Consider the following 55805-nt stretch of genomic DNA (forward strand, 5'->3'; position numbering starts at 1 on the left):
GGAACCCGGAGGCGACGATGAGGCCGAACGCGGACGGGCGGGCCCAGCGGGGCTGGTCCGCGCCGAAGGCGATGCGGCGCCACGAGGGCCGGGCGGGCGGACGACGGCGGGAGGAGGCCGCCGCTGTCCGCCCAGCCGGGGCTGTGGGGGGCGCGGTGTCGACCGTGCCGGCGGAGGTGCCGGATCCGGTGTCTGGAGTGAGCGAGGTGGTCATGGGAGGCCTTTCGGTCGGCAGGCTGCGTCTGGGAGTCAGCTTCTGGAGGTCACCTTCTGGGAGTCAGCTCCTGAAGGTCACCTCCCGCGGGTCACGTGCGGCGGCGGAACACCCAGTGGCGGAAGAGGAGGAACTTGACGGCGGTCGCGGCGAGGTTGGCGACGATGAGGACGCCGAGCTCGAGCCACGTCGCAGGATCGGCGACCGTGTGCATCCAGGCGAGCGCCCCGGCGGTGAGGGCCCAGCCGAGGCCGAAGACGATGAGTCCCTCGAAGTGGTGCCGCCCGAGCCGCTCCGCGCCGAGCACACCGAACGTGAAGCGGCGGTTCGCGGCCGTGTTCGCCACGGCGGTGATGAGCAGGGCTGCGAAGTTCGAGGCCTGCGCGTCCATGAACTCCCGGCCCAGGACGAACAGCGCGGCGTAGGCGAGGGTGGAGGCGATCCCGATGGCCGCGAACCGGGCCAGCTGGCCGAACAGGCTCTGCCGACGCCCGGCCTCCGCAGTGCGCTCGCCGGCGGGAAGGGGGCCGCGGGCGAGGGCGCCGCGCAGCTCGGCGAGGGGGATGCGGCCGCGGGCCATGTCGGTGGTGAGCCGGTACATGCCGCGGAGGTCGTCGAGGGCCGTCCGGACCACATCCACCTTGGAGTTGGGATCGTCCGTCCAGTCCACCGGGACCTCGTGGCAGCGCAGGCCGCAGCGCTCGGCCAAGACCAGCAGCTCGGTGTCGAAGAACCATGCGGTGTCGAGGGTGTGCGGCAGGAGCTGCTGGGCCACGTCCGAGCGGATGGCCTTGAACCCGCACTGCGCGTCGGAGAACCCGGCGCCCATGAGCGAGTGCAGCAGGAAGTTGTAGGAGCGTGAGACGAACTCACGCTTGGGGCCGCGGATCACCCGCGAGGTCCGCGCCAGCCGCGTGCCGATCGCGAGGTCCGAGTGGCCGGACAGGAGCGGGGCCACGAGCGGGCCGAGCGCGGCGAGGTCGGTGGAGAGGTCCACGTCCATGTACGCCAGCACAGGCGCATCCGAGGCGAGCCACACCCGGCGCAGCGCGTTGCCGCGGCCCTTCTGCTCGAGGTGGACCGCGCGGACCTCGGGCAGCTCGCGGGCGAGCCGCTCGGCCACGCGGAGCGTCGAGTCGGTCGAGGCGTTGTCTGCCACCGTGATCCGGAATCCGTGCTCGAACGTGCGCGCGAGGTGGGAGTGGAGGCGGCGGACGCACTCCTCGAGGTCCTTCTCCTCGTTGTACACGGGGACCGTGACGTCGAGGACGGGGATGCCCGCGGCGTCGAGCGCGGCCGCGTCGACGGCGGTGCCGGGCCGCAGGACGGGGAGGGGATGGACGACGCCGCCGGCCGCCTGCGCGGTCGGCTCGCCGGAGCCGGGGGCCGGGGCTCCGGCGGCTGCGTCCGTGATGCTGGGGTCGGTGAGCGTCATGCAATGACTGTCGCGGGCTATCTTTTGATCGTCTTAGCGGGATCCTGTGGTCCTGCTGTGAGGCGGTTTCACGGGTCCCGGGGCGACCTCGCGCTCCGGCGGGCGACCTCGCGCTCCGGCGGGGTCGCCTCGGGGAGGATTCGGCCCTGCCCGAATCGTTGGGGATGTCGGTGCCCGGGCCTAGAGTCTGACCGTGACCCCTTCCACCGCCGTCCAGGACCCTCGCCGATGAGCCGCCGGGCCTGGATCCTCTTCGCGGCCATGAGCCTGATCTGGGGCGTGCCGTACCTGCTCATCCGCGAGGCCGTGCACGAGGTGAGCCCCGCCGTCGTCGTGTTCTCGCGGACGGCGATCGGCGCCGTCGTCCTCCTGCCGTTCGCCCGCCACGGGATGCGCACCGTGTGGGAGCACCGCTGGCCCGTGCTCGCCTTCGCCCTCCTGGAGATGGTGGGGCCGTGGTTCCTGCTCAGCGATGCCGAACGGTTCATCACGAGCTCCCTCGCCGGGCTCCTCATCGCGTTCGCGCCCGTGCTGGCGCTCGTCGTCGCGCGGCTGATCGGGCTCGAGAAGCGGATCGGCCGGCTGCGGATCGTGGGCCTGGTGGTCGCGGTCGGGGGAGTGGCAGCGCTCGGCGGCGGCGGCATGCAGGCCTCGGGCCCGTGGCCGGTGGTCGAGATGATGCTCGTGGCCGTCGGCTACGCGATCGCGCCGCAGATCGCCGCCACGAAGCTCCGCGACGTGCCCGCGCTGCCGATGACCGCGGCGTGCCTGAGCATCGCCGCGCTCATCGCCTCGCCCTTCGCGGTGCTCTCCTGGCCGGCCCAGCCGCCGTCGGGCCTCGCCACCGGGTCCCTCGTGCTGCTCGGCCTGCTGTGCACGGCGCTCGCCTTCCTGCTGTTCTTCCGCCTGATCGCGGACGCCGGCCCCGCGCGGGCCACGGCGATCGCCTACGTCAACCCGGTCGTCGCCCTCGCGCTCGGGGTCGCACTCACCGGTGATCCGCTCACGCCGCTGATCGGCGCCGGTGCGGTGCTCGTGCTCGCGGGGACGTTCATGGCCACCTGGCGCAGCACCCAGGAGTCCGAGCCCGCGCCGGAGGATCCCGGGCGGACGCGACGGGGCCTGGGGGCTACGCAGCGGGGAGGTATACGGCGAACTCCGTCCGCCCGGGCCTCGAAGTGACGTCGATCGACCCGCCGTGGGCCTTGACGATCGCGTCGACGATCGAGAGCCCGAGCCCCGTGGAGCCCTCGCCCGCGGAGGTGCGCGCCTTGTCCGCTCGGGTGAACCGGGAGAACACGGTCTCCTGCAGGTCGGGCGGGATCCCCGGGCCGTCGTCGGTCACGGTCAGCACGGCCTCCCCGGTGGCGGACCGGCCCGCCGCGGCGGTGACGGTGGTCCCGGGGGGCGTGTGCTTGCGCGCGTTGCTCAGCAGGTTCACGAGCACCTGGTGGAGCTTGGCGCCGTCGGCCGTGATCTCGACGGGTTCCTCCGGCAGATCGAGGCGCCACACGTGGTCCGGCGCGATGACCTTCTGGTCCGTGACCGTCTCCACGAGCAGCTGGGTGAGGTCCACCGGCCCCCGCTTGAGCGGCTGGCCCTCGTCGAGCCGGGCCAGCGTCAGCAGGTCCTCCACGAGGCGGGACATCCGCAGTGACTGCGACTCGACGCGCCCGAGCGACTCGGCGCCCTGCTCCGTGAGCGGCTCCGTCAGGCGCAGCATGTCCGTGTAGCCGCGGATCGCGGTGAGGGGGGTGCGCAGCTCGTGCGAGGCGTCGGCCACGAACTGGCGCACCTTCATCTCCGAGGCCTGACGCGCCTCGAGGGCGCCGGCGACGTTGTCCAGCATCCGGTTGAGCGCGCTGCCGACCTGGCCGACCTCCGTCCCGGGATTCGCGGCCGAGTCGGGAACGCGCACCGCGAGGGCCACCTCACCGGCCTCGAGCGGCAGCTGCGCCACCTGTCCGGCCACGCGGGAGAGCTCGTCCAGCGGCTTCATGGTGCGCCGGATGATCACCGTGCCGAGCAGCCCGACGAGCACGAGGCCGCCGAGGGACACGGTCACGGTGGTGAGCACGAGCGAGCCGAGCGTCGCCTGCATCGAGGTCAGGGGAAGCCCGGTCACCACGACGTCGCCGCTGGCCACCTGGACGGCGACCAGCCGGAACGATCCGGCGCTGAGGCGCCGGTCGACGGCGTTCGTCGCCCCGCCGCCGGGGGGACCCCCGGGCCCCTGGTCGACGACGGGGAGCGAGGCGAGCGCGTCGGCGTCGGACTGCGTGATGGAGACGATCTTGCCGTCGGCCGTGCGCAGGCCGCTCGTGACGAGGACCCCGTTGCTGATCCGGGCGCTGAGGGTGCCGGCGCCCTGGCCGGGGGCGTCCAGCGGATCGCGGCGCAGGCCGCTGGAGGCAGCGCCGAACTCCACGGCGCGGTGGCTCGCCTGCGCCAGCTGCCCGTCGAGCTGCTGGGTGAGCACCCGGTCCATGGTCGCGTACAGGAGGGTCCCGACCACGGTGCAGATGCCCACGAGCAGGAGCATCACCACCAGCACGAGCTTGGTCCGCAGGTGCCAGGTGTCGGGATGGAGCCAGCTGCGCCCCGAACGCGGCTCCGCGCCCGAGAGCTTGCTCATGGTCATGCCTCTGCTGGCTTGATGACGTACCCCGCGCCGCGGACGGTGTGGATCATGGGGGCGCGGTCCACGTCGATCTTCTTGCGCAGGTAGGAGATGTAGAGCTCCACGATGTTCGCCTGGCCGCCGAAGTCGTACTGCCAGACGCGGTCGAGGATCTGGGCCTTGCTGACCACGCGCTTGGGATTCTCCATGAGGTAGCGCAGGAGCTCGAACTGGGTCGCGGTGAGCTGGATCTCGTCGCCCCCGCGGGTCACCTCGCGGGTGTCCGTGTTGAGCACGAGGTCGCCCACGACGAGCTCGGCATCGTCCTGGGCGGCCACGCCCGAGCGCTGGACGAGCCGGTGCAGGCGGAGCATGACCTCCTCCATGCTGAACGGCTTGGTGACGTAGTCGTCCCCGCCCGCCGCGAGGCCCGTGATGCGGTCCTCGACGGCGTCCTTGGCGGTGAGGAACAGCGCGGGCACCTCGGGCATGAACTGGCGGATGCGCGTGAGCGCCTCGACGCCGTCGAACCCGGGCATCATGACGTCGAGCACGAGGACATCGGGCCTGAACTCCCGGGCGGCCTTGACGGCCGAGGGCCCGTCGGAGGCCACCTGGACACTCCAGCCCGCCATACGCAGGCCCATGCTCATCAGCTCGGAGAGGCTCGGCTCGTCGTCCACTACGAGCGCACGGATGGGCGTGCCGTCGGGGTGGGTCAGCGCCGGCAGGTTGTTGGTGGAGAAGGGGCTTGCCATGGTTCCAGCCTCCCTGTGACGGATTGCCCGAGCCTGAGCGCGGGCTGTGAACGCCCTGTGCACGCAAGCCTAGTCCGGTCACAGTAGCCGCAGGAGGCCGGCACAGCCCCGACACAGCATCCGGGCCAACTCTGAGATCAGACAGCCCCACGTTCCAGGAGGACACCATGGCCCACAACGACGCACCCCGATCCGACGAGTACCACCCCGCGGAGCCCACCGTCCCGCAGGAGACGGTCGCCCCGCCGTACGGCGAGCACGACGGCGAGTACGGCGGGCACGACGGCGAGTACGGCGGGCACGACGGCGCCCGGCAGCCCGGCGCTCAGCCCGCCCCCGGCTGGGGCGCACCGCAGGAGCCCACCCAGCAGTACCCGGGCTGGGGCGCGCCGCAGCAGACGCAGCAGTACCCCGGGTGGGGCACACCCCAGCAGGGCGCACCGCAGCAGGGTGCGGCCCAGCAGGGCCAGCCGGCTGGCGGCTGGGGCGCCCCGCCGGAGCAGCTCTACGCCCAGTCCGCTCCCGGCTGGGGTGCCGCCCCGCGGAAGGACCCGCACTCCGCGGGCGCCCGGTGGCGCGCCCTGACGTCGACGCAGAAGGGCGTCGCGGCCGCCGCGGCGGCGGTCGTGATCGCCGGTGGTGCGGGCGCGGCCGTGTGGGCCGCAAACTCCTCCAGCCCGTCCACGGCCGGCAGCGCGGCGAACGGCTTCGGCGGGGCCGCCGGCCAGGGCGGATTCGGGCCGCAGGGCGGTACGGGCTCGCAGGGCGGCAGCGGCCAGCAGGGCGGCACGGGGACCCAGGGCGGGCGGAACGCCCAGGGCTTCCAGGGCGGCACGCGCGGGATCGGCGGCGCTGGCGGGGTGGGCATCGGCATGCTCGGCCAGATGCTGCACGGCGAGTTCGTCGTCGTGCAGGACAACGCGAATGTCACGATGGTCGAGCAGACCGGCACCGTGACCACCGCCTCCGGGCAGTCCGTGACGGTCAAGAGCAGCGACGGCTTCCAGCAGACCTACACGCTCTCGTCCTCGACCCAGGTCGCCGCCCGCGGGACGCGCGGCCAGGGCGCGTCCGGAAGCGGGTCCTCGACCACGGCCACCCTCGCCCAGGGCGACACCGTGAACGTCGTGGCACTCAAGGACGGCCTGGCGGCGAAGACGGTCATGATCCTCGGTACGGGAACCGGCTCCGGCACCTCGAACTAGCGGTACCGCCCGCTGGAGACCACGACGGCGCCGCTCGCCTCGAACGTGAGGCGGGCGGCGCCGTCGTGCGCTGCGGCAGCGTCCGGCGCTGTGCCGGACGGCAGCCCTCAGTACCAGTTGTGGGCGAGGTGGAACGCGAGCGCGTTCGCGGGGGAGCCGTAGCTCTTCTTGATGTAGTCAAGGCCCCAGTCGATCTGGGTCTTGTAGTTGGTCTGCCAGTCCGCGCCCACGGAAGCCATCTTGCTGCCGGGGAGGGCCTGCACGATCCCGTAGGCGCCGGAGCTCGCGTTGGTGGCCGTGGTGGACCAGTCCGACTCCTTGTTCCACAGCGTGATCAGGGCGCTCATCTGGTCCTGGCCCCAGCCGAACGCCGCGAGCCGGCTCGCGGCGTAGGCCTGGGCGGCCGCCGGGTCGTTCACCGGCTGCGCCGCTGCGGCGGCCTTCGCAGCGGCCGCGGCCGCCTGGTCAGCGGCGGCCTTGTCGGCGGCCGCCTTGTCAGCAGCCGCCTTGTCGGCGGCGGCCTTGTCCGATGCCGTCTTGTCAGCAGCTGCCTTGTCCGCGGCGGCCTTGGCCGCAGCAGCCTTGTCGGCGGCCGCCTTGTCAGCAGCAGCCTTGTCCGTCGCCGTGCGCGCATCGCTGCTCGCCTGGGCGAGGGCGTTGTCGGAACTCGGGCTCGGCGCCGCGGCGGAGGCCGAGGGGGCCGTCACCGAGGCGGTGCGGGCGAGGTCCGCGGAGTTCGCGGTGGCCGCCGCCCCACCGCCGGCCACGGCGAGGAGGCCGAGGGACAGGGCGACGACGGCGCTCCGGTTGCCGAAGCGGTCAGTTCCCTTCCTCGCAGCGCGGGCCAGGGCGGAACGGTTGGTGGTGACGGCTCGGCGCCGGCCATGAGGGCGCGCGGAAGCGCGGTCTGGGGTCTTGCTCACAAGCGTAAGGGCCTCTCGTTTGCGCCTGCGAAGTTAGCTGTCGGGTTCGGATGAGAGTCATCCGGCCCTGCCAGTGGCAAGGGCTTCACCCCGAGGCCGTCAAGAATGCCCGTAGAACTGGGCGCGGCCGCTGAGTGGGTCCTCCGTCTCTGCCTTCTACCTCCCCCCAGGCCGTCGGCAGAGCTCGGCGGACAAGGCCTGAGGGATGCCAGCCGTAGGGCGGGCACCAGACCACTGTAGGGGAACCGGCCCCTGATTGTCACATTTGGGTAACAGCAGATTCATTTGGGCGGGCCTGGGCATGCGTGCGCGTGCAAGTAGACCATGAGGTCAGTCCATGTCCAGTCCCACAAAGGTGCGGCGCCCTCCGGTGTCGAGTCACGTCCACGCTGTGAGATCGACCGCCAAGAGATGTGGACCGACCAAAAGGTCTGGACAACCGAATATTGTTCGACAAGGAGGCGTTCGCTTCTCGAAACTCTGAAAATATCTGTTCACATCGCCCCCGCGCCGAATCGTGATTCGTGACACACGAAGGGGGGTTCGTCTCGCATAGTGAGACGAAAACGACATTGTTACTTGCCTGTAGCCATTGTTACGGGACACACTCTCACTGTGAACAAAGACTCAGCAGCACCTGCAGCCGCAGACAGCCGCCTCGCCGGGACACCCTCCGGTCGATCCGCACGCTGCTGTCGAATGTCGAGCTAACTGCACCACCCCAGCATTCAGCCCCAGTCTTTTCGCCGCCCAGCGTCGGGCATCCACCGCCAGGCGGGCGCATCTGCTCCGCATTCGAAAGCCATCACGGCTAGCAGTCTCACGAGGTTCATCCATGTCTGTTGCATCCGGCTACGTCCACATCTCTGTCCGCAATGCCCAGAAGGCGCAGAAGCCGGGCCACCGGCAGCCCTTCAATGCCCACTTCGGCAGCCCCGCCGAGGCGTACCAGCACGGCGCCGCGGCCGCGGCGGCCCGCACCTCGCCGCTGGCTGGCGTCCAGGACGTCTCGCCCATGACGGCCCCGACCCCGGTCATCCAGCCGGGCGCCGAGCCGGTCCGCGCGGTCGCCGCGGACAACGTCGCCCACGGCTTCGTGCTCTATGTGGGACTCTCCGAGCAGCAGGCCGCCGCGGCGGGAACCTCGATCGCCCGGATCGCCCAGGAGATCCGCGCCTATGCCCAGTCGCTCGTGGAGGGCGTCGAGAGCTATGCCGCGGTTGCCGTGGCCCCCGCCAGCGCGCCGGGGTCTCCGCTCGACGTCGTGCGCTCCACCTTCGGCGACCCGACGGTGTCCGTGCGGCAGCAGCGCCCCGAGCCGCGGCCGGCCGCGTCCGAGCCGCGCCCGGCCGGCGTGCTCATCGACCTCGCCCGGCGCGAGGTGCACCTCGACGGCGAGACGCTCAACCTCACCTTCAAGGAGTTCGAGCTCCTGAACTACCTCGTCGAGAACGGCACCCGCACCGTGAGCCGGGACGAACTCCTCGAGAGCCTGTGGAAGAACGCGGAGGAAGTGCCGAACGAGCGCACCATCGACGTCCACATCCGCCGCCTGCGCTCCAAGCTCGGCCGGCTCGCGAACACCGTGCGCACCGTGCGGGGCCAGGGCTACCGCTTCTACGAGCACCCCGAGGTCATCGTCTGGGCCGCGCCTGAGTACTCGATCTAGCGCGGCTCCCCTCCGGTCCTGCGGCCGGCCCCGGCGGCCCGGCCGTAGGCTAGTGGGGTGAGCAAGCACCACCTCAAGCGCCTCATCGTCCTCCGCCACGCGAAGGCCGCCTGGCCCGAGGGGGTCCCCGATGCGGACCGGCCACTCGCCGAGCGCGGGCACGCGGACGCCCCGGAGGCGGGGAAGTGGCTCGTGAAGCACCACATCATCCCCGACTTCATCCTCTGCTCCACGGCACTGCGTACGCGCCAGACCACCACGTGGGTCTGCGAGGGGCTCGGGGACAGGGCGCCGACTCCGAAGCTCGAGTCCGGCCTGTATGCGGCGAGCGCGGCGCGAATGCTCGCCGTCGTCAACCACGTCCCGGAGACCGTCCGGGCCCTGCTGATCGTCTCCCACATGCCGGGCGTCCAGGACCTCGCGCTGCGGCTCGCCTCCCGCGACTCGGACCAGGACGCCTACATGGACGCCGCGAGCCACTTCCCGACCACGGGGCTGGCCGTCTTCGAGACCGAGACCCCGTGGGCCGAGCTCGACGGCCAGGACGCCCGGCTGGTCAGCTTCGCCGTGCCGCGTTCGAAGAAGAAGGGCTGATCCGGCTCCGCGTCGGCGACGGCGTGCGCGGCGCAGCAGGCCGCTGAGGGGCCCGCGCCGCGGTGGCGCGGGCGCGGGGCGCGGGGCGCGCCGGCCCCTGGGGGACCATCCTGGTGGCGGACGACGGCGCGCGGCCCGGGCGCCGGGCGCCCGCACCGGCGGCCGGGCGTCGCCGCACGGAAGGCCTGCGCGACTCGGGCCAGACGGCTCCTCCCAGCAGCACCGCGAGCGTGACCCCGGCAGCGACGAGGGCGCCGAAGAAGAACGGGTCGGCGTCGCGGCTCGAGACGGTCGTGACCGTGTTCGGGTCCTGGTCCCAGGCGAGGCCGAGCAGCCGCAGGAACGCCAGCGCCGAGCCGATGGCCAGCGACGAGCTCACCACCGCCAGCCCGGCGACGAGGTAGCGCGACATCCCCAGCACGGCGTACAGCGCGCAGGCCACGAAGGCGCCGAGGCCCGCGAGCGCGAGGGAGGCCGCGCTGCCGTCCAGTGTGAGGGCCGCGATGACGCACAGGAGGACGGCCGCGCCAGCGGCCCAGAGCGTCGCCCGGGCGCTCGTGCGCAGGGGGCGGAAACGGCTGGCCATGCCTCAAGTGTGACAGCAGTCCGCGCCGCTCCCGGTGTGGCTGATGTTACTGGTGTGACATCGTGTCGTCGGCAGGCTCCCGGAGGCCGAAGGCGCCCGCGGCGACCGCCACCACGGCCTCGACGGCGGGCCCGGCCGGCTTCGCGGGGACGGCGGAGACCCGGTCCACGCCCACCATGAACGCAGCCCCGAAGAGGGCCGTGGCCACGGTCCCGAGATCGTGGCCCGGAACCGGCGGGACCTTCCCGGCCACCCGTTCCAGGGCCGCGCGGATCTCGGCCAGCACCGCGGCACGCATCCCCGCCAGCACCGGCTGCCACGTGCCGCCGGCGCGCCACTGCTCGCCCATCCACAGCCGCACGAAGGCCGGGTAGCCCTCGATGAACCCCAGCGCCCGGCCCACCATGCCCCGGACCTCGGCGAGCACGTCCGCGCCCGGTCCGGCCTCCGCCGCGGGGCCCCGCAGGGCCTCCAGAAGGATCCCCATGCCGTACTCGAGGAGCTGGGCCACGAGCTCGTTCTTGCTGCCGAAGTTGTAGTAGACGGTGCCCTTGGCGACCCCCGCGGCCGCCGCGATCTCGTCGACCGTCACGGCCTCGGCCCCGCGCTGGCCGATCAGCTCGATCGCGGCGTCGAAGAGGCGCTGCCGGGTCCCGCGCGTCCGGGGCGTCGCCCGGCTCATACCGTGATCTCCGGCTGGAGCGTCTTGAGCCGCCACGTCATGTTCTTGCGGGTGCCGAGGAGGTTGAGCACCCCGCCCAGCAGCGTGTAGCCGATCAGGCCCAGCACGATCGGCAGGATTCCGGACATGTCCCCGCCGTAGATGAGGTGGCGCATGCCCGTCACCATATAGCCCATCGGAAGGATCTGGTGCGCTACCTGGAACGCCGTGGGCGTCACCTGCCAGGGGAAGGTCCCGCCCGAGGAGACGAGCTGCAGGATGAGCAGGATCAGCACCACGAACTTCCCGCTCGTGCCCAGCAGCGCAATGATGCCCTGGATCAGGGCGCTGAAGGCGATGCCCCCGAGCAGGAGGAACAGCCACATGAGCAGCGGGTGCGCGGGGTCCAGGCCGAGGGCGAAGTCCACGACCCCGGTCAGGAGCGTGGCCTGTGCGGCCGAGACCACGGCAAACGGCAGCCAGCCGCCCAGCGCGACCTTCCACGCCGGGGCGTTCGAGGCCAGGGCGCGCAGCGTGAACGGACGCATGGCCTGGGTCAGCATGAAGATGCCCACCCACATCGCCAGGGAGAGGAAGAACGGGGCGAGGCCCGCGCCGTAGGAGGCGGCCTTGGTCTGCGCCGCATGGTCGACCGCCACGGGATCGCCCATCACGTTCGCGAGCTGCTGGGTCTGCTGCTGGGACGGGTTGGGGACCTTCCCCGCTCCGGCCGCGAGCCCCCGGGCGAGGTCGTGCGAGCCTGCGTCGGCCCGGGCGGCGCCGTCGCTCAGCTGGGCCGCGCCGGTGTCGAGCTTCGCGGCTCCGGCATCGAGGGTGCGGGCCCCGTCCAGCGCCGCCTGCTGGCCGGACGCGAGCTGCGCGGCCCCCGCGGACAGCGAGCGGGCGCCGTCGTCCGCCTGCCCGATCGCCCCGGTGAGGGCCGGCATGCCCGAGGCTAGCTGGGCGGCGCCGTCCGAAACCTGCTGGGAGCCGGCCGCGAGCTGCTGGACCTGCCCGGCGGCGGTGTGCAGCTGCTTCGCGGCGTCGGCGGCCGGCGCCGAGGCCTGGGCGGCGAGGTCGGAGACGACCCTGTCTGCCTGGGCCTGGGTGAGCACGCCGGAGGCCACGAGGGCCTGGGCGGTCTGGCGGGCGCGGTCCGGAAGGGCCGCGCTGGCGGCGTCTGCGGCGCTGGCCGCGGCCTGGACCTTGCTGTTGAGGGCGGCGTTGCCTGCGGCGACCTGCGCGGCGCCGTCGGCCAGGCGCCGGGTGTCTGCGGGCAGCGTGGCGCTCTTGGCCCGCAGCGTGTCGAGGCCGGAGGCCAGCTGGGCGGACCCATCGCGCAGCTGGGCGGCGCCGCTGGTGAGGCGCTCCTGGCCGGCCACGAGCTGGTCCGCCCCGGCGTGCAGCTGGGAGGCCCCGTCGGCGAGCTGGGCCGAGCCGCCCTTGAGCGTGTCCAGCCCGGCGGCGAGCCTGTCCGCGCCGTCCGAGGCGGAGGCGAGCTGGGCGTGGATGGTGCCGTAGCCCGAGAGGAGCCGCGCCGCCGTGTCCGTCCCGACCTGCTTGGCCACGGAGTCGTGGACCGCGGTCGTGACCTTGTCCACGATCGTTGAGAGCAGGTAGTTGTTCGCGTCGTTGGTCGTGACCTTGAGCATGGCCTGGTGCGCCGCGTCGAAGCTTGCCGGGGAGGCGAGGTTCCTGGAGAAGTCGGCCGGCAGGGTCAGGGAGAACGAGTAGGTGCCTGTCCGGACGTCCTCGTCGGCCTCCGCGGTGCTGGTGACGCGGTGCCAGTCGAAGAGGTGCCCGTCCACGAGGCCCTCGGCGACCTTGCCGCCGGCGTCGAGGCGTGAGCCGTCGGGCAGCTGCGCGCCCTGGTCCTCGACGACGAGCGCGGCCGGGATCCGGTCCAGGTTCTTGTAGGGGTCCCAGTTCGCGTACAGGTACACGGCACCGTACAGGAGCGGGACCACGGTGAGCGCGAGGATCGTGAGCTTCGGCAGCAGCCCGTAGGTCATGCGCTTCAGCTCCGAGCGTGCGAGGCGGAGGACGGTCATGCCGGCACCTCCGTCCGGGCCGGCGCACCCGCGGGGACTGCCGCTCCGCCGGGCGCTGCGGGTCCGGACTCGGCGTCGGGATGCGCTTCCGGGCAGTGCTCGGCGGCGTTGCCGATCTCCGCCCTCGGGCCGTCCCAGCCCTCGGGGATGTCTGCGACGACGGCGACGACGGCGAGTGGCCGCCCCCCGCGGGCCGCGGTCGCGGCGAGGAACGGCAGCCACGCCGACGCCTGGTCCGCGTGGCGGTCGGGGGAGTCGAGCACGAGGAGGCCGGTCTCGGGGTTGGCAAGCGCGAGCGCCGTGAGGAGCTCCGTGCGGCGCGCGGCCGGGAGGTTCTGGGCCCACTCGCCCGCGACGTCAGCGAAGGCGTTGACGGTGAGCCACGCCTCGGGCCGGAGGGGGCCGCGATGGCGGCGGGGGAGGAGGGCGAGGTCCTCGGCGACGAGGTCGCGCACCCGCACATGGAGCTCGGCCTCGTTGATCGCGGGGGCGTCGACGATTGCGCTCGCGCGGCGCAGCGCCCTGAGGTCCTTGCGCGCGCTTCCGCGCGGGGCGCCCCATCGGGCCATACCGCCGCTCGGGGCGCAGCGGCCCGTGGCGGCCAGGGCAAGGGCTGTGCGGTGCTCCTGGCCGTCGCCGCGGACGAGGGTGAGCTCCCCGGGGGCGGCGTCGAAGGAGGTGGGGGGCACGAGGTCGCCGTGCCGACCGGCGACTCGCAGGGCACTAACTGAAAGCATGCTACCGATTATAGGAAAACTGACCGGTCAGTACAAAGCCGGGCGGGCGCGGTCGGGTGCCGCAGCGCCGCAGCCTGCGGCGCCGGTCGTTCTGGCCCGCGGAGTAGGGAGGGGCGTCAGGGGCGCCGGGGAGCAGCGGGGCGGTCGGCGCCGTCGGGCGCCTTGTCGGTGAAGCTGTCCGCGCCGAAGCTGCCCAGCAGCGCGAGGGAGTCTGCGGAGGCCGACCCCGGGGCGGCGGTGAAGACCCGCAGGGTCTGGTCAGGATCGTGCCGCGGGGCGAGGTCCTCGAAGGACAGCTCGAGGTCGCCCACCACCGGATGGCGCAGGCGGAGCGTCCCCGCGTGCGTGGTGACGACCCGGTGGCCCGCCCACCACTGCCGGAACTCCTCGCTGTGCACGGCGAGGTCGCCGACGAGCTGGTTGGCCTGGGGGTCGTTGGGGTGCCGGCCGATGTCCACCCGCAGGGCGCCCGCCGCCTCGGCCGCGACCGCGTGCCAGTCCGTGAAGAGCTCGCGTGCCGCGGGGTCCAGGATCATCCAGCGGGTGAGGTTGCGTTCGCCCACCGGCATGGCGGCGAAGTCGGCCAGGAGCAGGAAGGCCAGCCGGTTTCCGGCGAGGACATCCGTGCGGCGCCCCAGCACGAGCGCCGGCACGGTCCCCACGGAGGCCAGGAGCTGCCGGAGCGCGGGGCGCACGGTCTCCTGCGGGACCGGGGTCCGCTGGGAGAGGGCGCAGTGCTCGAGCAGGTCGATCATGTGCGCCCGCTCGCCCTCGTCGAGGCGCAGGGCGCGTGCCACCGCGTCCAGGACCGAGCGGGAGGGGTGGATGTTGCGCCCCTGCTCGAGCCGGGTGTAGTAGTCGGTGCTGACTCCCGCCATGAGCGCGATCTCCTCCCGGCGCAGGCCGGGCACGCGCCGCGCGCCCGCCGTCGGGAGCCCTGCCTCCTCGGGCGAGAGCCGCCCACGCATTGCCCTGAGGAACCGACCGAATTCCGCACTCTGACCCATGGGGTCCATTCTGGCCGGGAGGCCGCCCCGGTTCCACGGCTATTCCCGGCTGAGGGTAGGCCTGCCACTCCTAGGAAGCGCAGGGCACGGGTCACGCGATGACAAGGCCGCGCCGGGCCGCCTAGCGTGAAGGGGTACCGCACGGGGGCGGAGGCCGGCCCCGCGCGGGCGGGCCGACGCCTCCCAGCTCTCGCCAGAAGAAGGACCATGGACCACTCGGCGTCGATCGCCTATGCCCTCGTCATCCCCCTCCGCCACCACACGGCCCTCAGCGCCCTGCCGGACTCGCCGGTCGTGGACGACCGCGGGGGCATCACCCGCCGGACGGCCGCCGTCCGGGCCCGGCTTGCCACAGCGCTCCACCGGCTTGCCTGGGCTGTCGAGCCGGGGGCGTGGACCCCGTAGCAGCGAGCGCCAGCCCCACCACCCACCCAGAGAAGGAGGAGACCCCATGTCCCCCGCACAGCAGAGCTCCGTTCCCACCGTGGCGCTGAACAACGGCGTCGAGATCCCGCAGCTCGGCTTCGGCGTCTTCCAGGTCCCTCCGGACGAGACCCAGCGCGTGGTCGAGGAGGCGCTCGAGGCCGGGTACCGGCACATCGACACCGCCGCCGCCTACCGCAACGAGGCCGGGGTCGGCGCAGCCATCGCGGCCGCGGGGATCCCGCGCGAGGAGCTGTTCATCACCACGAAGCTGCGCAACGGGGACCAGGGCAGGGCCCGCGAGGCCTTCGACGACAGCCGCTCGGCCCTCGGGCTCGACTACCTGGACCTCTATCTGATCCACTGGCCGGTCCCGTCGCAGGGGCTGTACACCGCGGCGTGGGGCCAGCTCGAGGAGGCCTACGCCGAGGGGCATGTGCGGGCGATCGGCGTCTCGAACTTCCTCCCGGACCACCTCGACACGCTCCTCGCGACCGCCACCGTGACGCCGACGCTGAACCAGATCGAGCTCCACCCCACCTTCCAGCAGCGTGCGCTCGCGGACCTGTGCCGCGCCAAGGGCATCGCCGTCGAGGCCTACAGCCCGCTGGGCCAGGGGGCGGACCTCGACGCGGACGCGGTGCGGGACGCGGCGGCCGCGCACGGGGCCACCCCGGCGCAGGCGGTGCTCGCGTGGCACCTCGCCCAGGGCACGATCGTGATCCCGAAGACCGCAACGCGGGAGCGGATGGCCGAGAACCTCGCCGCCGCCGCGCTGGCGCTCAGCCCCGCCGAGGTCGAGGCGATCACCGCCCTCGAGACGGGCGAGCGCATCGGCGGAGACCCCGCCACCGCGGCCCACAGCCAGTTCTGACTGCCGCCCTCCCGCTCCGGCGGAAGGCACCCTGGGGCCCTGTGGGGCCCAGGGTCAGAGGCCGTAGGCCTCGAGGAACCGCAGCCAGACCTCGCTGACCGTCGGGAAGGCGGGGGTGGCGTGCCAGAGCCGCTCGAGCGGGACCTCGCCGGCGATGGCGATGGTGGCCGCGTGCAGGAGCTCGGCCACGTCCGGGCCGGCGAAGCACGCGCCCACGAGCGTGCGCGTGTCCTCGTCGACGAGGAATTGGGCCCAGCCCTCGTAGTCCTCGGCGTGCTGCCATGCGCCGGCCACCGAGATGGGCAGCTCCACGGGGCGCACGCGGATGCCCGCCTCCCAGGCGTCCTCCTCAGTCAGGCCGACCGAGGCGACCTCCGGATCGGTGAACACCACGTGCGGCACCGCGAGGACGTCCGCGGTACGGGCCCAGCGGCTCCACGGGGCCGGGGCGGCGCCGCCGAGCTCGCCCCGGGCGCGGGCCACGATCGCGTCGCCCGTGATGCGGGCCTGGTACTTGCCCTGGTGGGTGAGCTTGGGGCCGCCGGAGCAGTCGCCCACCGCGTACAGCCAGGAGAGCCCCTGGACGCGGCCGGACTCGTCGACCTTGAGCGACGGCGGCTCGATCCCGAACGCGGGCAGCCCGAGTCCGTCCAGCGCGGCCCGGCGCCCAGCGGCAACGAGGACCCGCTCGGCCACGAGCTCGCGGCCACCCGGGAGCGTGAGGCGGGCGGCGCCGTCGTCCGTCAGGTCGGCACGCTCGGGGCTGACGCCCTCGAGGATCTCCACGCCGTCGGCGCGCAGCCCCTCGGCCACGAGCCGGCGCGCGTCCTCGGGGAACGCGCTCAGGAACGTGCCGCGGGCCAGGACTGTGACCTTCGAGCCGAGCCGCGCGAAGGCCTGCGCGAGCTCGGCGCCCGCCACGCCCGCGCCGATCACCGCGAGGCTCTCGGGGACCTCCTGCGCGCTCGTCGCATCCGGGGTGGTCCAGGGGTGGATGCCGGCCAGCCCGGGGATCTTCGGGAGGGAGGGCACCGAACCGGTCGCGAGCACGACGGCGTGGCGCGCCGTGAGCGCGAAGTGGTCGCCGTCGTCGCCGGTCACCCACAGCCGCTTGGCACCCGTGAGGCGGGCGGTGCCGCGGATGAGGGCGATGCCCGCGCCCTCGGCCCATTCCACCTGCGAGGAGTCGTCCCAGTTGCTCGAGGCCTCGTCGCGGTGTGCGAGCACCGCCCGGACGTCGAGGCCGCCCGTGACCGCCTCGCGGGCGCCCGGGACGCGGCGGGCCGCGCTCAGGGCGGTGCCGGGACGCAGGAGCGCCTTGGACGGCTCGCAGGCCCAGTAGGAGCAGGCGCCGCCGAGGAGGCTGCGCTCCACGATGGCCGCCGTGAGGCCCCCCTTGACGGCGCGGTCCGCGGCGTTCTCGCCGGCCGCGCCGCCGCCGATCACAATGACGTCGTACTCGGTGTCCACCCCAGCATGCTACGGGACCGCCCCGCCGCGGCCACCCCCTCCGCCGCCCCCCTCGCCCCCCCGTCTGAAGGTCAGCTCCTGAAGGTCACGTTCTGAGGGTCAGCTCCTGAAGGTCACCTTCTGAAGGTCAGGTCCTGAAGGTCAGGTCCTGAGGGTCACCTTCTATAGGTCAGGTCCTGGGCGTCATTGTCCAGACATTGACACTCAGGAGGTGACCTTCAGACGGGAGGCGGGCGGTGACCCGCATAAGGTGACTTCCAGAAGCCGGCCCGGGGGAACCGGAACGAGGCCACAGCGTCGGAGCTGCTTGAACCGGCACTTCGACGCGATCCGCGGCCGGCTCGCCGAGCACCCCGCGGGCAGCGGGTGTCGAGCCCTGGCCAGGGCGGCGAGATGCGTACCCGAAACGGGAAAAGGGCGGCGAGATGCGTACCCGAAACGGGAAAAGGGCGGCGAGATGCGTACCCGAAACGGGAAAAGGGCGACGAGATGTGTACCCGAAACGCAAGAAGGACCCGGTCGCGGTGACCGGGTCCTTCAGATGGTGCGCCCAGAGGGATTCGAACCCCCGGCCTTCTGTTCCGTAGACAGACGCTCTATCCAGCTGAGCTATGGGCGCTTGCATGCCGTTCGGTTTGTTCCCACCCGGTTCGGCCTCGAATAACTGTACGCGAACAGCGTGCCAACTCCAAATTGCCCCAGTGTGGCGGTCACCACCGCCACACAGCGCCACAAATTCTAGACCGGTCTACGTGACCTTGATCACTTAAATGGGATAGATGTCGCTCTTCGACCCCGGAAACACGGCAATTTCGGCATCCGCGCTCTCAAATCAGGGACTTTCGCCCCGGGTGGTACAGACCACCTTCCCTAGCATGGGAAGGACACGCCGACCCCACCGAAGGAGACCGACATGGGCGAAACTCGTCTGCCGCTGCTCGCGGAAGCCCCCACCACGTACGAGCCCCTGCTCTCCTGGGTCGAGGACATCGCCGAACTGACGAGGCCCGACCACATCCACTGGGTCGACGGCTCCGAGGCGGAGTACCGGCAGCTGACCGACGAGCTCGTCGCCGCTGGAACCCTCACACGCCTGAACCCCGAGCTGTTCCCCAACTCCTTCGCGGCCTTCTCCGACCCCGCGGACGTGGCCCGCGTCGAGGAGCAGACCTTCATCTGCTCGCGCAACGAGCGCGACGCCGGCTTCACCAACAACTGGATGGACCCGGACGCCATGAAGGAGAAGCTCACGGGCCTCTTCGAGGGCTCCATGCGCGGCCGCACCATGTACGTGATCCCGTTCGTCATGGGCCACCTCGACGCCGAGGATCCCAAGTTCGGCGTCGAGATCACCGACTCCGCCTACGTCGTGGCCTCGATGCGCATCATGGCGCGCATCGGCACCGACGTGCTGAAGAAGATCGAGCAGACCCGGGCGTTCTTCGTGCCCGCGCTCCACTCCGTCGGCGCCCCGCTCGAGGAGGGCCAGGAGGACGTGCCGTGGCCGTGCAACCCCGAGAAGTGGATCGTGCACTTCCCGGAGGAGCGCTCCATCTGGTCCTACGGCTCGGGGTACGGCGGCAACGCCCTCCTCGGCAAGAAGTGCTACGCCCTGCGCATCGCCTCGGTCATGGCGCGCGACGAGGGTTGGCTCGCCGAGCACATGCTCATCCTCAAGCTCACGAGCCCCGAGAACAAGGTCTACAACGTCGCCGCCGCGTTCCCGTCGGCGTGCGGCAAGACCAACCTCGCGCTCCTCGATCCGACGATCGAGGGCTGGAAGGTCGAGACGCTCGGCGACGACATCACGTGGATGCGCTTCGGCAAGGAGGGCGAGCTCCGCGCGGTCAACCCCGAGGCGGGCCTGTTCGGCGTCGCCCCCGGCACCGGCTGGGGCACCAACCCGAACGCGATGCGCGCCATCGCCAAGGGCAACAGCATCTTCACCAACGTGGCCCTCACCGACGACGGCGGCGTGTGGTGGGAGGGCATGACCGAGGAGGTGCCCCGCCACCTCACGGACTGGCAGGGCAACGACTGGACCCCGGACGCCGACCGGCCGGCCGCGCACCCGAACTCCCGGTTCTGCACCCCGATCGACCAGATCGACATGCTGGCCCAGGAGTACTTCGCCCCGGACGGCGTCGAGGTCAACGCGATCCTGTTCGGCGGCCGCCGCAAGACGACCGTCCCGCTCGTAACGCAGTCCCGCAGCTGGGCCCAGGGCATCTTCTACGGCGCCACGCTCTCCTCGGAGACCACGGCGGCCGCCGCGGGCGCCGTCGGCGTCGTGCGCCGCGACCCGATGGCGATGCTGCCCTTCATCGGCTACGACGCGGGCGACTACCTCGCCCACTGGGTGCGGGTCTCCGCGAAGGCCAACCCCGAGAAGCTGCCCAAGATCTTCCTCGTGAACTGGTTCCGCCGCACGAGGGACGGCGGCTTCGCGTGGCCCGGGTTCGGCGACAACAGCCGTGTCCTCAAGTGGGCCATCGAGCGCATCGAGGGCACCGCGGACGCTGTCGAGACCCCGATCGGCCACGTGCCCACGCCGTCGAGCCTGGACCTGACGGGCCTCGACATGACCGAGGCCGAGGTCGAGGAGGCGGTCCGCTTCGACCGCGAGGAGTGGCTCAACGAGCTTCCCGGCCTCACCGAGTGGTTCGAGCGGTTCGGCGGCTCGCTGCCGAAGAGCATCACGGCCGAGCTCGAGTCCCTCAAGTCCCGTCTCGCCTGAGACGGCCATGACCCCGGCGGTTTAGACGGCGCCGGTCTTCCGGGAGGGCTGCCCCGCCGCACACGGGGCGGCCCTCCCACCCTTTTCTGGGGGCACCTTCTGAAGGTCACCTCCTGGAGGTCACCCGATGTGACTTCCAGGAGGTGACCTCCAGATTCGAGGCGGGCGGCGGTAGCGTGGGGTGATGGACGACGGCGCCACCCCACCTCGTGTCCTCCCGCTCGCCGCAGTGGGTGCGGGCGACCTGCCCGCCGTGGGCGGCAAGGGCGCGAACCTCGGGGAGCTGATGGCCGCCGGGCTCCCGGTCCCGCCCGGCTTCGTCGTGACGACGGCGGCGTACCGCGCCCACGCCGCAGCCGCCGGACTCGACCCCGAGGCGGCCGCGGAAGACCCCGCCCGCGCAAGGGACCTCCTGACCAGCACGCCCCTGGCCCCCGCGGCGCGGCACGAGATCGCCGCGGCCCTGGCGGACCTCGGCCCCGACGGGATGCGCGTGGCGGTCCGGTCCAGTGCGACCGCCGAGGACCTGCCCGGCGCCGCGTTCGCCGGGCAGCAGGACACCTTCTTGGACATCCTCGGCACCGATGCCGTGCTCGACGCCGTGCGCCGCTGCTGGGCCTCCCTCTGGACCGACCGTGCGGTCGACTACCGGAGGCGCCAGGGGATCGACCCGCACGAGGTCGCGATCGCCGTCGTGATCCAGCGGATGGTCCCCGCGGAGGCGGCGGGGGTGCTGTTCACGGCCAACCCGCTCACGGGCCGCCGCGACGAGCTGGTCGTCGACGCGGCTCCGGGGCTCGGGGAGGCCGTCGTCTCGGGCGAGGTCACGCCCGAGCGGCTCGTCCTCGGGCGCGACGGCGCCGTCCGCTCCGTGGTACCGCGATCCGAGGGCGCGCCCCGCGTCCTCTCCGACACCGCCGCGTCGCAGCTGGCCGCGCTCGCGGTCCGGGCCGAACGGCATTTCAGCGGACTGGCGGGGGAGGAGGCGCCGCAGGACATCGAGTGGGCGCTCGCGGACGGACGCATCAGCCTCGTCCAGGCCCGCCCCATGACGGCCCTTCCGCCGGCGCCGCCGGAACTCGGCCGGATCCAGCGCACGGTGGGGCCGTTCTTCCTCGAGATGTTCGCGGTCCGCCCGCACCCCTTGGACGTCACGGGGTGGCTCGCCCGCGGCGTGCTGCCGATGCTGCACCTCATGGCCGGCAGCGTCGGGGTCCGCTTCCCGCCCCTCGACCAGGTGATCCACGAGCGCGACGGCGTTCCCCTCCAGCTCGTCCCGCCGCGGCCCAGGCCGAGCCTGCTCATGGTCGGGGCACCGCTGTCCGTGGCCCGGCGGATGCGCCGCTACGACGTGCGCCGGTGGACCGCCGACCCGCTGATGGCCGAGTTCGATGCCGCCATCGCCGCCCTCGAGGCCGAGGACCCCGCTGCGCTGCCCTGGCCGGACCTCGTGCGGCGGGTGGACCGCTGCAACGCCGCGCTCGAGCCGGTTGCCAGGATCCGGGTGCAGTACCTGCCCTCGGCGTTCGTCCCCTTCGCCCCGCTGCGGCTCCTGCTCGCCGCGGTCGGGCTCGGCCGGCTCGCGTCGCCGCTCGTGGCGGGCGAGCGGACCCGAACGCGGGACGGCAACGACGCGCTCGAGGTGCTTGCCGGCGTCGTCCGCACCGATCCCGAGCTGGCCAGCGCGGCGGCCGCGCTCGACCCGGCCGGGTTCCTGCGCAGCGTGCGGGAGCGCCCCGAGTTCGCGGGCTTCGCGGCGGAGCTGGAGGCGTTCCTGACCGAGTATGGGCACCGCGAGTCCGTCAGCGTGCTCCTGGCGACCGCGCCCACGTGGCGCGACGATCCCACCCCGGTCGCCGCCATCCTGATGTCCCTCGCTGCGGCACCGCCCGGCGGCCCACGGCCGGACCGGTCCGCCGAGGCCCTCGCAGAGCTCCTCGCGCACCCGCTCCTGCGCCCGCGGCGCGCGGCGGCGGCTGCCCGCGCGGTGGTCGCGGCCTGCCGCCGCGGGCTCGCGTTCCGCGAGGACACGCACTTCCAGGCCTGCCGGGTGCTGCCGCCGCTGCGCCACACGTTCCTCGAGCTGGGCCGCCGCCTCGCGGAGGTCGGCGCGCTGGCTGCCCCCGAGGACGTGTTCGACCTCCGCTTCGACGAGCTGGCCGCCCTCGCCGACCCGGTGGTGATGGACGACGGCGAGGCCGCCCGGGTGCGCGGCCTCGCCGCCCGCAGGGCGCGGCTCAGGCGAGAGTACGCGGGCGTCCCGATGCTCGACCCGGGACTGTTCGCCCGCGCCCGCACCGGCGCGGACGGCGGCGGCGCACTGCTCACCGGGACGCCCGCGAGCGGCGGCGTCGCGGAGGGGCCGGTGCGGGTCGTGTCCGGGCCCGAGGGCTTCGCGTCGCTGCGGGCGGGGGAGGTGCTGGTGTGCCCCAACACGAACCCGTCGTGGACGCCGCTGTTCGCCCGGGCCGCCGCGGTGGTCGTGGACACCGGCGGCCTGGGGTCCCATGCGGCGATCGTCGCGCGGGAATACGGGGTGCCGGCGGTCATGGCGACCGGCGACGGCACCTCCGTGCTGCGGGACGGGCAGCGGGTCAGGGTGGACGGGAGCCGCGGCCGCGTCGATCCCGCCTGACCCCCAGACACGTCTGAAGGTCACCTCCTGTGGGTCAAAGTCAGGACAATGGCCTTCAGGAGGTGACCTTCAGAGCGGCGCACCCACAGGAGGTGACCTTCAGGAGGTGACCTTCAGAGCGGCGCACCCACGGGAGGTGACTCACAGGAGGTGACCTTCAGGAGGTGACTCCCAGAATCAGGCGGCGGCGGCCGCCTCGGGGACGTCCGCGCGGACGGCCAGAACGCTGTCGGCCAGCACGGAGTCGTCGTGCGCGTCCGCGCCCTCCGGAACCGAGACCCCCACCGTGACCCGGCCGCCCTCGGCGACCGCCCCGGTGACGAGCAGGTCGGCGACCCGGTCCTCGAGCTCGCGCTGGATCACGCGGCGCAGCGGGCGGGCGCCGAACTCGGGCTCGTAGCCGCGGTCGGCGATCCAGTCCACCGCGTCCTCGTCCACGGCCAGGGCGATGCCCTGCGCCGCGAGGCGGGCCTCGGTGCCCCGCAGCTGCAGCCGCACGATCTCGTGGAGCTGCTCGCGGGTGAGCTTGCGGAACAGCACGATCTCGTCGATGCGGTTGAGGAACTCGGGCCGCATCGTCTCGCGCAGCCGGCCCATGATCCGGGCCCGCAGCTCGGTCTCGGAGGGCCCGCCCTCGGCGCCGCCGGCCGCGAAGCCCAGCGCCGCGCCGCGGGTCGCGAGGAACTCCGAGCCGAGGTTGCTGGTCATGATCACCACCGTGTTGCGGAAGTCCACGGTGTGGCCCTGGCCGTCGGTGAGCCGCCCGTCGTCGAGCACCTGCAGGAGCAGGTTGAACACGTCGGGGTGGGCCTTCTCGACCTCGTCCAGGAGCACCACCGAGTACGGGTGCCGGCGCACGCGCTCGGTCAGCTGGCCGGCCTCGGAGTAGCCGACGTACCCCGGAGGGGCGCCGACGAGCCGCGAGACCGTGTGGCGCTCGCCGAACTCGCTCATGTCGAAGCGCACCATCGCGGACTCGTCGCCGAACAGCGAGGCCGCGAGCGTCTTCGCGAGCTCGGTCTTGCCCACGCCGGTCGGGCCGAGGAACAGGAAGCTGCCCACCGGCCGGTTGGCGTCGCCGAGCCCGGTGCGGTTGCGCCGCACGGACTTGGCGATCACGGAGACCGCGTCCTCCTGCCCGATCACGCGCTCGTGGAGCTCGTCCTCGAGGCGCGCGAGCCGCTCCCGCTCGCCCTCGGTGAGGCGCGCGGCGGGGATGCCGGTGGCGCGGGCCACCACCGCGGCGATGTCCGCTTCGCGCACGACGGCGTCAGGCTGGCCTGCGGCCGCGGCGTCGCCCTCGGCGGGGGCTGCGGCAGGACGGGGAGCGCCCGTGGCCTCCGCCTCGATGGTCGCCGTGATGGCGTCGATCTCGTCCCGGAGCCGGGAGGCCTCCTCGTAGGCCTCACGCGCGATGGCGGCCTCCTTCTGCTCGGTCAGCTCGGCGACCCGGGCCCCGAGGGCCTCGAGGTCCACGCGCGGGCCGTGCGCCAGGCTCAGCCGGGCGCCGGCCTGGTCGATGAGGTCGATCGCCTTGTCCGGCAGGTACCGGTCCGTGATGTAGCGGTGCGAGAGCTCGACCGCGGCGCGGATCGCGTCCTGGGCGTAGGTGACGCCGTGGTGCTCCTCGTAGCGGTCCTTGAGCCCCTCGAGGATCGCGACGGCGTCCTCCACGCTCGGCTCGCCGACCGTGACGGGCTGGAACCGCCGCTCGAGGGCGGGGTCCTTCTCGATCTTGCGGTACTCGTCGAGGGTCGTGGCGCCCACGAGGTGCAGCTCGCCGCGGGCGAGCCGGGGCTTGAGGATGTTCCCGGCGTCCATGCCGCCCTCGCCGCCGCCCCCGGCACCGACCACGGTGTGGATCTCGTCGACGAACGCGATGATGTTCCCATCCTCGGCGATCTCGTCCATGGTCTTAGTCAGGCGCTCCTCGAAGTCGCCGCGGTAGCGGGTGCCGGCGAGCATCGCGGGCAGGTCGAGGGAGATGACCGTGGTGCCGGCGATCTGCGCCGGGACGTCCCCGGCCGCGACGGCCTGGGCCAGGCCCTCGACGATCGCGGTCTTGCCCACGCCGGCCTCGCCGATGAGCACGGGGTTGTTCTTGGTCCGGCGCGCCAGGATCTCGATCGCCTGCTCGATCTCGTCGGCGCGGCCGATCACCGGGTCCAGCCGGCCCTCGCGGGCGAGGGCCGTGAGGTCCGTGCCGAACTGCTCGAGCATCGAGCCCTTCGCGCGCCGGCCCTTCTGGGCTGCCGTGGCACGCAGGGGGCGCTTGGCCGCGCGCGGCGAGCGGCCGGCGTCGTCCGCGGAATCCTCGGCGGCGGGCGAGGACTCGCCGTCCTGCAGCGACCGCGGGGTGACCCCGGCGGCGGCGAGGATCTGGCCCGAGGCTGCATCGGAGTTGAGCACGAGCGCGAGGAAGAGGTGCTCGGGATCGATGTAGGTCGAGCCGACAGAGCGGGCCACCTTGTAGGCGTCGAGGAAGGCGTGCTGGGCGCTCGTGGTGAGCGAGGGCATGCCGTCGGCCTCGTCCCGCTCACCGCCCACCGCGCCGGGCAGCCGGTCCTCGGCGGAGGCAGCGATCTCGGCCGGGTCTGCCCCGGCATGCGCGATCATCGCACCGACCTGCTCCGTCTCGGTCAGGGCGCGCAGCAGGTGCAGGGCGTCCACTTCGCGGTGGCCGTGCTCCTGGGCGTAGCGGCCGGCGGCGTTGAGGACCGTCTGGGTCCCGCGGCTCACGAGCCTCGTCATGTCGATGGGGCGTCCAGGCCGGCGAGCGCCCTGGCCCTGCAGGTAGCGGGCGAGGAACTCGTCGAAGGAGCCATTGCCGGCGGCGGGGCCGAAGAAGAGTGGCATCAGTTGTCCTCCGAGGGAGATCGTGTCGTGGCGTTGGAGTCGGTCGGGCTACAACGGTAGAAGTTGAGTGACTTACGCTCAAGTTCAACGCTGTGGCCAACGAGATATTCCCGAGGGGTATCCGCGATCTGCGCCACGCCGCTAGGTTGAGGACCATGACGACCATCGCGCAGAACATCGTCGAGACCCTCGCAGCCAACGGCGTCCGCCGTGTCTACGGCCTCCCGGGCGACTCGCTCAACGGCTTCACCGATGCGCTCCGGGCCACTCCGAGCATCGAGTGGGTCCACGTGCGGCACGAGGAGGCCGGGGCGTTCGCCGCGGCGGCCGAGGCCGCGCTCACGGGGGAGATCGCCGTCTGCGCAGGGTCCGCGGGCCCCGGCAACCTGCACCTCATCAACGGCCTCTACGACGCCAACCGTTCCCGGGTGCCCGTGCTCGCGATCGCCGCCCACATCCCGAGCACCGAGATCGGCTCGAACTACTTCCAGGAGACGCACCCGCAGGAGGTCTTCCGCGAGTGCAGCGTCTACGCCGAGCAGGTCACCGACGCCGCGCAGATGCCGCGCATCCTCGAGATCGCCATGCGCACCGCGGTCGAGAAGCGCGGCGTCGCGGTGGTGGTCCTGTCCGGCGACGTGGGTCTGACCTCCACGAACTCGGACCGGGTCACGGTGGTGCGCCGGGCCCGGCCCCGGGTGGTGCCCAACGACGCCGAGCTCCGCGAAGCGGCCGGGATCCTCAACGCCGCCGGCAAGGTCACGATCCTCGCTGGTGCCGGCGTCGAGGGGGCCCACGACGAGGTCGTGGCGCTCGCGGACGCGCTCGCCGCGCCGATCGTCCACGCAATGCGCGGCAAGGAGTTCATCGAGTACGACAACCCCTTCGATGTCGGCATGACCGGCCTGCTGGGCTTCTCCTCGGGCTACCGGGCCATGGAGGACTGCGACGCCCTCCTCATGCTCGGCACGGACTTCCCGTACCAGCAGTTCTTCCCGTCCAAGGCCAAGATCATCCAGGTCGACCTGCGCGGCGAGCAGCTCGGCCGGCGCGTGCCCCTGGACCTCGGCCTCGTCGGGGACGTGCGCGACACCGCGGCGGCGCTGCTTCCCCTCGTGCCGCGCAAGAAGCGCCGCACGCACCTCGAGTCCTCGCTCAAGCACTACGCGAAGGCCCGCTCCAAGCTCGACGACCTCGCGACCCCGACCAAGAAGGGGCAGCCGCTGCACCCGCAGTTCGTCACCCGGACCCTCGACCGGCTCGCGGCCGAGGACGCCGTCTTCACCGCCGATGTGGGCACCCCGGTGATCTGGGCGGCCCGCTACCTGACGATGAACGGCCGACGCCGGCTGGTCGGCTCGTTCACGCACGGCTCCATGGCGAACGCCCTGCCGCACGCGATGGGCGCCCAGGCGGCGTTCCCGGGCAGGCAGGTCGTCGCGCTCGCGGGCGACGGCGGGCTCTCGATGCTCCTGGGCGAACTCCTGACGCTTCAGCAGAACCGGCTGCCGGTGAAGCTCGTGGTGTTCAACAACGCGTCGCTGAACTTCATCGAGCTCGAGATGAAGTCCGTGGGGTTCGTGAACTTCGGCACGGGCCTGGACAACCCGAACTTCGCGGCGGTCGCCGAGGCGATGGGCATCAAGGGGGTACGGGTCAACGGCTCCTCCGAGCTCGAGGCGGGGCTCGCGGAGGCCCTCGCCCACGACGGGCCCGCGCTCGTGGACGTGGCGACCATGCGCGAGGAGCTCGCGATGCCGCCGACCATCACCGCGCAGCAGGCCGGCGGCTTCACGCTGTACGCCCTCAGGACCGTGCTCTCCGGCCGGGGGGACGAGGTGCTCGACCTCGCGAAGGCCAACTGGCGGCGGGTCTTCTAGGAGCCGGCGTGCCCGGGGGTCAGCCCGCCGCGTCGAAGGCCTCGCGGGCCTCCAGGATCGTGGCGGCGTGGCTCTCGGCCCACGCGCGCACCGCCTCGAGCGGCGCCAGCAGGCTGCGCCCCAGGGGTGTGAGCGTGTACTCGACGCGCACGGGGACCTCGGCGAAGACGGCACGCGAGACGAGGCCGTCCCGCTCGAGGGTGCGGAGGGTCTGCGTGAGCACCTTCGGCGTCACGCCGCCGATATCGGCCCGCACCTCGGAGAACCGCCGCGGACCGTCTTTGAGCGACTGGAACACGAGCGGCGTCCACTTGTCCCCGATCCGCTGGAGGACCACCCGGGAGGGGCAGTCGGGATCCATGACGTCGAAGGGGATAGTTTCCACCAGGTAACTATAGAACGTTGAAGTAGCTGGTATCAAATAGATACTGTTGACTCCGTTCACGACATCGAGCACCGAGGAGCCCTCATGAAGATCGCCGTCTACGGAGCCACCGGAATGGTGGGCAGCCAGATCGTCGCCGAGGCCGTGCGCCGCGGCCACGAGGTGACCGCCATCAGCCGCAAGGGTGTCCCGGTGGAGGGGGCCGCCGTCGTGCGCGCCGCCGAACTGGCTGACACGGAGGCCTTCCGCGAGATCGCTGCGGCGAACGACGCCGTGGTGCTGGCGACGGCGCCGGACCGCACCGGCGGCCCGCGCGAGCCCTACGTCGAGGCGCACCGCGCGATCGCGGCGGTCCCGACCGACACCCGGCTCTACCTGGTGGGCGGCTTCGGCGGCCTCGCGACGCCGGACGGCACCCGCATCAAGGACACCCCGGGCTTCCCGGCCGAGTACAAGGGCGAGTCGGACGCGGCGTTCGCCGCCTACGAGGCCCTGCGCGACGCCGGCGCAGACCTCACCGTCCAGGCGCCCGCGGCGGTCATCGCGCCGGGCGAGCGCACCGGCAGGTACGTCACCGCGGTCGGGGTGCCGGCCGCGGGCGAGTCCATCTCGTCGCAGGACTTCGCCGTCGCGGCGCTCGACGAGCTCGAGCAGCCGCAGTTCCGCGGGACGTTCTTCACCGCCTCCAACTGACGTCCCGCCTGCGCGCGCGCGTCGAGCCGCCACCCTGATGCCTTCCAGAGCGCAGGGTGGCGGCTCGACGCCGTCTGAGGGCCCTCCTCGGGGTCAGTTCGCCGAGGCGAGCCAGAGGTCGGGGCCGAAGACCTCGTAGTGGATCTTCGTGGCGGGGATGCCCTTGGCGATCGCCTGCGAGCGGACCTTCTGCATGAACGGCAGCGGGCCGCACAGGTACACGCTGGCGTCCTCGGGCAGGTCGATCTCGGCGAGGTTCATGAAGCCCTCGTGCGTGTCGAGGCGCGCGGACCCGCCACCGGCCGTCGCGCCGACCCCGGTCAGCTCGGGCTGGGCCTGCTCGAGCCAGACCGCCAGGCGCGCCCCGTCGATCCTCTCGACGTCCTGGAGCATCTGGTCGGAGAGGGCCCAGGTGTCGAGGCTGCGGTCGGCGTGGAGGGCGAGGACCTCGCGGCCCGAGCCGTGCGTGGCCAGGGCGCGCAGGATCGAGGCGGCCGGGGTGCAGCCGATGCCGGCCGTCGCGAGGATGAGGGGACCGTCGCCGTCGTCCAGGGTCACGTCGCCGTACGGGTTGGAGAGCTCGACGACGTCGCCCACCTGGATCTTCTCGTGCATGACCGGCGAGACCTCGCCGCCGTCGTTGAACTTGGTGGTGATGACGCGGCGCTCGGTCGACTCGGCGTCGGCGGAGAGCGTGTACTGGCGCGCCTGGAGGAGTCCGTCCGCGACCGGGATGCGCACCGAGACGAACTGGCCGGGCTGGCCCGGGGTGGCGGGGGTGTCGTCCGCGGGCTCGAACACGAACGTCATCGTGGTGGGGCTCGCGGGAACCTTCTCGACGACCCGCCACGGCATCCACATCTTGGTGTTCGCCTGCTGCGCGTAGAGGCCCTTCTCGATCTTGACGAGGGCGTCCGCCATGAGCCAGTAGACCTCGGTCCACGCGGCCGCGACCTCGTCGGTGACCGCCTCGCCGAGGTCCTCGGCGATGGCCTCGAACAGGTACTTGTAGACGATCTGGTACTGGTCCTCGGTGATGCCGAGGGAAGTGTGCTTGTGGGCGATCCGGCTCAGGACCGCCTCGGGGAGGGTGTCCGGGTTGTTGAGGAGGTGGCTCGCGAACGCGGCGATGGCCCCTGCGAGGGCCTGGCGCTGGGTGCCGTTGGCCTGGTTGGCCCGGGAGAACGTCCCGTTGAGGAGCTCGGGGTGCGCCGCGAACATCTTCTGGTAGAACAGCGGCGTGATCTCGCCGATGCGGCTGCCGACGAGGGGGAGGGTGGCTTCGATGACGGGGCGCGCGGTATCCGAGAGCATTGCGACTCCTCAAGCTGGGGACTGGTCCCCGCGAAGGGGACTTGGTTATTCCGCATCTTCGATGCTGAATTAATCCCAGTTTTCTACGTCGCGTAGAAGATGGCAATTCGGGTCCATGTGGGGGTGGTCACACCGCCGTCGCAGGGGCGTGGTCCGAGGGGGATGCCGGCCCGAGGAGGGCTTCGGCTCGCGGGCGCTCAGGCGGCGGGCGGCCGCAGCCCGATCTGCATGAGCACGGGAGCCATCTGGCGCTCGTGCGGCAGGGAGGCGACCACAACGGCGTCGAGCTCGCGGTAGAAGGCCTCGCGGGCGCGGCGGAGGGCACCGCGGAGCCCGCACTGGAAGTTCAGGGGGCAGGTCCCGTTGGCGGTCTCGCAGTCGGCGAGGTCCGCCCGGGTGTCGAGGTCGCGCAGCACGCTGCCCACGGTGGCGGAGCGCCCCTTCGCGCTGAGCTGGACGCCGCCCGCACGCCCGCGGGTCGACTCGAGGTAGCCGAGCTCGCGGAGCCGGAGGACGGCCTTGCTCACGTGGTTGTAGGGAGTTCCGACTCCCTCGGCGATGGTGCGCGTGGCGAGCGGGACGCCCGAGTCATTGGCTGCCAGGAGCATGAGGGCGCGCAGGCTCACATCCTCGAAGGCCGTCATGCGCATGGGGAGTATTCTACTCGCCGGTTTCACCTGGCGCCGAGCCCGTCGCGTCGGCGCCGGCGGCCGCCTCGTGCAGCAGCCGCACGAGCAGCTGAACGCCGGGACTCGCGGCCATGGTGCGCCGATACGCCGCGGAGATCACACGGCGGGGCCGTTCGCCTGCCACGGGCCGTGCCACGACGGTGCTCGGGAGCGGCGGCCGGCCGAGCCTCGGCACCAGGGCCAGTGCCGCGCCGTCGCCGGCGAGGGCCACGTGGGTGGCGAAGTCGGGATCGGTGAAGGCGACGCGCGGCACCGCCCCCTCGGCCTGGAAGAGGCGCATGAGGGCCTCATGGCAGATCGCGTCCTTCGGGGTGGCGCACCAGGTCTCGTCGAGCAGCTCGCGGCGGTCGAGAGCGAGCCGGCCGGCAAGCCGGTGGTCGCGGGGGAGCACCACGTCGGCCTCGTCCTCGCACAGCTGCTCGACGGCCACATGCGCCGGGACCTCCAGGGGGACCGAGTTCCAGTTGTGCACGACCGCGACGTCCGCGTCCCCGTGCGCCACGAGGGCGACGGCGTCGACCGGATCGACGCTCGTGACCTCGAGGCGGGCCTGGGGGGCCTCCTGGGCGAGCCTGCGAGCGACGTGTCCGAACAGCGCGCGGGTCGCCGTCGAGAACGAGGCGACCGAGAGCGTGCCCTGCGGCGCGTCCCCGGCCGTGAGCATCGCCTCGACGCGCTCGAGATCGGCCAGCAGCCGGGACCCGTGCTCCACGAGGGTCCGTCCGCGCTCCGTGAGCAGGACGCCCCGGCCCTGCCGCTCGAGGAGGGCCGCCCGCGACTGGCGCTCGAGCTTCTTGATCTGCTGCGACACCGCGCTCGGGCTGAAGCCGAGCGCGTCTGCGGCGGCAACGACCGAGCCGTGCCGCTCGACAGCCGCGAGCGACCGGAGGGCCTGAAGGTCAATCATGAAGAAATCGTAGATGGTGGCGGACACGAATCAACGCTGGTGCTGCATTGTCTCGGCCCGGATGATGGAGGGGTGAAGCCCCGCCATGCTGCCCTCGCCGTCCTCGTCGCCGTCCTCTGGGGACTCAACTTCATCGCGATCGAGCTGGGCCTGCGGGACATCCCGCCGCTCGCGTTCGTGGCGCTGCGGTTCGCCCTGGTGGCGTTCCCCGCCGTGTTCTTCGTGAAGAAGCCCGATCTCCCCTGGCGCGTGGTCGTCGGGGTCGGGGTCTTCATGAGCGCCGGGCAGTTTGGCCTCGTCTACCTGGCCATGCACCTCGGGATGCCTGCCGGACTCGCCCCGCTCGTGCTCCAGAGCCAGATGCTCTTCACCATCCTCCTCGCCGCGGCGGTGCTCCGGGAGCGGCCGACGGCGGCGCAGCTCGCCGGGGTGGGGGCCGGCGTCGTGGGCCTCGGCCTCGTCGCGGCCGGGCGCGGGGCCGTCGCGCCCCTCGGCCCGATGCTGCTGGTGGTCCTCGCCGGCCTCTCCTGGGGGATCGGCAACACGATCTCCCGGGCGGCCAAGGGCACCTCCGGGCTCGGGCTCGTCGTCTGGTCGGCGCTCGTGGTGCCCGTGCCGATGCTCGCGCTCTCCGCCCTCGTGGACGGCCCGGGGGCGCTGCTCGGTGCGCTCGGCCACCTCACGCTGCCGGTGTGGCTGAGCACGCTCTTCACCGTGGTCCTCGCCTCGCTGGTCGGGTACTCGGCATGGAACACGCTGCTCGGGACCTACCCGGCCGCGGCCGTGGTCCCGTACACGCTGCTCGTGCCGCCCGTCGGGATGGTCGGGGCCTGGCTGGCCTTCGGCGAGGTGCCCGAGCCGCTCGAGCTCGTGGGCGGCGCCGTCCTGCTGGCCGGCGTGGCCACGGCCGTTCTCCGTCGCCGCACCACCGGTCCGTCCGGGGGCCGCCGCCCGGACGCCGCGCGGAACGGCGCCCCGGAGGCGACTCTCAGGAGCTGACGTTCAGGAGGTGACTTTCAGGAGGTGACTTTCAGGAGGTGACTTTCAGAAGACGGTGGCCTCGTGGCCGTCCGGCTCGAGCGCGCCGAAGGCATAGCCCTCGGCGGTGAGCTCGTAGGGGACGACGGCGGCCATCACCCCGCCGCCGCGGTGCTCGGCGGCGCCGTGGATGCCGTCAGAGCCGCCGGGGCCGTGCTCGGGCAGGTGCACGTCCGAAGCGAACGCCACGGCCTGGCAGCCCTCGCGGCCCTGCCGCAGGAGCTCGACGACATCCGCCATCATGGCCTCGGCATCGTAGTCGCCGTCCCCTCCGGCCTCAGGGGGAGTGACCATGACGAGCCGCAGCTCGCCCTCGAAATCCAGGGTCACACCGAAGGGCAGGAAGCCGCCGTTCTGCTCGAGGTGCTCCTGGGCCAGGCCCAGCGCGGTCCCGAGCACCTCGCGCAGCTGGGCCTGCTGGGTCTCGAGCGGGATCTCCTCGGCCATGCGTCAGGCCCGCACGATCGCGAGGACGGTGTCCTGGATCGACTCGAGGGTCTCGCGGTCCTTGGCCTCGCCGTTGAAGCGCAGGAATGGCTCGGTGTTGGACGGGCGGAGGTTGAACCACCACGAGCCGTCCGCGGCCGAGAACGTGGTGCCGTCGAGCTCGTCGATCGCGACGTCGTCGCCCTCGTACTCCTCGCGCACGCGGGCCACCGCGGCGTCCTTGTCCTCGATCTCGGAGTTGATCTCGCCCGAGGCCACGTAGGGCTCGTACTCGGCCGCGAGCTCGGACAGCGGGCCGTCCTGCTCGCCGAGGGCCGCGAGGACGTGCATCGCGGCGAGCATCCCCGTGTCGGCGTTCCAGAAGTCGCGGAAGTAGTAGTGCGCCGAGTGCTCCCCGCCGAACACCGCGGACTCCTCGGCCATGACGGCCTTGATGAACGAGTGCCCCACGCGCGTGCGCACCGGCCGGCCGCCGTCGTGCTGGACGAGCTCGGGGACCGCGCGCGAGGTGATCAGATTGTGGATGATGACCGGCTCGGCCTCGCCGGCCGCCTTCGCCCGGGCGATCTCGCGGCGCGCCACGAGCCCCGTGATGGCCGAGGGGGATACGGGCTCCCCCAGCTCGTCGATGACGAAGCAGCGGTCCGCGTCGCCGTCGAACGCGAGCCCGAGGTCGGCGCCGTGCTCGACCACGGCCTTCTGCAGATCGCGCAGGTTCTCCGGCTCGAGCGGATTGGCCGGGTGGTTCGGGAACGTCCCGTCCAGCTCGAAGTACAGGGGCACGATCTGCAGCGGCAGGGCGGCCAGGAGCTGGTCGCCGAGGACGGCGGGCGTGGTCATGCCCGCCATGCCGTTGCCGGCGTCCACGACCACCTTGAGCGGCCGAATGCCGCTCAGGTCCACGAGGCCGCGCAGGTACCCGGCGTAGTCGGCCAGGATGTCCCGCTGGGTCACGGACCCCGGCTCCGCCACGGGAGGCACGGCAGGCGCGCCGTCCTGCCCGGCGGCGAGGTAGGCCTCGGCCGCGGCCTGGACCTCCTTCAGCCCCGTCTCGGAGGAGACGGGCTGGGCGCCGGCCTTGGCCATCTTGATCCCGTTGTACTGGGCCGGGTTGTGGCTGGCCGTGAAGGTCGCGCCGGCGGCGTCAAGGGCGCCGCACGCGTAGTAGAGCTCGTCGGTCGAGATGAGGCCCAGGGTCACGACGTTGCCGCCGCGGGCGGCGGCCCCCTTCGCGAACGCCGCGATGAACTCGGGCGAGGACGGGCGCATGTCGCCCCCCACGAGCACCGTCTTGCCCGCGAGGCCGAGCACGTCCACGAACCCCGCGCCGACGGCCTCCACCACGTGCGCGTCGATGGTCTCGCCCACGATCCCCCGCACGTCGTAGGCCTTGAACGAGGCCGAGAGGTCGATGGAGGGCCGGGCGCTGCCGGGCAGGCTGGATGCGGCGTTCACGTTGCTGGTCACGGGCTTGATTCTACTGGCGGCCTCCGACACTGCGGGGGCGCGCCGCGGAGCAGGCCAGAAAGCACGACGGCGCGTTCCCCGCCCGAGCGGGGAACGCGCCGTCGTGCGTCTGGGGGTCCGCCTCTGGACTCAGTAGGCCTTGACGCGCTGCTCGACGATGAGGTGGATGAGGGCGAAGGTGCCCTCCTCGTCGATCGCGCGCAGGGCGTTCTCGAGGGCCGCCGGGACGTCGGCGTCCTTCTCGACGCGGACACCGAAGCCGCCGAAGGCCTGGGCCATGAGGGCGAAGTCCGGGTTCTTCAGCTGCGTGCCGGAGATGCGGTGGGGGTAGTGCCGCTCCTGGTGGGAGCGGATGGTGCCGTACTCCTGGTTGTCCATGACCACCACGAGCGGGGTCGCGCCGTACTGGGCGGCGGTCGCGAGCTCCTGGCCGTTCATGAGGAACTCGCCGTCGCCGGCGATCGTGACCACGCGGCGGCCGGGGTGCGCGAGCGAGGCGGCGATGGCCGAGGGCACGGAGTAGCCCATGGAGCCGTTGCGGGCGCTGATCATGGACGCGTAGCGCTGGGTCGGGAAGTAGCGGTGGGCCCAGTTGGTGTGCTCGCCGGCGCCGAGGGTGACCACGGCGTCCTCGGGCAGGGAACGGACGAGGTGGGCCATGAGCGTGTCCATGCGCGCGGGCCCGTCCGTCGGCGTGGCCGGCGGGAGGGCGGCGAACTTCTCCTGCTCGCCGCGCATGCGCTCGGTCCAGGCCTTCCACTGCTCGCGGGCGGGCAGGTTCATCAGGACGAGGTCGCGCACGAACGAGTCGGGCTTGGCCACGATCTGGTAGGAGACCGGGCCGGAGCGCCCGCGCAGGGACGGGTCGATCGTGACGAGGAAGTTCTTCTTCGCCCAGTCCTGGCGCACGAGGAAGCCGTCCGTGATGACGTCCCCGGGGACGGTGCCGACGAAGACGAGGAGGTCCGTCTCCTCGAGGAGGTTGTAGGTCGGCTTGGGGCGTCCGTAGCCGATCGGGCCCACGTAGGAGGGCGAGTCGAACGGGATGGTGCCCTCGCAGCGCCATTCGGCGGCGGCGGGGATGCTGTGGTCCTCGAGCCAGTTGGTCAGGGCAGTGGCGCCCTCCTGGGTCCAGTCGTTGCCGCCGACCACGAACAGCGGCTTCTCCGCCTGGGACAGGGCGGCCTTGAGCGCCTTCCAGTCGGTGACCGTCATGCCGCCCTCGGCGACCGGGATGACCGGGTGGATCGTCGCGTCGATCTCCTGCTGGATGATGTCCTCGGGCAGGCCCACGACGACGGGACCGGGGCGGCCGCTCATCGCGGCGAACATGGCCTCGGCGACGATCTCGGAGGCGCGCTCGGGGTGGTCGAGGACCATGACGCGCTTGGCGCCGGTGTCGAACCAGGACTTGATGTCGAACTCCTGGAACGCCTCGCGGTCGCGGTGGGCGAACGGGATGAGGCCCACGAACAGGACCATCGGGGTGGAGTCCTGCCACGCCGTGTGCAGCCCCACATGGGCGTTCGCGGCGCCGGGGCCGCGGGTGACCATGGCCACGCCGGGAAGCTGGTTCATCTTGCCGTCGGCCTCGGCCATGTAGGCCGCGCCGCCCTCGTGGCGGCACACGATCGTCTCGATGTCGGCTCCGTGCAGCCCGTCGAGCACATCCAGGAACGACTCGCCCGGGACGACGTACGTGCGCTTGACGCCGTGCGCTGCGAGGGAGTCGACGATCACGTGGCCCGCGGACTTGCGCGCGGGCGCGGAGGGTGCGGACTGGCCGGACTCGGCCGGGTGGAGGGCATCAGAAAGGGGCGGCACCGTTGCCGTCATGTCACGTTCCTTCTCGTTGGCACTGAGATGCCCTTACGGTATCGGGCCTCTGGGCCCCCTGGGCCATGAAGTGTCGGAGGTCACGGCCATACTGGAAGGCATGGCAGGCAGCGCGCGTGAAAGTGTCCATTCAGCGGAAAGTGTGACGGACCGTGACGTTCCGTCCGGGGACGCGGGGGGCGGCCGGCCGCTGCGGGCGGAGGCGCTCGCCGTGCTGCGCAACCTCGTGGGCACCGACGCGGCGGACTTCCACCCGGGCCAGTTCGAGGCGATCGAGGCCCTCGTGGCCCACCGCCGCCGTGCCCTCGTGGTGCAGCGCACGGGCTGGGGCAAATCGGCCGTGTACTTCGTCGCGTCCCTGCTCCTGCGCGCCCGCGGCGCCGGGCCGACGCTCATCGTCTCCCCGCTCCTGGCCCTCATGCGGGACCAGGTGGCCGCGGCGGCACGGGCGGGAGTGCGCGCCGTCGCCATCAACTCCGCCAACCGCCTCGAGTGGGACGAGGTCCACGCGGCACTCGAGGCTGATGCGGCCGACGTGGTCCTCATCTCGCCCGAGCGGCTCACCAACCCGTCCTTCCGCGAGCAGCACCTGCCCGAGCTGATGGCGCGGACGGGCCTGCTCGTGGTGGACGAGGCGCACTGCATCTCGGACTGGGGGCACGACTTCCGCCCGGACTACCGCCGCATCGCGGCCCTCATCGACGAGCTGCCCGGCTCCGTGCCGGTCCTGGCCACGACGGCCACCGCCAACGCCCGCGTGGTGCACGACATCGAGGAGCAGCTCGGCTCCGACGTCCTCACGCTCCGCGGGCCGCTGGGGCGGGAGTCCCTGCGGCTCGGCGTCCTGGCGCTGCCCGACGCCGGCCACCGCCTCGCGTGGCTCCTGGCCCACCTCGAGGGCCTGCCGGGCAGCGGGATCATCTACACGCTCACCGTCTCCGCCGCGGAGGACACGGCCCGCATCCTCTCGGAGGCTGGGCACCGGGTCCTGGCCTACACCGGCAAGACGGACACCGAGGACCGCGAGCGGGCCGAGCAGCTGCTCAAGGACAACGAGGTCAAGGCCCTCGTGGCCACAAGCGCACTCGGGATGGGCTTCGACAAGCCGGACCTCGGATTCGTCGTCCACCTGGGGGCGCCGTCGAGCCCCGTCGCCTACTACCAGCAGGTGGGCCGCGCCGGCCGAGGCGCCGCGAACGCGGACGTCCTCCTCCTGCCCGGCCCGGAGGACCGCGACATCTGGCGCTACTTCGCGACCGCGTCGATGCCGGACCAGGAGAAGGCCCAGGCCGTCATCGCCGTGCTGGCCGAGGCCGGCCGGGCCCTCTCGACGGTGGCCCTCGAATCCGCGGTCGAGCTGCGCCGCACCCAGCTCGAGCTGCTGCTGAAGGTCCTCGCCGTGGACGGCGCCGTCGAGCGCGTCGGCGGCGGATGGCAGGCAACGGGCCTGCCGTGGGAGTACGACGCCGAGCGGTACGCGCGCATCGCCGAGGCCCGGGTCGCGGAGCAGGACTCGATGGTGGTCTACGAGCAGACCGCCGGCTGCCGCATGGAGTACCTCACGAGCGTGCTCGACGACGACACCGCGGCGCCCTGCGGCCGGTGCGACACCTGCGCCGGGCGCTGGTTCCCGGACGACGTCGACCCCTCCCTCCTCGAGCGCGCCGGAACCCAGCTGCGCCATGCGGGCATCCCGATCGAGCCCCGCGCGCAGTGGCCCTCGGGCATGGACAAGCTCGGCGTGGCGGTCAAGGGCAGGATCCCGGCGGGGGAGCAGCTCACCGAGGGACGGGCCCTCGCCCGCCTCACGGACCTCGGCTACGGGGGCCCGCTCAGGGAGCTCTTCGCCGCGGGGGCGGCGGACGTCGAGGTCCCGCCGGCGCTGGCCCGCGCGTGCGTCGAGCTACTCGCGGCGTGGGCGCGCGGCGAGTCCGCGGCGGGAGCGTGGAGCGGGGCAGGTCGGCCGGCCGCCGTGGTGAGCGTGCCCTCGGCGACGCGTCCGCGGCTCGTCGACTCGCTCGCGCGGGGGATCGCCCAGGTGGGGCGCCTGCCCTACCTGGGCGCGCTCGAGCGCACGGACGCTGCGCGGGCTGGTCAGGGCGGGGGCAACAGCGCCTTCCGTCTCGCCGGGGTCTGGGAAGCGTTCGACGTCGGGCCAGCCCTGCGTGGGGAACTCGCACGGGTGGCCGGCCAGCCCGTGCTCCTCATCGACGATCTGGTGGACAGCCGCTGGACGGTCACGGTGGCCGGTCGCCTGCTGCGCCAGCACGGGGTCGGCGCCGTGCTGCCCCTCGCGCTCGCCCAGGCGGGGTAGTCCATGGCCAATGTGACACGCCCCACGTCACAGGATGGTCACGGATTGATCACGGTTCGGTAGGGTAGATCCAAGAGAACATCTGTGACGTAGACGAAAGGGCCCTCGTGAGCCACCCGGCCCCGCCGATCGCCCGGCGTCTGGCCTGCCTTGCCGTGCTTCTGGGCGCCCTCGCCATCCTGCTGCCCGCGGCCCTGGCCCCGGGCGCCTCTGCGGCGGACGGCCGGGTGCCTGCTTCGCCGACCATCACCGACCCGAGCCCGTCCCCTTCGGTCACTCCCGCGAATCCCACTCCCGCGCCCCCTTCTGCCCAGGTGGCCCTGACGCGCGCGGCCTGCGACTCCGTGCACCTCACGGCGCGGACGGATTCCACCGCGCCCCTGACGTACCGCGTGGCCGACGAGGCGGGCAATGTGGTGGCCACGGGCACCTTTTCCGGATCCGTGGACCGGATCCTCTCCCTCTCGACGGGCCACGACTACACCGCGACAGTGACAGGGGCGGGCACCGGTCCGCTCGCCACGTCCTCGCCGGCCAGTCTGCGCGACGCCTGCCCGGTCTCCATCACCGCGGACGCCCCCGGCTTCGATGACCCGTGCGGCACCCAGGCGGACGCGGTCGTGGCGCCCACGATCATCGGGGTGGACTACCGCGTGGGTGGCACCGTTCTCGCGCCCGGGGCCAATGCTGCAGTAGGAATGGTGACGGTGGAGGCGGTCGCCCGGCCCGGGTACGTCCTCAAGGGGACCTCGCAGTGGACCCACACCTTCTCCGCCACGCCTTGCGCAGGATCCGCCGAGGCGCCCACGGCGCCGCAGGAAGATGCCCCCGCCGCTGTGCAGCCTCCTGCCGCCCCGCCTGCCGCACCTGCTCCCGGCACCTCCGCGGCGGCGGGGCCGTCCGCTGGCCTGCCCGCCCAGCCGACCTCCGCCCCGACGCCCGGACTCGACGACTCGGCCACACGCTCGGCCGCCCAACCCGCCATGCAGGCATCGGTGGGCGGACCCGGACCCCTCGAATGGAGCATCATGATCGCGATCGCTCTGGCCGGCGGCATCGCCTTCTGGCTCAAGACGCGCCACTGACGGCCCAGAGGCCCCGCCTGCCCAGCGCGCTCGGAGAATGCGCAAAAGACCCCCGGTTCCATGAACCGGGGGTCTTTCCTTCACACGGCGGAGACGGGGGGATTTGAACCCCCGGTCCAAGTTTCCCCGGACCCTTCATTAGCAGTGAAGTCCATTCGGCCGCTCTGGCACGTCTCCTTGCTGTCGCCAGCCTGACAAGCGTACCCAACCCGGGGGGCGAGAGCAAAAACCCCTCGCCCACCCCGCGTCTGGTAGCCACCTCTTGGAGGTCACCTCGTGCGACCCGCAGGAGGTGCCTCTCAGGAGCTGACTCTCAGGAGGTGCCTCCCAGGAGCTACCCCTCAGGAGGTGACCCCCAGAAGGGGTCAGCGCAGCGTCCCGGTCAGCGCCCGCCACAGGAACGCCTGGCTGCGGGCCTGCAGCGCCGCGGCCTGCCGGTTGTCGGAGGCGCCGGCATGGCCGCCCTCGAGGGCCTCGTGGAACCACACGTTCGGGATGCCCATGGCCTCCATGCGCGCGGCCATCTTGCGGGCCTGCACCGGCCCCACGCGGTCGTCCGAGGTCGCCGTCCAGATGAAGGTGTCCGGGTAGTCCACGCCGTCCCGCAGGAGGTGGTAGGGGGAGAACGTCCGGATGGACTCCCACTCGTCGGGGTCGTCCGGGTCCCCGTACTCGGCGATCCACGAGTAGCCGGCGGAGAGCTTCGTGTACCGGCGCATGTCCAGCAGCGGGACTCCGCACGAGATCGCCCCGAAGAGCTGGGGGTAGCCCACGAGCATGTTCCCCACGAGCAGGCCCCCGTTGGAGCCGCCCGCACAGCCCAGATGCGCGGGAGAGGTGACCCCGCGCCGGATGAGGTCCTGCGCCACCGCCGCGAAGTCCTCGTACGCGCGGTGCCGGTTCTCCTTGAGCGCGGCCCGGTGCCACGCCGGCCCGTACTCACCGCCGCCGCGGATGTTCGCCACGACGTACACCCCGCCCTTCTCGAGCCACGCGCGCCCCACGGTGCCCGAGTAGGCGGGGGTGCGGGAGATCTCGAACCCGCCGTACCCGGAGAGCTGGGTCGGCGCCGTCCCGTCGAGCCTGAGCCCTCGGGGCCCGACCTGGAAGTACGGGACCTGGGTGCCGTCCGCCGAGACGGCGAAGTGCTGCTCGACCTCGAACCGCGACTCGTCGAAGAACGACGGCGCCCGCTTCACCTCCGCGTGCTCCCCGCCGAGGGTGCCGCGCAACAGCGTGGTCGGGGTCAGGAAGCCGGTGGCCACAAGCCAGTAGTCGTCCCCGGCCTCGGGGTCCTCGTCGTCCACCGCGTACGACTCGACGAGGTGCAGCGGCGGGCACGCGTCGAGCACCCGCGGCGACCACGCGGCGTCGTCCGCGGATTCCGCAGCGGCGGTCCCGTCGCCGGCCGCCGCCCGCGCGGGCGGGGTGAGGACGCGGATCTCGGAGGAGACGTCGCGGAGGAGGTTGAGCAGCAGGTGGCCCTTGGTCCACGACCAGGACTGCAGCGAGGTGTGGGCGTCGGGGGCGAACAGGACAGTGGTCTCCCGCGAGCCGGCCATGAACGCCTCGAAGTCGGCAGCGAGCAGCGAGCCGCCGGGGTAGGTGCGCCCTTCCAGGTCCCAGTCCCGCTGGGGCCGGAACAGGATCCACTCCCGGTGCAGGTCCACGTCCACGTCGGTGGGCACGGGAATCTCGTGCCACGCGTCGTCCCACCAGATCGAGTGCGTCACGTCGAAGAAGCTGATGCGGTCGCTCGCGATGAGACGCTCGAAGCCCGGGGTGTCGTCGAACCCGGCCCCGGCCATCATGTGGTCGGCGAGAACCTCGAAGATCACCTCGGCGTCGGCCAGGTCGATGCCGCGGGGCAGCCTCCGCACGATCCGCGGGTAGGAGGACGTGGTGACCGCGTCCTCGCCGAGCGTCGAGGAGACCAGGAGCGTGTCCGCGTCCAGCCAGTCCACGCCGCCCTTCGCGGCGGGGAGGGCGAAGCCGCCCTCGGATGGGTCGATGAACGCCCGGTCCTCGACGTCGTACTCCCGCACGGCCGCCGCGTCGCCGCCGTCCGGGGAGAGCCGGAGCATGCAGCGCCGCCAGGAGACGCCGTCGGCCGGGCGCAGGAAGTTCGCCCCGCCCCACACCCATTCGACCCCGTCCGCGGCAGCGAGCGCATCGACGTCGAGCACGGTCTCCCACTCCGGCGCCTGGGTCAGGTAGGACTCCCAGCGCGCGCGGCGCCACAGGCCCTTGGGGTGCTCGGCGTCGCGCCAGAAGTTGTAGTACCAGTCCCCGCGCTTGGCGACCATCGGGATGCGGTCGGTCGAATCCATCACCTCGAGGATCCGGGCCTCGAGCTCGGGGTAGTCGCCGGTCTCGAGCACCTCCTCCGTGCGGGCGTTCTGCTCCCGCACCCAGGCGAGCTGGTCCTCGCCGTGGATGTCCTCGAGCCACAGGTTCTCGTCGACGGGCTGGTCCGCGGGGGCCGCGGCCGGGGGAAGGGTGGCGGTGTCTGCGGACACTGGCGGCTGGGCAGTCATGGGGCCATCCTTCCACGCCGCAGGTTAAGCTCAACCCTATGGTTCGGGGCGGGATTCTGCGGGTGGCGGTGGTGGGCGGCGGCCCCCGCGGCGCCTCCGCGGTCGAGCGTCTCCTCGCCGTGCACGCCCAGCGGCCTGCGCGCGCGCACGACGCCGTCGCCTCCCCGGGCGGCCGTCCCGCCGCCCGCGCCGCGCGCCTCGAGATCACCGTGTACGACCCGTTCAGCCCGGGCCCCGGCAAGGTCTGGCGGACGGCGCAGCCGCGCCTGTTCGTCATGAACACCCAGTCCTTCTATCCCACGCTCATCCCCAGCGAGCCCGGCCTCGCGCCCCCGCTCGCGGGCGGCAGCTTCGACGTATGGCGCGAGGCCCAGCGCGCGGCGATCGACGCCGGCACCTGCACCCTCGCGGCCGAGGAGCAGGCCGAGCTCAAGGGCCTCGAGTCGAGGGACTTCCCGCCCCGGGCACTCTATGGGCGCTACCTCGCCCAGACGTGGGACGCGGTGCTCGCCGCGGCGCCGCCCGGGACGACCGTCCGGCACGTGCCGGCCGAGGTCGCCCGGGTGGGGCGCACCCCGCACGGGTTCGCCGTCACGTGCGCCAACGGGCGCGCCCAGGAGGCCGACGCCGTCGTCCTCGCCCTCGGCCATGTGCCCGCCCAGCCGAGCGCGGAGCAGGCCGCGCTCGCGGGCGCGGCGGCGCACCTGGGGCTGCACTATCTGCCGCCCGCCGCGCCCGCGGACGTGGACTGGGACCGGCTGCCCGCGGGGGAGACGGTGCTGGTGCGCGGCATGGGGCTGAACTTCTTCGACGTCATGGCTGCGCTCACGGAGGGGCGCGGCGGCCGGTTCACGGAGGGCCACGACGGCCGGCTCGTCTACACGCCCTCGGGGCGCGAGCCGCACCTCGTCGCCGCCTCCCGCCGCGGGGTGCCCTACCGGGGCAAGGCCGACCTCGACGCCTACTACGCGCCGTCCGTCGAGCTGCGCTGGCTCACGCGCGCCGCCGCCCTGGCCCCGCGGCAGGCCGGGATCCAGCCCTCGTTCGACCAGGACCTCTGGCCCCTCCTGCACCGCGACACCCTGTGGGCGTACTACTCCACGCTCGCCCGGGTCGAGCCCGCGGCCGTGTCCGAGGGCTTCCTCGAGAAGCTCTCCGCCGCGCTGGCCGTCGAGGGGCCCGGGTGGGAGCCGCGAGCGTCCGAGGTGGTGCACGACGGCGTGGTCCCCGCCCGGCGGCTCGACCTCCGTGCCCTGGGTGCGCCGCTGGCAGGCTGGCACGCCGCCGACCGCGCCGAGCTCGACGCCCGCGTCCTGGCCTACCTCGACGAGGATGCCGCAGGATCAGCGCGGGGCGAGGACGATCCCGTGAAGATGGCGATCGCCGCCCTCCACCGGGGCCGGGCGGTGCTCAAGGAGGCCGTGGCGGACGGCGGCATCACCGAGGCCTCGTGGGTCTCGGGCCTGCGTGGCTGGTTCGAGGGGCTCGCCGAGGGGCTCGCGAGCGGGCCGCCCGCCCAGCGGATCCGGCAGCTGGCCGCGCTCATGCGCGCCGGGATCGTGGGCACCGTGGGCCCCGAGCCGCGCTTCTGGGTGGACCGTTCCGCGCGCAGCTTCACGGCCACGTCGCCGTGGGTGGGCGGCCCCGAGGTCCGCGCGCGCTGGCTGGTCGAGGCCCTCGCGCCCGCCAACGCCGTCGCGCGGGCCGACTCGCCGCTGCTGTCCGGGCTGCTGGCCGACGGGCTGGTGCGCCCGCGCTTCCTCGCCGGCGCGGACGGGGTGCCGCAGCCCGCCACCGGGCTGGACGTCACCGCCCCGCCGTACCGGGCGCTCGACGTCAACGGCCTTCCGGTCGAGGGCCTCTACGTGCTGGGCCTCCAGCTCTCCGCGGTGCAGTGGGGCACCGCGATCGCCGCCGAGGCGCACCCGTTCGCCGCCCCCGGCGAGGCGCACGACGGCGCCCCGTACCCGAGCGGGCAGCGCACCCTCCGCGACGCGGACGCCATCGCGAGGCACATTCTGGGAGTCACCTCCTGAAGGTCAGCTCCCGAGGGTCACCTTCTGAAGGTCACCTCCTGGGTGTCACCTTCTGAAGGTCAGCTCCTGGGGGTCACCTCCTGAGGGTCAGCTCCTGGGGGTCACCTCCTGAGGGTCAGCTCCTGGGGGTCACCTCCTGAGGGTCAGCTCCTGCGGGTCACCTCCTGAGGGTCACCTTCTGAAGGTCACCTCCTGAAGGTCACTTCCTGACGGACTAACAAGACGTGACCTTCAGAAGGTGACTCTCAGAAGCGCTCGCGGGCAGCACGACGACGGCCGCCGACCTCCCCTGGGGAAGCCGCCGGCCGCGGTCGCCCGTCACCTTGCCGTGTACCCGGAACGCGGAAAACGGGTCGAGATGCGTACCCGAAACGGGTCAGGGGTGACGAGATGCGTACCCAAAACCGGGGTGGGGGCGAGCCTCGGCTATGCCTGGGCCGTCTGCCCGGGGTCCTGCATGATGCGGAATACGGCCCCGAACGGGTCGGCGAGCGCGGCCATGCGGCCGAAGGGGGTGTCGGCGGCAGGCATGAGCACGGTCGCCCCGTGGGCGACGGCCCTCTCAATGGCCTCGTCCGCGTTCTCGACCGCCCAGTAGACGAGCCAGTGGGCTGGGACGCCCTCGGGGAGGTCTCCCGCGGCATCGAAGATCCCGGCCTTGGACTCCGGCCCGTCGCCGTAGGTGGAGTACCGGAAATCGGGGGTGTCGCCCATGACCGTGAGGTCCCAGCCCAAGGCCTTCGGGTAGAACTGCACCGCGGCGTCGTAGTCCCGCGCGTGGAGCTCGAACCACGCGGGGGTCCCGGGCTCGGCCAGCCTGCCGAACCCCGTGTGGCCCGTGGACTGCCAGGAACCGAACGCGGCCCCGCCGGCATCGCCGAACACGGCCATGTGGCCCTGCTCGGGAACCTCCATCGGCGGCATCCACACCTGGCCGCCGGCTGCGGAGACGGCGTCGGCGGTGGCTGCGATGTCGTCGGTCTTGAAGTACACGGTCCAGACATCAGGCATCGAGGCTTGCTCCTCCATCTTGCCCATCATCCCGGCCACCATCGCGCCGTCCTTGAAGGCGGTGACGTAGCCTCCGTACTTCTCCTGGTCACCGGTCTCGTAGGTCCAGCCGAACAGGTCGGCGTAGAAGGCCTTGGCCTTCTCGACATCGCCCGTCATGAGGTCGGCCCAGCAGGGCGCTCCGGCGACGAAATGTGGAGTGGGCACAGGGAGCTCCTTGGGTCGGTCTGTCTGGATGTTTGCCGAACTAGCCGAACGAGACAGACGCTATGTGGCGCATCCGACATTTTTCAAGGATCCGCGCGGTCCGCTGCCCGCGGCGCCACCGGCATCTGCGCGACCGTGGCCTGTGGATAACTCCGGCTACACCGGGGCCATCTGTGGCTCAATGGTTCGATGACCCGTCGTTCCGAGCTCCCCGCCCACCTGGCCGCCGGTTCGTTCACCGTCCGGGACGCCAGGGCTGCCGGGATCTCGGCCTCGCGGCTGCGGGCCATCGATCTCGCGCGGCCGAGCCGCGGGATCAGAGTGCCGCGGGCCGCAGAGCAAGGGCTCGCGCGCCGGGCGGCGCCCTACCTGTCGCTGGCCCCTGGGGCGGTCATCTCGCACTTCAGCGCGCTCGCGCTGCGCGGTCTCTGCCGATCCCGGAAGCGCTCAAGCACGATTCGCGCCTCCATCTCACTGTCCCGCCGGGCGGCGTGCAGTTCCGCCGCCGCGGCGTCGCGGGGCACCGGGCCGCCCTGAGGCCGGATGACATCGAGACGGCCGACGGCGTTCCGGTCACCTCGCCCGCGCGCACATTCCTCGACATCGCCGCGGTAGCCGGCGTGACGACCGAAGACCTTGTGGTCCTCGGCGATGCCCTAGTCAGCGAGCACCGGCGGTCGATGTACTCCAAGGTGGCCATGATCCGCCTGCCCGGCCTCCGTGCCGCCGTGGACGCAGCGTTCGGGCGCCGCGGTTCCGCCTGGCCGTGGACTACGACGGCGCCCACCACCTCACGCCCGCGCAGCAGACGCGCGATGCTCTGCGGACGCAGGAGATCGCCGCTGCCGGATGGCGCCTCGTGGTCATCACCAGGGGCGATCTGCGACGTGGCGACGCCTGGGTCGCGGCGCGGGGGGCAGAAGTGCTGCGGCGTCAGGGGTGGCAGGACCCGAGACGCTGACCGAGTGTGCCGCTCCTGCGGGTCCGGCTCGGTGGAACCCGCGACAACCGCACACTCGCGCTGCGCCCCGGGCCGCCCCTGGCCCCGCCCCCTTGTCCACCGCCGAGCGGTGCGCCCCAACCCCGGACGCGGCAGCGCCCCCGATCCACGAGGACCGGGGGCGCTGCGCCTGCGGCGGAAGGTAAGGGATTTGAACCCTTGGTACGGGGTGACCGCACACTGGTTTTCAAGACCAGCTCCATAGGCCGCTCGGACAACCTTCCGTGTCCTAGTAGTGTTTCATAGGCCAGTGATCTCGTGAAAACCAGTGATCTCGTGAAAACCAGTGATCTCGTGAAAACTTCACGCCCCCTGGGGGAGGAGGAGCACCGACATGAAGGCCGTGTTCATCACCGAGCCCGGAGGGCCGGAGGTACTGCAGGTGCGCGAGGTCGACGCGCCGGAGCCCGGCCCCGGCGAGCTGCTCATCGACGTCGTGGCCGCGGGTGTCAACCGGGCCGACGTCCAGCAGCGCCGCGGCTTCTATCCGCCCCCGCCGGGCGCCTCCGAGATCCCGGGCCTCGAGGTCTCCGGACGCATCGCTGGGTTCGGTCCCGACGTCACGCGGCCGTTCGCCGTCGGGGACAGGGTCGTGGCCCTCCTCGCCGGGGGCGGCTACGCCGAGAAGGTCGCGGTCCCGGCCGAGCAGGTGGTCCGGATCCCCGAGGGCGTGGACCTCGTGACGGCCGCCGCGCTGCCGGAGACCGCCGCGACGGTGTACTCCAACCTGTTCATGACCGCCCAGCTCCAGCCCGGCGAGTTCCTGCTGATCCACGGCGCCACCGGCGGGATCGGCACGATGGCCGTGCAGATGGCCAAGGCCTTCGGCGCCCGGGTCGCTGCCACGGCGGGCACCGAGGAGAAGGTCTCCACCGCGCGCGCGTTCCTCGGGGTCGACGTCGCCATCAACTACCGCGAGCAGGACTTCGTCCAGGCCGTGCGCGAGGCCACGGACGGCCGCGGCGCGGACGTGATCCTCGACGTCGTGGGCGCGAAGTACCTCGAGCGCAACGTCGAGGCCCTCGCCCCCTACGGCCGGCTCGTGGTCATCGGGCTCCAGGGCGGGGCGAAGGCCGAGCTCAACCTGGGCACGCTCCTGAGCAAGCGCGCCGCCGTGATCGCCACCTCGCTCCGGCCGCGCCCGGTGGAGGAGAAGGGAGCCATCATGGCCGCCGTCAAGGACCACGTGTGGCCCCTCGTCGCCGACGGCCGCATCAAGCCCCTCGTCGACAAGGCCTTCCCCCTGGCCCAGGTGGCCGCCGCCCACGAGTACTTCGACTCGGGCGAGCACGTGGGCAAGATCCTCCTCACGATGTAGCGGGCCGCCGGACGCGCACGACGCCGCCCGCTCGCCTCGGGCGCGCGGCGCTCCGGCGCGCCGCCGCTCGCCGCAGGCCCGCTACCGCTCGTCGCAGCGCCCGTCCCGCACGGGATCCTTCGCACGGTGGCGGTGTGCCCTCTGGCTAGGGTCGGGAGTATCCATCACTCTCGCTCGAGGAGGAGCAGCATGAGTACCGTCGCACGCCGCGCTGGGGGAGCGCCCGAGAGCGACCCAGCCGAGGCTGACGTCGTCCAGGACCCGGCGCTGCCGCCGGTCGCCGTCGACCCCGCGAGGCTCGAGGCGGAGGAGAAGCGCTGGACCCCCGCCAAGATCGCGATCTGGGTCGCCATCGCCCTCCTCGGAGGGCTCGCGTGGGTCATGCTCGCGCTGGTGCGCGGCGAGACCGTGAACGCGATCTGGTTCGTCTTCGCGGCCGTGTGCACCTACCTCATCGGCTACCGGTTCTACTCCAAGTACATCGAGAAGTACCTGCTCAGGCCCAATGACGTCCGCGCGACGCCGGCCGAGTACAACGCTGACGGCAAGGACTTCGTCCGCACCGACCGGAACGTCCTCTTCGGGCATCACTTCGCCGCGATCGCCGGCGCCGGCCCGCTCGTGGGCCCGATCCTCGCCGCGCAGATGGGCTACCTGCCCGGAACGATCTGGATCATCGTGGGCGTGGTGCTGGCGGGCGCGGTGCAGGACTACCTCGTCATGTTCTTCTCGATGCGCCGCGGCGGCCGTTCGCTCGGCCAGATGGCCCGCGAGGAGCTGGGCGTGGTCGGCGGGACGGCGGCGCTGCTGGCGACCCTGCTCATCATGATCATCATCGTGGCCATCCTCGCCCTCGTGGTGGTCAACGCGCTCGGCGAGAGCCCCTGGGGCGTGTTCTCGGTGGCCATGACCATCCCGATCGCCCTCTTCATGGGCATCTACCTGCGGTTCATCCGCCCGGGGAAGGTCATGGAGGTCTCGGTCATCGGGTTCGTGCTCCTGATGGCCGCGATCATCGGCGGCGGCTGGGTCTCGCACACCGACTGGGGCCAGGCGCTCTTCCACCTCGACCGGCTCCCGATCGCGTGGGGCATCATCGTCTACGGCTTCGTGGCGGCCGTCCTGCCCGTGTGGCTCCTGCTCGCCCCGCGCGACTACCTCTCGACCTTCATGAAGGTCGGCGTCATCGCGCTCCTCGCGGTCGCGATCATCGTGGTGCGCCCCGAGATCACGGCGCCCGCCTTCAGCGAGTACGCGTTCAAGGACAACGGCCCCGTGTTCGCCGGCGGCCTCTTCCCGTTCCTGTTCGTGACGATCGCGTGCGGCGCGCTGTCCGGCTTCCATGCCCTCATCTCCTCGGGCACCACCCCGAAGCTGATCGAGAAGGAGCGCCAGACCCGCTTCATCGGCTACGGCGGCATGCTCATGGAGTCCTTCGTGGCGATCATGGCGCTCGTCGCGGCGGTCTCGATCGACCGGGGCCTGTACTTCGTCATGAACGCCCCGGCCAGCCTCACCGGCGGCTCGGTGCAGCAGGCCGCCGCGTGGGTGAACGGCCTGGGCCTGGCGGGCGTCAACGTCACCCCCGCCGAGCTCGCGGCCACCGCCCAGGGCGTGGGCGAGTCCTCGATCGTCTCCCGCACGGGCGGCGCCCCGACCCTCGCGGTGGGACTGAGCCACATCATGGCGCAGCTCATCGGCGGCGCGGGACTCGCGGCCTTCTGGTACCACTTCGCCATCATGTTCGAGGCCCTCTTCATTCTCACCGCGGTGGACGCCGGCACCCGCGTGGCCCGGTTCATGCTGCAGGACTCGATCGGGAACTTCATCCCGAAGTTCAAGGACACCTCGTGGCGCGCAGGCGCGTGGATCTGCACGGCGGTCATGGTGCTGGGCTGGGGCTACATCCTGATCCTCGGTGTGACCGACCCCCTCGGCGGCATCAACACGTTCTTCCCGCTGTTCGGCATCGCGAACCAGCTCCTCGCTGCGATCGCGCTCGCGGTGTGCCTCGCGATCGCGGCGAAGCGCCGCACGTTCCGGCACCTGTGGGTCGTGGCGCTGCCGCTCGCGTTCGCGGCGGTCGTGACCATCACGGCGAGTGCGTACAAGATCTTCTCGCCGGTCCCCGCGGTGGGCTACTTCGCGCAGAACGCGCAGTTCGCCAAGGCCCTAGCGGACGGGAAGACCTCGTTCGGCACCGCCAAGAGCGTCGCGGCGATGGAGGCCGTGGTCCGCAACACCACGGTCCAGGGCGTGCTGAGCGTGGTCTTCGTGGTCCTCTCGATCATCGTGATCATCGCCGCCCTCGTCGCCACCTTCCGGGCCTTCCGCGGGGCGGACCCCGCGGCGCTGGCGGACCAGGAGGACCCGGCCGTGCCCTCCCGCGTCTTCGCACCCGCGGGGATGCTGCCGACTGCGGCCGAGCGCGAGGTCCTGGCGGAGTGGAAGGCCGCCGGGATGAGCACGACGCCGGCCGGGCACCACTGATGTCCCCCTCGCCGAGGCCGTCCGGCGGCTCCGGGCGCACGACGGCGGTCGCCGCCGTGCGCTCGGTCCTCGCCGGGGCGCGGGCCTACGCGCGCGGCGTCCTGGGCGCCGACGCCTATGAGAGGTACCTCGAGCACCACCGGGCCGAGGAGGCTGCGGGCAGGTGCGCGGCGCCGGCGATGACCGAGCGGGAGTTCTGGCGGGACCACGCCGACCGCCAGGATGCCAACCCCCAGGGTCGGTGCTGCTGAGCCCCGCGCTCCCCGCCGCGGGGCGCCGTCACGCGGCCCTTCGCCCCGGGGCCCGGCGCCGGCCGCGTGAGAGGATGGCGTCATGACGTCAGCGGGGAACGAGCACACGGACGGGATGGGACCGGCCCACGCGGAGGAGCCGGTCGAGGGGACCGCCATCGACGGCGACGCCGCCACGGAAGCCGGCCACGCGGCGTCGTCCGCGCAGCAGCCGAGGCGGGCGAGCCTGCAGGAGCTCGTGGACGAACCGGCGAAGGTCATGCGGATCGGCACGATGATCCGCCAGCTCCTCGAGGAAGTGAAGGGCGCCCCGCTCGACGAGGCCGCCCGCGAGCGCCTCGCCGAGATCCATGAGCGCTCGATCCGGGAGCTCGAGGACGGTCTCGCGCCCGAGCTCGTCGACGAGCTCCACCGCATCTCGCTGCCGTTCTCGGACGAGTCGGTGCCCTCGGAGTCCGAGCTGCGTGTGGCCCAGGCCCAGCTCGTGGGCTGGCTCGAGGGCCTCTTCCACGGCATCCAGACGGCCATCGCCGCGCAGCAGGCCGCCCACCAGCTCGCCGCGGCCCAGGTGCAGCTGCGCCAGCTCCCGCCCGGGACCATGATCGCGCCCGGCGTGGTCATCGGCCCCAACGGCGAGCCGCAGCGCGCCCAGGGCCCCGGCCAGGTGCCCGGCCAGCGCCAGGGCGTGCCCCGGGACCCGGACCACGGCCCGGGCCAGTACCTCTGAGCGCCTCCGTGGGATTCATCAAGTCCGCCCTCGCCGGCCGGCGCGACGACGCCGAGCTCGGCAAGGGCCTGTGGCGCCGCGCGCACGACCGCTTCCGCAGGGGCCTCGACCGCTACCACCAGGTCCTCGAGGGGATCGATGACGAGGCGCTCTACAGCGAGCTCGTGGTCATCGCCGACGGTCTCGCCGGGCTCCTTCCCCGGGTACGGGCCGTCTGCGTCGAGGCGCAGCGGCGCTCCCCGAGCGAGGGGCTCGACGTCCCCGGCGACTACGCCGCCGTGCACCGGGCGCTGTCCCGCGCCGGCAACGCCCTCGCCACCACGGCCGAGGCCGCCGCGATGCTGCGCCTTGCCGTCGGCCCCGTGCCCGTGGGGGCGCTCTCGGTGCAGCGCCGCGCCACCACCGTGCTCGAGCACGTGCAGGAGGCCGAGGAGCTCATGCGCCGGTGACCGCCGGCGGGACGCCGCCGCGGCGCCCCGGTTCTATTCCGGGGTTCGCGGTGCGCGAAGTCCCGCGGAAAATCGTGCAGAACCCCTGGCCTGGCGGCGCCGCGGTGGCAGGATGGGCAGCATGACTTCTGCTGAGACCCTGACCTCCCCTGTCCTCTCCTTCCACGATGGCCGCACCATCCCCCAGCTCGGGTACGGGGTGTGGCAGGTCGAGGACGACGTCGCCGAGCGCGTGGTCGGCGAGGCGTTCCGCGTGGGCTACCGCCACATCGACACCGCCGCCATCTACGGCAACGAGGCCGGCGTGGGCCGCGCCATCGCCTCCTCGGGGCTGGACCGCGAGGACCTCTTCATCACCACGAAGCTCTGGAACGCAGACCAGGGCCGCGACAAGGTGGCCCCCGCCTTCGAGACCTCGCTGGACAAGCTCGGCCTCGACTACGTGGACCTGTACCTCATCCACTGGCTCCAGCCGAAGCGCGGCCTCTACCTCGAGACCTGGGAGGAGTTCGCGAAGCTGAAGGAGTCCGGCCGCGTCCGCTCGATCGGAGTCTCCAACTTCACGGTCGAGGCGCTCGAGGAGATCCAGCGCGAGACCGGTGTGGTCCCCGTGATCAACCAGGTCGAGACGCACCCGTACTTCCCGCAGGCCGAGCTGCGCGCCTACGAGGAGTCCAAGGGCATCCTGCACGAGTCCTGGTCGCCGCTGGGCCAGGGCAAGGACCTCCTCGAGGACCAGGTGCTGCGCGAGATCGCCGAGAACCACGGCGTGAGCGTCCCGAACGTGGTCCTCGGATGGCACCTCGCCCTCGGCAACGTGGTGATCCCCAAGTCCGTCACGCCCGAGCGCATCGCCCAGAACTGGACCGCCGTCGCCCTCACCCTCGAGCCGGCCGAGATCGAGGCCATCAACGGCCTCGACAAGGGCGCCGCCGGCCGCATCGGCGCCGACCCCGCCCAGGCCGACTTCGCCTGATCTGCGCACCAGAAGCACGACGCCGGTGACCCGCCTCCCCGAGGCGGGTCACCGGCGTCGTGCGGCCCGGACGAATCGAGGAAGCCGTGGACGTCGTGGACGTCGTGGAAGAGCAGGCTGATGCGCCCGTGGGGGCCGGCGCGGACAGGGACGGGGCGTCGAGGATCTATCGCCTGCTCCTCGAGAGCCGCGCGGGACTCGAACGCGTCCATCCCGAGGATCTGGACGACGAGGTGTCGGCGGGCGCCCTGGTCGTCGACACGCGCCCGGTCGATCAGCGCGACCGCGATGGTGCGCTTCCGGGGGCGCTCGTCATCGACCGCAACGTCCTCGAATGGCGCCTCGACCCGACCTGTCCCTTCCGCCTGCCGGTTGCCGACGACCCCACGCGGCGGATCGTGATCGTCTGCAACGAGGGCTACAGCTCGAGCCTCGCCGCCCACACCCTGCAGCGCCTCGGCCTGGCCCGCGCGACCGACCTCGTCGGCGGCTTCCAGGCATGGGCGGCGTTCCAACACCAGGCCGCACGCTGACCATCGAGGAGAGGCTTTCCCATGAAGTACAGGCGCCTTGGCAGGACCGAGCTGACCGTATCGACGGTCGGGGTGGGGACGTGGCAGTTCGGCGGAGAGTGGGGGAAGGACTTCTCGCAGGCGGAGGCCGACGCGATCCTGGGCAGGGCCCGCGATCTGGGCATCAACCTGGTCGACACCGCCGAGTGCTACGGCGACCACCTGTCCGAGGAATTCGTCGGAAGGGCCATTGCGCGCAACCGCGCCGACTGGGTGGTGGCCACGAAGTTCGGCCACCGCTATCACGGCCTGCACGAGCGCACCCAGGAGTGGTCCGCCCAGGAGATCATCGCCCAACTGGAGCGATCGCTGCGCGCCCTCGGAACCGACTACATCGATGTGTACCAGTTCCACTCGGGCGGCGACGACGTCTTCGACCAGGACGAGCTGTGGGAGGCCCTCGGCACGCAGGTCCGTGCCGGGAAGGTCCGCCACCTCGGGATTTCCATCGGCAGCAACGCCAACGTGTACCAGACCGACCGCGCGGCCGAGGTCGGGGCGAGCGTGCTCCAGCTCGTGTACAGCCGCCTCGACCGGGAGCCGGAGAAGGAGGTCCTCGCCTCGTGCGAGCGGCAGGATCTCGGGGTCCTCGCCCGCGAGGCGCTGGCCGGCGGGCTGCTGTCGGGCAAGTACGCCCCGGGCACCCGGTTCACCGATCCCGCCGATACCCGGTCCCGCAGGCCCGACGGCCGGACCCAGGAGCGGCTTTCGGAGGTCCAGCGGATTGCCGAGGAGGAGGTGCCGCCGGGTACGGACATGGCCGCCTGGGCCCTTGCCTGGTGCCTGCGCCAGCCGTCCGTCGCCGCCGTCATCCCGGGCTGCAAGTCGGTGGCGCAGCTGGATTCCAACGCCGCCGCTGCCGAGCTCGACCTCGCCGACTAGGGCGCGGAGTGCAGGGTGGCGCCGCTGGCCGGCGCGGCGGCGGGGCCTCGGGCTGCCGGGCCCGCCGCACGCGCCGTGCACGCCACGGCCGGAACGCCGGGGCCGAGCCTGGGCACAGCTCCGGCGGGGGTGTGGAAGAGCCAGAGGGAGAGAACGCGGTAGGCGCCCCAGTCCCCGGGGCGCACCTTGAGCGAGACGGTGCGGGGCCCGCCGAGCCCCTCCGAGGCGGAGACGACCTCCAGGACGACAGGCTCTGCGGCGGCCAGCGTGACGGTCACTTCGCCGGCCGGCGGAGGTGTCCCGGCCGGGAGGTTGACGCGCGCACCGCCGACCGAGATGTCCACCAAGGTCCCCGGGGCACCACCGACCGTCACCGGAGCGCAGACCATCACCCTGTGGGCGTTGCGCCGCGACGTGGCGAACTTCTCGGACCTGATCCTCGCGGCACCGAGGACGAGCAGCACGAGGGACAGCAGCAGCCAGGCCCCCGCCGTCTCCGTCGAGGCCGGGGACGCCCTCCACGGCACCAGCCCCGCCAGTCCGGCGCCAGCCCAGAGGAGGACCCCCGTGACCAGGAGCAGGAGCGCGACGATGACCGCTGGGAGCTGCCCCCTGGCCCTGCTGCCCTCGGCGCCCTTGGGGGTGACCTCGAATTCGAGGCTCCTGCGGGTGACGAGCCACCAGAGGCACGCCAGGCCCACGGGGATCCGGAACACTCGCAGGGCGAACGCGGTGGGCCACTGGATCTGGCGGCGCATGAGCCGTTTCGCTCCCCACAGCCGCACCGTGAAGGCCGCGGTGAAGATGCCGGCGAAGACCAGGGGATCGGCCGTGGACGTCTGTGCGCCGGACGCGAGCGCCAGGGCGGGGACGGCGAAGGCCCCGACGGTTGCGACCCCTTCAAGCCACCAGAGGGTGCCGTTGAGGTACTCGTGGAAGTTGCGCCACGACATCCAGCGTTTCGCGGCCCACAGCTTCTCGAGGGTGAGGATCTGCATTGCGCCCAGCCCCCACCTCCGCCGCTGCAGCAGATACTGCCCGGGGGTGGCCGGCGCGAGCCCCAGCGCGAGCGTCTGATGGTGGTAGACCGTCCTCCAGCCGCGCCGGATCAGCTTCAGGGTGGTGTGCATGTCCTCGGTGATGGTCTCGGTCGCGACCCCGCCCACCTCGCGCAGCGCCTCCACCCGCAGCAGCGCCGTCGACCCGCACCAGAATGGGCCGGCCCCCGCTGCGTTGCGGGCCCGCATCTGCACGTTGAAGAAGAGGCCCTGCTCGCCCGTGATGCCGTCGTCGTCGAAGGCCCCGCCGTTGTAGAAGGTCTGCGGCCCCTGCACGAGGGCGATCTCCGGGTCCGCGAACCACCCGAGCGTGCCGGACAGGAAGGACGGCAAGGGGACATGGTCGCAGTCCAGCACGGCGACCACATCCACTGCCTCGGCTCCCGCCGCGGCCTCGCGTTCCATGAGCCCGAGCGCGTGATTGATGTTCCCCGCCTTCGCATGGCGGTGCTCGTCGCGGCGCACGTAGCGGGCGCCGTACGCCCGGCTGAGATCGGCGGCCCATCCGCGGTCGCCGTCGTCGAGCACCCAGGTCTCGTGTGCCGGCGTGAGGGCGCAGGCGGCCGCTATGGTCGGGGCGAGGACTTCGGCCGGCTCGTTGTAGGTGGGGATGAGCACCACGACCTTCAGGCCGAGCCCTGCCCCCTCTGTCGGCGGAGCGCTGGAATCGAGGTTCCACCAGGCCACGGTGTTCATGATCATCCCGGGCAGCGGCAGCGTCTCGAAGACCAGCAGCGCCCACGCCGCAGCTTGGTCGGCGGGCGCGGTGGGCAGGCTGAAC

Annotated in this window: 44 protein-coding genes, 3 tRNA genes and 1 riboswitch (2 of these 48 only partly in view); of the genes, 22 read left to right on the plus strand and 25 right to left on the minus strand. The window is 72.4% G+C overall.

The annotated features are described in order from the left end of the window. Positions 1-214 carry the 5' portion of an ArnT family glycosyltransferase gene (locus ACVWWH_RS15380; RefSeq protein ID WP_457317147.1) on the minus strand. It extends 2006 nt beyond the left edge of the window, so only the first 214 of its 2220 coding nucleotides appear in the window; it begins with the start codon at positions 212-214; its stop codon lies off the left edge, out of view. A gap of 91 nt (positions 215-305) precedes the next feature. Continuing rightward, on the minus strand, positions 306-1649 hold the full coding sequence (locus ACVWWH_RS15385) for a bifunctional glycosyltransferase family 2/GtrA family protein (RefSeq protein ID WP_084249257.1): 1344 nt from the start codon (positions 1647-1649) through the stop codon (positions 306-308). Positions 1650-1877: 228 nt separating this feature from the next. Between ACVWWH_RS15385 and ACVWWH_RS15390 the strand changes: the two genes are divergently transcribed. Then, positions 1878-2831 carry a DMT family transporter gene (locus ACVWWH_RS15390; protein WP_457317148.1) on the plus strand — a complete coding sequence of 318 codons (954 nt, stop codon included), beginning with the start codon at positions 1878-1880 and terminating at the stop codon, positions 2829-2831. Here the strand turns inward: ACVWWH_RS15390 and ACVWWH_RS15395 are convergent. Continuing rightward, on the minus strand, positions 2779-4284 hold the full coding sequence (locus ACVWWH_RS15395; RefSeq protein WP_457317149.1) for a HAMP domain-containing sensor histidine kinase: 1506 nt from the start codon (positions 4282-4284) through the stop codon (positions 2779-2781). The genes ACVWWH_RS15390 and ACVWWH_RS15395 overlap by 53 nt on opposite strands. A gap of 2 nt (positions 4285-4286) precedes the next feature. Next, positions 4287-5027, minus strand: a complete 741-nt coding sequence (locus ACVWWH_RS15400) for a response regulator transcription factor (protein ID WP_457317150.1) — start codon at positions 5025-5027, stop codon at positions 4287-4289. A gap of 167 nt (positions 5028-5194) precedes the next feature. On the opposite strand from ACVWWH_RS15400, the gene ACVWWH_RS15405 reads away from it, so the two are divergent. Continuing rightward, positions 5195-6232 (plus strand): hypothetical protein, encoded by a 1038-nt coding sequence (locus ACVWWH_RS15405; protein WP_457317151.1) that lies wholly within the window; start codon positions 5195-5197, stop codon positions 6230-6232. 107 nt (positions 6233-6339) lie between these two features. Here ACVWWH_RS15405 and ACVWWH_RS15410 read toward each other — a convergent pair whose 3' ends face one another. After that, on the minus strand, positions 6340-7155 hold the full coding sequence (locus tag ACVWWH_RS15410) for an aggregation-promoting factor C-terminal-like domain-containing protein (protein ID WP_066495143.1): 816 nt from the start codon (positions 7153-7155) through the stop codon (positions 6340-6342). Between the two features lie 7 nt (positions 7156-7162). Next, positions 7163-7355, minus strand: a riboswitch (cyclic di-AMP (ydaO/yuaA leader). A 635-nt stretch (positions 7356-7990) separates the two neighbouring features. On the opposite strand from ACVWWH_RS15410, the gene ACVWWH_RS15415 reads away from it, so the two are divergent. Together ACVWWH_RS15415 and ACVWWH_RS15420 are read left to right on the plus strand one after the other, a co-directional pair. Next, positions 7991-8824, plus strand: a complete 834-nt coding sequence (locus tag ACVWWH_RS15415; RefSeq protein WP_066495145.1) for a winged helix-turn-helix domain-containing protein — start codon at positions 7991-7993, stop codon at positions 8822-8824. Positions 8825-8881: 57 nt separating this feature from the next. Beyond that, a complete protein-coding gene (locus ACVWWH_RS15420) occupies positions 8882-9418 on the plus strand; it encodes a SixA phosphatase family protein (RefSeq protein ID WP_457317152.1) in 537 nt (178 codons plus the stop codon). On the opposite strand, the gene ACVWWH_RS15425 is transcribed toward ACVWWH_RS15420, so the two are convergent. The 5 genes from ACVWWH_RS15425 to ACVWWH_RS15445 form a co-directional block, all read right to left on the minus strand. Further along, positions 9381-10004: a hypothetical protein gene (locus ACVWWH_RS15425; protein ID WP_457317153.1), complete on the minus strand. Its 624-nt coding sequence runs from the start codon at positions 10002-10004 to the stop codon at positions 9381-9383. The genes ACVWWH_RS15420 and ACVWWH_RS15425 overlap by 38 nt on opposite strands. Before the next feature lie 46 nt (positions 10005-10050). Next, complete coding sequence (locus ACVWWH_RS15430; protein ID WP_457317154.1) at positions 10051-10686, minus strand: TetR/AcrR family transcriptional regulator; 636 nt, start codon at positions 10684-10686, stop codon at positions 10051-10053. Continuing rightward, positions 10683-12716: a YhgE/Pip domain-containing protein gene (locus ACVWWH_RS15435; protein ID WP_457317155.1), complete on the minus strand. Its 2034-nt coding sequence runs from the start codon at positions 12714-12716 to the stop codon at positions 10683-10685. The genes ACVWWH_RS15430 and ACVWWH_RS15435 overlap by 4 nt, the downstream gene beginning before the upstream one ends. Continuing rightward, positions 12713-13453, minus strand: a complete 741-nt coding sequence (locus ACVWWH_RS15440) for an ABC transporter ATP-binding protein (RefSeq protein WP_457317156.1) — start codon at positions 13451-13453, stop codon at positions 12713-12715. The genes ACVWWH_RS15435 and ACVWWH_RS15440 overlap by 4 nt, the downstream gene beginning before the upstream one ends. Positions 13454-13569: 116 nt before the next feature. Next, entirely contained in the window at positions 13570-14460 is an 891-nt protein-coding gene (locus tag ACVWWH_RS15445; RefSeq protein WP_457317157.1) for a helix-turn-helix transcriptional regulator, read from the minus strand. Positions 14461-14667: 207 nt separating this feature from the next. Here ACVWWH_RS15445 and ACVWWH_RS15450 point away from each other — a divergent pair, with 207 nt between their 5' ends. Together ACVWWH_RS15450 and ACVWWH_RS15455 are read left to right on the plus strand one after the other, a co-directional pair. Then, positions 14668-14865, plus strand: a complete 198-nt coding sequence (locus tag ACVWWH_RS15450; protein WP_066495158.1) for a hypothetical protein — start codon at positions 14668-14670, stop codon at positions 14863-14865. A 46-nt stretch (positions 14866-14911) separates the two neighbouring features. Next, the gene (locus ACVWWH_RS15455; RefSeq protein ID WP_457317158.1) at positions 14912-15757 is read left to right on the plus strand and encodes an aldo/keto reductase; all 846 of its coding nucleotides are present in this window, start codon (positions 14912-14914) and stop codon (positions 15755-15757) included. 54 nt (positions 15758-15811) lie between these two features. Here the strand turns inward: ACVWWH_RS15455 and ACVWWH_RS15460 are convergent, their stop codons facing one another. Continuing rightward, on the minus strand, positions 15812-17227 hold the full coding sequence (locus ACVWWH_RS15460) for a dihydrolipoyl dehydrogenase family protein (RefSeq protein ID WP_457317159.1): 1416 nt from the start codon (positions 17225-17227) through the stop codon (positions 15812-15814). 542 nt (positions 17228-17769) lie between these two features. Beyond that, positions 17770-17846 (minus strand) — tRNA-Arg (locus ACVWWH_RS15465). 294 nt (positions 17847-18140) lie between these two features. On the opposite strand from ACVWWH_RS15465, the gene ACVWWH_RS15470 reads away from it, so the two are divergent. Both ACVWWH_RS15470 and ACVWWH_RS15475 read left to right on the plus strand, forming a co-directional pair. Next, positions 18141-19964 (plus strand): phosphoenolpyruvate carboxykinase (GTP), encoded by a 1824-nt coding sequence (locus ACVWWH_RS15470; RefSeq protein WP_457317160.1) that lies wholly within the window; start codon positions 18141-18143, stop codon positions 19962-19964. Positions 19965-20148: 184 nt separating this feature from the next. Then, positions 20149-22599 carry a PEP/pyruvate-binding domain-containing protein gene (locus tag ACVWWH_RS15475; RefSeq protein ID WP_457317161.1) on the plus strand — a complete coding sequence of 817 codons (2451 nt, stop codon included), beginning with the start codon at positions 20149-20151 and terminating at the stop codon, positions 22597-22599. Positions 22600-22776: 177 nt separating this feature from the next. Here ACVWWH_RS15475 and ACVWWH_RS15480 read toward each other — a convergent pair whose 3' ends face one another. Next, a complete protein-coding gene (locus tag ACVWWH_RS15480) occupies positions 22777-25455 on the minus strand; it encodes an ATP-dependent Clp protease ATP-binding subunit (RefSeq protein WP_457317162.1) in 2679 nt (892 codons plus the stop codon). A 155-nt stretch (positions 25456-25610) separates the two neighbouring features. Between ACVWWH_RS15480 and poxB the strand changes: the two genes are divergently transcribed. After that, a complete protein-coding gene (gene poxB / locus ACVWWH_RS15485) occupies positions 25611-27335 on the plus strand; it encodes a ubiquinone-dependent pyruvate dehydrogenase (RefSeq protein WP_457317163.1) in 1725 nt (574 codons plus the stop codon). Positions 27336-27354: 19 nt separating this feature from the next. On the opposite strand, the gene ACVWWH_RS15490 is transcribed toward poxB, so the two are convergent. Continuing rightward, complete coding sequence (locus ACVWWH_RS15490) at positions 27355-27696, minus strand: winged helix-turn-helix transcriptional regulator (RefSeq protein ID WP_457317186.1); 342 nt, start codon at positions 27694-27696, stop codon at positions 27355-27357. 108 nt (positions 27697-27804) lie between these two features. On the opposite strand from ACVWWH_RS15490, the gene ACVWWH_RS15495 reads away from it, so the two are divergent. Further along, positions 27805-28413, plus strand: coding sequence for an NAD(P)-dependent oxidoreductase (locus ACVWWH_RS15495; RefSeq protein WP_066495176.1), 609 nt, complete (start codon positions 27805-27807; stop codon positions 28411-28413). A 93-nt stretch (positions 28414-28506) separates the two neighbouring features. On the opposite strand, the gene ACVWWH_RS15500 is transcribed toward ACVWWH_RS15495, so the two are convergent. The 3 genes from ACVWWH_RS15500 to ACVWWH_RS15510 all read right to left on the minus strand — a co-directional run bounded on the left by ACVWWH_RS15500 (position 28507) and on the right by ACVWWH_RS15510 (position 31323). Then, positions 28507-29727, minus strand: a complete 1221-nt coding sequence (locus ACVWWH_RS15500; protein ID WP_457317164.1) for a globin domain-containing protein — start codon at positions 29725-29727, stop codon at positions 28507-28509. A 197-nt stretch (positions 29728-29924) separates the two neighbouring features. After that, complete coding sequence (locus tag ACVWWH_RS15505) at positions 29925-30377, minus strand: RrF2 family transcriptional regulator (protein WP_447421029.1); 453 nt, start codon at positions 30375-30377, stop codon at positions 29925-29927. A 10-nt stretch (positions 30378-30387) separates the two neighbouring features. Beyond that, on the minus strand, positions 30388-31323 hold the full coding sequence (locus ACVWWH_RS15510) for a LysR substrate-binding domain-containing protein (RefSeq protein ID WP_457317165.1): 936 nt from the start codon (positions 31321-31323) through the stop codon (positions 30388-30390). A 72-nt stretch (positions 31324-31395) separates the two neighbouring features. Between ACVWWH_RS15510 and ACVWWH_RS15515 the strand changes: the two genes are divergently transcribed. Continuing rightward, a complete protein-coding gene (locus tag ACVWWH_RS15515; protein WP_457317166.1) occupies positions 31396-32322 on the plus strand; it encodes an EamA family transporter in 927 nt (308 codons plus the stop codon). Positions 32323-32367: 45 nt separating this feature from the next. Here the strand turns inward: ACVWWH_RS15515 and ACVWWH_RS15520 are convergent, their stop codons facing one another. The 3 genes from ACVWWH_RS15520 to ACVWWH_RS15530 all read right to left on the minus strand — a co-directional run bounded on the left by ACVWWH_RS15520 (position 32368) and on the right by ACVWWH_RS15530 (position 36111). Further along, complete coding sequence (locus tag ACVWWH_RS15520; RefSeq protein WP_066495185.1) at positions 32368-32808, minus strand: hypothetical protein; 441 nt, start codon at positions 32806-32808, stop codon at positions 32368-32370. Between the two features lie 3 nt (positions 32809-32811). Further along, entirely contained in the window at positions 32812-34275 is a 1464-nt protein-coding gene (locus tag ACVWWH_RS15525; protein WP_457317167.1) for a phosphomannomutase/phosphoglucomutase, read from the minus strand. Between the two features lie 129 nt (positions 34276-34404). After that, positions 34405-36111 (minus strand): thiamine pyrophosphate-dependent enzyme, encoded by a 1707-nt coding sequence (locus tag ACVWWH_RS15530; RefSeq protein ID WP_066495187.1) that lies wholly within the window; start codon positions 36109-36111, stop codon positions 34405-34407. Between the two features lie 100 nt (positions 36112-36211). On the opposite strand from ACVWWH_RS15530, the gene ACVWWH_RS15535 reads away from it, so the two are divergent. Continuing rightward, a complete protein-coding gene (locus ACVWWH_RS15535; protein ID WP_457317168.1) occupies positions 36212-38425 on the plus strand; it encodes a RecQ family ATP-dependent DNA helicase in 2214 nt (737 codons plus the stop codon). 107 nt (positions 38426-38532) lie between these two features. Continuing rightward, the gene (locus tag ACVWWH_RS15540) at positions 38533-39510 is read left to right on the plus strand and encodes a hypothetical protein (protein WP_457317169.1); all 978 of its coding nucleotides are present in this window, start codon (positions 38533-38535) and stop codon (positions 39508-39510) included. Positions 39511-39598: 88 nt separating this feature from the next. On the opposite strand, the gene ACVWWH_RS15545 is transcribed toward ACVWWH_RS15540, so the two are convergent. After that, a tRNA-Ser gene (locus ACVWWH_RS15545) sits at positions 39599-39687 on the minus strand. A 188-nt stretch (positions 39688-39875) separates the two neighbouring features. Continuing rightward, positions 39876-42047, minus strand: coding sequence for a prolyl oligopeptidase family serine peptidase (locus tag ACVWWH_RS15550; RefSeq protein ID WP_457317170.1), 2172 nt, complete (start codon positions 42045-42047; stop codon positions 39876-39878). A gap of 38 nt (positions 42048-42085) precedes the next feature. Between ACVWWH_RS15550 and ACVWWH_RS15555 the strand changes: the two genes are divergently transcribed. Next, positions 42086-44083, plus strand: coding sequence for an FAD/NAD(P)-binding protein (locus ACVWWH_RS15555; RefSeq protein WP_457317171.1), 1998 nt, complete (start codon positions 42086-42088; stop codon positions 44081-44083). 426 nt (positions 44084-44509) lie between these two features. On the opposite strand, the gene ACVWWH_RS15560 is transcribed toward ACVWWH_RS15555, so the two are convergent. Further along, positions 44510-45301, minus strand: coding sequence for a VOC family protein (locus tag ACVWWH_RS15560; protein ID WP_457317172.1), 792 nt, complete (start codon positions 45299-45301; stop codon positions 44510-44512). A gap of 1136 nt (positions 45302-46437) precedes the next feature. Next, a tRNA-Ser gene (locus tag ACVWWH_RS15565) sits at positions 46438-46525 on the minus strand. A gap of 110 nt (positions 46526-46635) precedes the next feature. Between ACVWWH_RS15565 and ACVWWH_RS15570 the strand changes: the two genes are divergently transcribed. The 8 genes from ACVWWH_RS15570 to ACVWWH_RS15605 all read left to right on the plus strand — a co-directional run bounded on the left by ACVWWH_RS15570 (position 46636) and on the right by ACVWWH_RS15605 (position 53966). After that, positions 46636-47619: an NAD(P)H-quinone oxidoreductase gene (locus tag ACVWWH_RS15570; RefSeq protein ID WP_457317173.1), complete on the plus strand. Its 984-nt coding sequence runs from the start codon at positions 46636-46638 to the stop codon at positions 47617-47619. Positions 47620-47808: 189 nt separating this feature from the next. Next, the gene (locus ACVWWH_RS15575) at positions 47809-50109 is read left to right on the plus strand and encodes a carbon starvation CstA family protein (RefSeq protein ID WP_457317174.1); all 2301 of its coding nucleotides are present in this window, start codon (positions 47809-47811) and stop codon (positions 50107-50109) included. Then, complete coding sequence (locus ACVWWH_RS15580) at positions 50109-50360, plus strand: YbdD/YjiX family protein (protein ID WP_084249262.1); 252 nt, start codon at positions 50109-50111, stop codon at positions 50358-50360. The genes ACVWWH_RS15575 and ACVWWH_RS15580 overlap by 1 nt, the downstream gene beginning before the upstream one ends. Before the next feature lie 82 nt (positions 50361-50442). Further along, positions 50443-51087: a bacterial proteasome activator family protein gene (locus ACVWWH_RS15585; protein WP_066495204.1), complete on the plus strand. Its 645-nt coding sequence runs from the start codon at positions 50443-50445 to the stop codon at positions 51085-51087. Between the two features lie 8 nt (positions 51088-51095). Beyond that, positions 51096-51536 (plus strand): hypothetical protein, encoded by a 441-nt coding sequence (locus ACVWWH_RS15590; protein WP_066495207.1) that lies wholly within the window; start codon positions 51096-51098, stop codon positions 51534-51536. 121 nt (positions 51537-51657) lie between these two features. Next, on the plus strand, positions 51658-52512 hold the full coding sequence (locus ACVWWH_RS15595; protein WP_447421043.1) for an aldo/keto reductase: 855 nt from the start codon (positions 51658-51660) through the stop codon (positions 52510-52512). A gap of 86 nt (positions 52513-52598) precedes the next feature. After that, complete coding sequence (locus ACVWWH_RS15600; RefSeq protein WP_457317175.1) at positions 52599-53045, plus strand: rhodanese-like domain-containing protein; 447 nt, start codon at positions 52599-52601, stop codon at positions 53043-53045. Between the two features lie 21 nt (positions 53046-53066). Continuing rightward, positions 53067-53966 carry an aldo/keto reductase gene (locus ACVWWH_RS15605; protein ID WP_457317176.1) on the plus strand — a complete coding sequence of 300 codons (900 nt, stop codon included), beginning with the start codon at positions 53067-53069 and terminating at the stop codon, positions 53964-53966. On the opposite strand, the gene ACVWWH_RS15610 is transcribed toward ACVWWH_RS15605, so the two are convergent. Further along, on the minus strand, positions 53963-55805 hold the 3' portion of the coding sequence (locus ACVWWH_RS15610; RefSeq protein ID WP_457317177.1) for a glycosyltransferase family 2 protein. It continues 221 nt past the right edge of the window; 1843 of the gene's 2064 nt are visible here — the last part of the coding sequence; the start codon falls outside the window, past its right edge — the gene reads right to left on this strand; it ends in the stop codon at positions 53963-53965. The two genes, ACVWWH_RS15605 and ACVWWH_RS15610, sit on opposite strands and share 4 nt — an antisense overlap.

Source organism: Sinomonas sp. RB5 (assembly GCF_054063535.1).

What these genes read in the sequence shown, in the direction of transcription:
- ACVWWH_RS15415 (WP_066495145.1), top strand. Translation starts at nt 7,991, where the DNA reads ATGTCTGTTGCATCCGGCTACGTCCACATCTCTGTCCGCAATGCCCAG.
- ACVWWH_RS15455 (WP_457317158.1), top strand. Translation starts at nt 14,912, where the DNA reads ATGTCCCCCGCACAGCAGAGCTCCGTTCCCACCGTGGCGCTGAACAAC.
- ACVWWH_RS15405 (WP_457317151.1), top strand. Translation starts at nt 5,195, where the DNA reads ATGGCCCACAACGACGCACCCCGATCCGACGAGTACCACCCCGCGGAG.
- ACVWWH_RS15430 (WP_457317154.1), bottom strand. Translation starts at nt 10,686, where the DNA reads ATGAGCCGGGCGACGCCCCGGACGCGCGGGACCCGGCAGCGCCTCTTC.
- ACVWWH_RS15570 (WP_457317173.1), top strand. Translation starts at nt 46,636, where the DNA reads ATGAAGGCCGTGTTCATCACCGAGCCCGGAGGGCCGGAGGTACTGCAG.
- ACVWWH_RS15505 (WP_447421029.1), bottom strand. Translation starts at nt 30,377, where the DNA reads ATGCGCATGACGGCCTTCGAGGATGTGAGCCTGCGCGCCCTCATGCTC.
- ACVWWH_RS15395 (WP_457317149.1), bottom strand. Translation starts at nt 4,284, where the DNA reads ATGAGCAAGCTCTCGGGCGCGGAGCCGCGTTCGGGGCGCAGCTGGCTC.
- ACVWWH_RS15550 (WP_457317170.1), bottom strand. Translation starts at nt 42,047, where the DNA reads ATGACTGCCCAGCCGCCAGTGTCCGCAGACACCGCCACCCTTCCCCCG.
- ACVWWH_RS15605 (WP_457317176.1), top strand. Translation starts at nt 53,067, where the DNA reads ATGAAGTACAGGCGCCTTGGCAGGACCGAGCTGACCGTATCGACGGTC.
- poxB (WP_457317163.1), top strand. Translation starts at nt 25,611, where the DNA reads ATGACGACCATCGCGCAGAACATCGTCGAGACCCTCGCAGCCAACGGC.
- ACVWWH_RS15585 (WP_066495204.1), top strand. Translation starts at nt 50,443, where the DNA reads ATGACGTCAGCGGGGAACGAGCACACGGACGGGATGGGACCGGCCCAC.
- ACVWWH_RS15480 (WP_457317162.1), bottom strand. Translation starts at nt 25,455, where the DNA reads ATGCCACTCTTCTTCGGCCCCGCCGCCGGCAATGGCTCCTTCGACGAG.
- ACVWWH_RS15475 (WP_457317161.1), top strand. Translation starts at nt 20,149, where the DNA reads ATGGACGACGGCGCCACCCCACCTCGTGTCCTCCCGCTCGCCGCAGTG.
- ACVWWH_RS15535 (WP_457317168.1), top strand. Translation starts at nt 36,212, where the DNA reads ATGGCAGGCAGCGCGCGTGAAAGTGTCCATTCAGCGGAAAGTGTGACG.
- ACVWWH_RS15385 (WP_084249257.1), bottom strand. Translation starts at nt 1,649, where the DNA reads ATGACGCTCACCGACCCCAGCATCACGGACGCAGCCGCCGGAGCCCCG.
- ACVWWH_RS15495 (WP_066495176.1), top strand. Translation starts at nt 27,805, where the DNA reads ATGAAGATCGCCGTCTACGGAGCCACCGGAATGGTGGGCAGCCAGATC.
- ACVWWH_RS15510 (WP_457317165.1), bottom strand. Translation starts at nt 31,323, where the DNA reads ATGATTGACCTTCAGGCCCTCCGGTCGCTCGCGGCTGTCGAGCGGCAC.
- ACVWWH_RS15490 (WP_457317186.1), bottom strand. Translation starts at nt 27,696, where the DNA reads ATGGATCCCGACTGCCCCTCCCGGGTGGTCCTCCAGCGGATCGGGGAC.
- ACVWWH_RS15580 (WP_084249262.1), top strand. Translation starts at nt 50,109, where the DNA reads ATGTCCCCCTCGCCGAGGCCGTCCGGCGGCTCCGGGCGCACGACGGCG.
- ACVWWH_RS15425 (WP_457317153.1), bottom strand. Translation starts at nt 10,004, where the DNA reads ATGGCCAGCCGTTTCCGCCCCCTGCGCACGAGCGCCCGGGCGACGCTC.
- ACVWWH_RS15445 (WP_457317157.1), bottom strand. Translation starts at nt 14,460, where the DNA reads ATGGGTCAGAGTGCGGAATTCGGTCGGTTCCTCAGGGCAATGCGTGGG.
- ACVWWH_RS15520 (WP_066495185.1), bottom strand. Translation starts at nt 32,808, where the DNA reads ATGGCCGAGGAGATCCCGCTCGAGACCCAGCAGGCCCAGCTGCGCGAG.
- ACVWWH_RS15595 (WP_447421043.1), top strand. Translation starts at nt 51,658, where the DNA reads ATGACTTCTGCTGAGACCCTGACCTCCCCTGTCCTCTCCTTCCACGAT.
- ACVWWH_RS15575 (WP_457317174.1), top strand. Translation starts at nt 47,809, where the DNA reads ATGAGTACCGTCGCACGCCGCGCTGGGGGAGCGCCCGAGAGCGACCCA.
- ACVWWH_RS15440 (WP_457317156.1), bottom strand. Translation starts at nt 13,453, where the DNA reads ATGCTTTCAGTTAGTGCCCTGCGAGTCGCCGGTCGGCACGGCGACCTC.
- ACVWWH_RS15400 (WP_457317150.1), bottom strand. Translation starts at nt 5,027, where the DNA reads ATGGCAAGCCCCTTCTCCACCAACAACCTGCCGGCGCTGACCCACCCC.
- ACVWWH_RS15435 (WP_457317155.1), bottom strand. Translation starts at nt 12,716, where the DNA reads ATGACCGTCCTCCGCCTCGCACGCTCGGAGCTGAAGCGCATGACCTAC.
- ACVWWH_RS15500 (WP_457317164.1), bottom strand. Translation starts at nt 29,727, where the DNA reads ATGCTCTCGGATACCGCGCGCCCCGTCATCGAAGCCACCCTCCCCCTC.
- ACVWWH_RS15530 (WP_066495187.1), bottom strand. Translation starts at nt 36,111, where the DNA reads ATGACGGCAACGGTGCCGCCCCTTTCTGATGCCCTCCACCCGGCCGAG.
- ACVWWH_RS15390 (WP_457317148.1), top strand. Translation starts at nt 1,878, where the DNA reads ATGAGCCGCCGGGCCTGGATCCTCTTCGCGGCCATGAGCCTGATCTGG.
- ACVWWH_RS15450 (WP_066495158.1), top strand. Translation starts at nt 14,668, where the DNA reads ATGGACCACTCGGCGTCGATCGCCTATGCCCTCGTCATCCCCCTCCGC.
- ACVWWH_RS15555 (WP_457317171.1), top strand. Translation starts at nt 42,086, where the DNA reads ATGGTTCGGGGCGGGATTCTGCGGGTGGCGGTGGTGGGCGGCGGCCCC.
- ACVWWH_RS15470 (WP_457317160.1), top strand. Translation starts at nt 18,141, where the DNA reads ATGGGCGAAACTCGTCTGCCGCTGCTCGCGGAAGCCCCCACCACGTAC.